Source organism: Providencia sp. PROV175 (genome assembly GCF_032707045.1).
Taxonomy (GTDB): domain Bacteria; phylum Pseudomonadota; class Gammaproteobacteria; order Enterobacterales; family Enterobacteriaceae; genus Providencia; species Providencia hangzhouensis.
Map to the genome: position 1 here is coordinate 1,095,277 of NZ_CP120533.1, position 57,671 is coordinate 1,152,947.

General features: G+C 40.1%; 49 protein-coding genes and 1 pseudogene (2 of these 50 only partly in view). 25 read left to right on the plus strand and 25 right to left on the minus strand.

The features are described from left to right. The 11 genes from cysD to rpoS all read left to right on the plus strand — a co-directional run. Nucleotides 1-198, plus strand: partial view of a sulfate adenylyltransferase subunit CysD gene (cysD, locus tag P3L44_RS04760; protein ID WP_110592298.1) — the end only. Its footprint begins 711 nt before the window's first position; the window shows 198 of its 909 coding nt (coding positions 712-909); its start codon lies off the left edge, out of view; it ends in the stop codon at nucleotides 196-198. A gap of 36 nt (nucleotides 199-234) precedes the next feature. Next, a complete protein-coding gene (cysN, locus tag P3L44_RS04765) occupies nucleotides 235-1,677 on the plus strand; it encodes a sulfate adenylyltransferase subunit CysN (protein ID WP_272662016.1) in 1,443 nt (480 codons plus the stop codon). Between the two features lie 5 nt (nucleotides 1,678-1,682). Beyond that, on the plus strand, nucleotides 1,683-2,291 hold the full coding sequence (gene cysC, locus P3L44_RS04770) for an adenylyl-sulfate kinase (protein WP_096865142.1): 609 nt from the start codon (nucleotides 1,683-1,685) through the stop codon (nucleotides 2,289-2,291). A gap of 160 nt (nucleotides 2,292-2,451) precedes the next feature. Then, nucleotides 2,452-2,739 carry a cell division protein FtsB gene (gene ftsB / locus P3L44_RS04775; protein ID WP_004260736.1) on the plus strand — a complete coding sequence of 96 codons (288 nt, stop codon included), beginning with the start codon at nucleotides 2,452-2,454 and terminating at the stop codon, nucleotides 2,737-2,739. Between the two features lie 67 nt (nucleotides 2,740-2,806). Next, on the plus strand, nucleotides 2,807-3,544 hold the full coding sequence (ispD, locus tag P3L44_RS04780) for a 2-C-methyl-D-erythritol 4-phosphate cytidylyltransferase (protein ID WP_004913881.1): 738 nt from the start codon (nucleotides 2,807-2,809) through the stop codon (nucleotides 3,542-3,544). Nucleotides 3,545-3,553: 9 nt separating this feature from the next. Continuing rightward, nucleotides 3,554-4,066 (plus strand): 2-C-methyl-D-erythritol 2,4-cyclodiphosphate synthase, encoded by a 513-nt coding sequence (ispF, locus tag P3L44_RS04785; RefSeq protein ID WP_004260732.1) that lies wholly within the window; start codon nucleotides 3,554-3,556, stop codon nucleotides 4,064-4,066. Further along, nucleotides 4,032-5,090, plus strand: a complete 1,059-nt coding sequence (gene truD / locus P3L44_RS04790; RefSeq protein WP_272662017.1) for a tRNA pseudouridine(13) synthase TruD — start codon at nucleotides 4,032-4,034, stop codon at nucleotides 5,088-5,090. Before ispF ends, truD begins: the two co-directional genes overlap by 35 nt. Further along, on the plus strand, nucleotides 5,068-5,826 hold the full coding sequence (surE, locus tag P3L44_RS04795; RefSeq protein ID WP_140172970.1) for a 5'/3'-nucleotidase SurE: 759 nt from the start codon (nucleotides 5,068-5,070) through the stop codon (nucleotides 5,824-5,826). The genes truD and surE overlap by 23 nt, the downstream gene beginning before the upstream one ends. After that, entirely contained in the window at nucleotides 5,826-6,452 is a 627-nt protein-coding gene (locus P3L44_RS04800) for a protein-L-isoaspartate(D-aspartate) O-methyltransferase (RefSeq protein WP_004260727.1), read from the plus strand. Before surE ends, P3L44_RS04800 begins: the two co-directional genes overlap by 1 nt. A 307-nt stretch (nucleotides 6,453-6,759) precedes the next feature. Next, complete coding sequence (gene nlpD / locus P3L44_RS04805; RefSeq protein WP_094960916.1) at nucleotides 6,760-7,830, plus strand: murein hydrolase activator NlpD; 1,071 nt, start codon at nucleotides 6,760-6,762, stop codon at nucleotides 7,828-7,830. Nucleotides 7,831-7,884: 54 nt separating this feature from the next. After that, nucleotides 7,885-8,871, plus strand: a complete 987-nt coding sequence (gene rpoS / locus P3L44_RS04810) for an RNA polymerase sigma factor RpoS (protein ID WP_200129275.1) — start codon at nucleotides 7,885-7,887, stop codon at nucleotides 8,869-8,871. Nucleotides 8,872-8,950: 79 nt separating this feature from the next. Here the strand turns inward: rpoS and miaE are convergent, their stop codons facing one another. The 11 genes from miaE to P3L44_RS04865 form a co-directional block, all read right to left on the minus strand. Continuing rightward, nucleotides 8,951-9,715 (minus strand): tRNA isopentenyl-2-thiomethyl-A-37 hydroxylase MiaE, encoded by a 765-nt coding sequence (gene miaE / locus P3L44_RS04815; protein WP_140172969.1) that lies wholly within the window; start codon nucleotides 9,713-9,715, stop codon nucleotides 8,951-8,953. A 1-nt stretch (nucleotide 9,716) separates the two neighbouring features. After that, nucleotides 9,717-12,284 carry a DNA mismatch repair protein MutS gene (gene mutS, locus P3L44_RS04820; protein ID WP_272662018.1) on the minus strand — a complete coding sequence of 856 codons (2,568 nt, stop codon included), beginning with the start codon at nucleotides 12,282-12,284 and terminating at the stop codon, nucleotides 9,717-9,719. A 262-nt stretch (nucleotides 12,285-12,546) separates the two neighbouring features. Beyond that, nucleotides 12,547-13,845 carry a c-type cytochrome gene (locus tag P3L44_RS04825; RefSeq protein ID WP_272662019.1) on the minus strand — a complete coding sequence of 433 codons (1,299 nt, stop codon included), beginning with the start codon at nucleotides 13,843-13,845 and terminating at the stop codon, nucleotides 12,547-12,549. Continuing rightward, on the minus strand, nucleotides 13,838-16,114 hold the full coding sequence (locus P3L44_RS04830; RefSeq protein ID WP_272662020.1) for a xanthine dehydrogenase family protein molybdopterin-binding subunit: 2,277 nt from the start codon (nucleotides 16,112-16,114) through the stop codon (nucleotides 13,838-13,840). Before P3L44_RS04830 ends, P3L44_RS04825 begins: the two co-directional genes overlap by 8 nt. After that, nucleotides 16,111-16,584 (minus strand): (2Fe-2S)-binding protein, encoded by a 474-nt coding sequence (locus P3L44_RS04835; protein WP_140171321.1) that lies wholly within the window; start codon nucleotides 16,582-16,584, stop codon nucleotides 16,111-16,113. The genes P3L44_RS04830 and P3L44_RS04835 overlap by 4 nt, the downstream gene beginning before the upstream one ends. 356 nt (nucleotides 16,585-16,940) lie before the next feature. Further along, nucleotides 16,941-18,284 carry a cytochrome c gene (locus P3L44_RS04840; protein WP_272662021.1) on the minus strand — a complete coding sequence of 448 codons (1,344 nt, stop codon included), beginning with the start codon at nucleotides 18,282-18,284 and terminating at the stop codon, nucleotides 16,941-16,943. A gap of 11 nt (nucleotides 18,285-18,295) precedes the next feature. Beyond that, nucleotides 18,296-18,862, minus strand: a complete 567-nt coding sequence (locus tag P3L44_RS04845) for a (2Fe-2S)-binding protein (RefSeq protein ID WP_004260707.1) — start codon at nucleotides 18,860-18,862, stop codon at nucleotides 18,296-18,298. Beyond that, nucleotides 18,859-21,777, minus strand: coding sequence for a xanthine dehydrogenase family protein molybdopterin-binding subunit (locus P3L44_RS04850; RefSeq protein ID WP_272662022.1), 2,919 nt, complete (start codon nucleotides 21,775-21,777; stop codon nucleotides 18,859-18,861). Before P3L44_RS04850 ends, P3L44_RS04845 begins: the two co-directional genes overlap by 4 nt. Nucleotides 21,778-22,203: 426 nt before the next feature. Further along, the gene (locus tag P3L44_RS04855) at nucleotides 22,204-23,439 is read right to left on the minus strand and encodes a c-type cytochrome (RefSeq protein ID WP_272662023.1); all 1,236 of its coding nucleotides are present in this window, start codon (nucleotides 23,437-23,439) and stop codon (nucleotides 22,204-22,206) included. Next, on the minus strand, nucleotides 23,436-23,987 hold the full coding sequence (locus P3L44_RS04860) for a (2Fe-2S)-binding protein (protein WP_213914304.1): 552 nt from the start codon (nucleotides 23,985-23,987) through the stop codon (nucleotides 23,436-23,438). Before P3L44_RS04860 ends, P3L44_RS04855 begins: the two co-directional genes overlap by 4 nt. Beyond that, entirely contained in the window at nucleotides 23,984-26,779 is a 2,796-nt protein-coding gene (locus tag P3L44_RS04865) for a xanthine dehydrogenase family protein molybdopterin-binding subunit (RefSeq protein ID WP_272662024.1), read from the minus strand. Before P3L44_RS04865 ends, P3L44_RS04860 begins: the two co-directional genes overlap by 4 nt. Nucleotides 26,780-26,974: 195 nt before the next feature. On the opposite strand from P3L44_RS04865, the gene P3L44_RS04870 reads away from it, so the two are divergent. Continuing rightward, complete coding sequence (locus P3L44_RS04870; RefSeq protein ID WP_140171312.1) at nucleotides 26,975-27,538, plus strand: NTP transferase domain-containing protein; 564 nt, start codon at nucleotides 26,975-26,977, stop codon at nucleotides 27,536-27,538. Nucleotides 27,539-27,547: 9 nt separating this feature from the next. Beyond that, nucleotides 27,548-28,558, plus strand: coding sequence for an XdhC family protein (locus P3L44_RS04875; protein WP_109912020.1), 1,011 nt, complete (start codon nucleotides 27,548-27,550; stop codon nucleotides 28,556-28,558). A 69-nt stretch (nucleotides 28,559-28,627) separates the two neighbouring features. Here the strand turns inward: P3L44_RS04875 and P3L44_RS04880 are convergent, their stop codons facing one another. The 5 genes from P3L44_RS04880 to gltS all read right to left on the minus strand — a co-directional run bounded on the left by P3L44_RS04880 (nucleotide 28,628) and on the right by gltS (nucleotide 34,526). Continuing rightward, the gene (locus P3L44_RS04880; protein ID WP_272662025.1) at nucleotides 28,628-30,289 is read right to left on the minus strand and encodes an alpha-keto acid decarboxylase family protein; all 1,662 of its coding nucleotides are present in this window, start codon (nucleotides 30,287-30,289) and stop codon (nucleotides 28,628-28,630) included. 256 nt (nucleotides 30,290-30,545) lie between these two features. Further along, nucleotides 30,546-30,899 (minus strand): RidA family protein, encoded by a 354-nt coding sequence (locus P3L44_RS04885; RefSeq protein ID WP_140171307.1) that lies wholly within the window; start codon nucleotides 30,897-30,899, stop codon nucleotides 30,546-30,548. 2 nt (nucleotides 30,900-30,901) lie between these two features. After that, nucleotides 30,902-32,143, minus strand: coding sequence for a D-amino acid dehydrogenase (locus P3L44_RS04890; RefSeq protein WP_140171305.1), 1,242 nt, complete (start codon nucleotides 32,141-32,143; stop codon nucleotides 30,902-30,904). A 56-nt stretch (nucleotides 32,144-32,199) separates the two neighbouring features. Next, nucleotides 32,200-33,108 carry a LysR family transcriptional regulator gene (locus P3L44_RS04895; protein WP_140171303.1) on the minus strand — a complete coding sequence of 303 codons (909 nt, stop codon included), beginning with the start codon at nucleotides 33,106-33,108 and terminating at the stop codon, nucleotides 32,200-32,202. 212 nt (nucleotides 33,109-33,320) lie between these two features. Beyond that, nucleotides 33,321-34,526: a sodium/glutamate symporter gene (gene gltS / locus P3L44_RS04900; protein WP_272662026.1), complete on the minus strand. Its 1,206-nt coding sequence runs from the start codon at nucleotides 34,524-34,526 to the stop codon at nucleotides 33,321-33,323. Nucleotides 34,527-35,194: 668 nt separating this feature from the next. Here gltS and P3L44_RS04905 point away from each other — a divergent pair. Further along, nucleotides 35,195-35,956, plus strand: coding sequence for an aminoglycoside adenylyltransferase domain-containing protein (locus tag P3L44_RS04905; RefSeq protein ID WP_283658067.1), 762 nt, complete (start codon nucleotides 35,195-35,197; stop codon nucleotides 35,954-35,956). Nucleotides 35,957-36,084: 128 nt separating this feature from the next. Beyond that, on the plus strand, nucleotides 36,085-36,489 hold the full coding sequence (locus P3L44_RS04910; RefSeq protein ID WP_136133959.1) for a RidA family protein: 405 nt from the start codon (nucleotides 36,085-36,087) through the stop codon (nucleotides 36,487-36,489). Between the two features lie 58 nt (nucleotides 36,490-36,547). On the opposite strand, the gene P3L44_RS04915 is transcribed toward P3L44_RS04910, so the two are convergent. Both P3L44_RS04915 and P3L44_RS04920 read right to left on the minus strand, forming a co-directional pair. Next, on the minus strand, nucleotides 36,548-37,891 hold the full coding sequence (locus P3L44_RS04915) for an NCS2 family permease (protein WP_140171299.1): 1,344 nt from the start codon (nucleotides 37,889-37,891) through the stop codon (nucleotides 36,548-36,550). A gap of 41 nt (nucleotides 37,892-37,932) precedes the next feature. Beyond that, nucleotides 37,933-39,708 carry an adenine deaminase gene (locus tag P3L44_RS04920; protein ID WP_272662027.1) on the minus strand — a complete coding sequence of 592 codons (1,776 nt, stop codon included), beginning with the start codon at nucleotides 39,706-39,708 and terminating at the stop codon, nucleotides 37,933-37,935. A 143-nt stretch (nucleotides 39,709-39,851) separates the two neighbouring features. On the opposite strand from P3L44_RS04920, the gene P3L44_RS04925 reads away from it, so the two are divergent. The 3 genes from P3L44_RS04925 (at nucleotide 39,852) to P3L44_RS04935 (ending at nucleotide 42,754) form a co-directional block, all read left to right on the plus strand. Beyond that, the gene (locus tag P3L44_RS04925) at nucleotides 39,852-40,778 is read left to right on the plus strand and encodes a LysR family transcriptional regulator (RefSeq protein ID WP_153673130.1); all 927 of its coding nucleotides are present in this window, start codon (nucleotides 39,852-39,854) and stop codon (nucleotides 40,776-40,778) included. Between the two features lie 164 nt (nucleotides 40,779-40,942). Further along, the gene (locus tag P3L44_RS04930; RefSeq protein ID WP_140171294.1) at nucleotides 40,943-41,839 is read left to right on the plus strand and encodes a hypothetical protein; all 897 of its coding nucleotides are present in this window, start codon (nucleotides 40,943-40,945) and stop codon (nucleotides 41,837-41,839) included. 180 nt (nucleotides 41,840-42,019) lie between these two features. Then, nucleotides 42,020-42,754 (plus strand): vWA domain-containing protein, encoded by a 735-nt coding sequence (locus P3L44_RS04935; RefSeq protein WP_140171292.1) that lies wholly within the window; start codon nucleotides 42,020-42,022, stop codon nucleotides 42,752-42,754. 87 nt (nucleotides 42,755-42,841) lie between these two features. Here P3L44_RS04935 and efeB read toward each other — a convergent pair whose 3' ends face one another. From efeB to P3L44_RS04960, 5 genes are all read right to left on the minus strand, one after another. Further along, nucleotides 42,842-44,116, minus strand: coding sequence for an iron uptake transporter deferrochelatase/peroxidase subunit (gene efeB, locus P3L44_RS04940; protein ID WP_200129263.1), 1,275 nt, complete (start codon nucleotides 44,114-44,116; stop codon nucleotides 42,842-42,844). 11 nt (nucleotides 44,117-44,127) lie between these two features. Beyond that, nucleotides 44,128-45,030: an EfeM/EfeO family lipoprotein gene (locus P3L44_RS04945; protein WP_136133965.1), complete on the minus strand. Its 903-nt coding sequence runs from the start codon at nucleotides 45,028-45,030 to the stop codon at nucleotides 44,128-44,130. Continuing rightward, a complete protein-coding gene (locus P3L44_RS04950; RefSeq protein WP_136133966.1) occupies nucleotides 45,023-45,856 on the minus strand; it encodes an FTR1 family protein in 834 nt (277 codons plus the stop codon). The genes P3L44_RS04945 and P3L44_RS04950 overlap by 8 nt, the downstream gene beginning before the upstream one ends. A gap of 11 nt (nucleotides 45,857-45,867) precedes the next feature. Then, nucleotides 45,868-46,203, minus strand: coding sequence for a cupredoxin domain-containing protein (locus P3L44_RS04955; protein WP_272662028.1), 336 nt, complete (start codon nucleotides 46,201-46,203; stop codon nucleotides 45,868-45,870). Nucleotides 46,204-46,298: 95 nt separating this feature from the next. Next, nucleotides 46,299-46,856, minus strand: a complete 558-nt coding sequence (locus P3L44_RS04960) for an iron transporter (RefSeq protein WP_094960937.1) — start codon at nucleotides 46,854-46,856, stop codon at nucleotides 46,299-46,301. 281 nt (nucleotides 46,857-47,137) lie between these two features. On the opposite strand from P3L44_RS04960, the gene P3L44_RS04965 reads away from it, so the two are divergent. From P3L44_RS04965 to P3L44_RS04975, 3 genes are all read left to right on the plus strand, one after another. Then, a complete protein-coding gene (locus P3L44_RS04965) occupies nucleotides 47,138-48,067 on the plus strand; it encodes a PEP phosphonomutase (protein WP_096863319.1) in 930 nt (309 codons plus the stop codon). 193 nt (nucleotides 48,068-48,260) lie between these two features. Continuing rightward, a complete protein-coding gene (rimO, locus tag P3L44_RS04970) occupies nucleotides 48,261-49,595 on the plus strand; it encodes a 30S ribosomal protein S12 methylthiotransferase RimO (RefSeq protein WP_112307185.1) in 1,335 nt (444 codons plus the stop codon). A 215-nt stretch (nucleotides 49,596-49,810) separates the two neighbouring features. Further along, entirely contained in the window at nucleotides 49,811-50,452 is a 642-nt protein-coding gene (locus tag P3L44_RS04975; protein WP_140171286.1) for a helix-turn-helix domain-containing protein, read from the plus strand. Between the two features lie 602 nt (nucleotides 50,453-51,054). Here P3L44_RS04975 and P3L44_RS04980 read toward each other — a convergent pair. After that, nucleotides 51,055-51,684: a response regulator transcription factor gene (locus tag P3L44_RS04980; RefSeq protein WP_140171284.1), complete on the minus strand. Its 630-nt coding sequence runs from the start codon at nucleotides 51,682-51,684 to the stop codon at nucleotides 51,055-51,057. A 470-nt stretch (nucleotides 51,685-52,154) separates the two neighbouring features. On the opposite strand from P3L44_RS04980, the gene P3L44_RS04985 reads away from it, so the two are divergent. Beyond that, nucleotides 52,155-53,150, plus strand: coding sequence for a LacI family DNA-binding transcriptional regulator (locus P3L44_RS04985; RefSeq protein WP_004260608.1), 996 nt, complete (start codon nucleotides 52,155-52,157; stop codon nucleotides 53,148-53,150). 31 nt (nucleotides 53,151-53,181) lie between these two features. On the opposite strand, the gene P3L44_RS04990 is transcribed toward P3L44_RS04985, so the two are convergent. After that, nucleotides 53,182-54,636: a glycoside hydrolase family 32 protein gene (locus tag P3L44_RS04990; protein ID WP_272662029.1), complete on the minus strand. Its 1,455-nt coding sequence runs from the start codon at nucleotides 54,634-54,636 to the stop codon at nucleotides 53,182-53,184. Nucleotides 54,637-54,839: 203 nt separating this feature from the next. On the opposite strand from P3L44_RS04990, the gene P3L44_RS04995 reads away from it, so the two are divergent. The 3 genes and pseudogenes from P3L44_RS04995 to purT all read left to right on the plus strand — a co-directional run. Continuing rightward, entirely contained in the window at nucleotides 54,840-55,787 is a 948-nt protein-coding gene (locus P3L44_RS04995; protein WP_140171280.1) for an aminoimidazole riboside kinase, read from the plus strand. Between the two features lie 172 nt (nucleotides 55,788-55,959). Further along, nucleotides 55,960-56,887: pseudogene (gene rarD, locus P3L44_RS05000) on the plus strand (EamA family transporter RarD). 122 nt (nucleotides 56,888-57,009) lie between these two features. Next, nucleotides 57,010-57,671: the 5' portion of a formate-dependent phosphoribosylglycinamide formyltransferase gene (gene purT, locus P3L44_RS05005; RefSeq protein ID WP_272662030.1), read on the plus strand. 517 nt of this gene lie beyond the right edge of the window; the window shows 662 of its 1,179 coding nt (coding positions 1-662); its start codon is at nucleotides 57,010-57,012; its stop codon lies off the right edge, out of view.

The following is a 57,671-nucleotide window of genomic DNA, read 5'->3' on the forward strand; positions in this document are numbered from 1 at the left end:
GTCATTAGTCAGCAAAAAGTGCGTTTTAGAACATTAGGTTGTTGGCCACTGACCGGAGCTGTGCCATCAGAAGCACAAACGCTGCCTGAGATTATAGAAGAAATGTTGATTTCCACAACGAGTGAGCGGCAGGGGCGGCTGATTGATAGCGACCAATCCGCTTCTATGGAGTTGAAAAAGCGCCAAGGTTATTTTTAGTGGGCAAGGTGAATACGCAAAGTCAGGAGAAAAATCATGGCACAAGCCGTTTATAATGAATCAATCGCTCATCAAATCGAACAGCAAGGTGGGGTAGAACCTTACTTATTGGCGCAGCAACAAAAAGGATTATTGCGTTTTTTAACCTGTGGGAATGTGGATGATGGTAAAAGTACCTTAATCGGCCGTTTACTGCATGATACTCGCCAAATTTACCAAGACCAACTGTCAACTTTGCAAAGTGATAGTAAGCGGATAGGGACTCAAGGGGAAAAACTTGACCTTGCTCTGCTGGTGGATGGCCTTGCTGCTGAACGTGAGCAGGGGATCACCATCGATGTGGCTTATCGTTATTTTTCAACAGAAAAGCGCAAATTTATTATTGCGGACACCCCCGGCCATGAGCAATATACGCGCAATATGGCGACAGGGGCATCAACTTGCTCACTTTCTATTTTGTTGATCGATGCTCGAAAAGGGGTACAGGAACAAACGCGTCGCCATAGTTTTATTAGTACATTGCTTGGGATCCGCCATCTTATTGTTGCCGTCAATAAAATGGATCTGGTGGATTACAGTGAAGCCATTTTTGAAAAAATAAAGCAGGATTACCAAAAGTTTGCAATGGAGTTGCCTGTGGATTTAACGGTCTGGTTTGTACCGATCTCAGCCCTAGATGGCGATAATATTGTAAATGCTAGCGATAATTTTAAGTGGTATCAAGGTGATACGCTATTATCGATATTAGAAAATGTTCAAGTGGAACAAAAAGCTTCGGAGCAAGCTTTGCGTTTCCCTGTGCAATATGTGAACCGCCCAAATTTAGACTTTCGCGGATACAGCGGGACATTATCAGCAGGGATCGTGGAAGTGGGTCAAAAGGTCAAAGTGTTGCCATCAGGCGCCACTTCAGCAATTAAAGAAATTGTGACTTTTTCAGGGGAACAAGATTTTGCTATACCGGGGGAAGCGATTACATTAGTACTTGAGGATGAAATTGATATTAGTCGTGGCGACTTAATTGTTGCACAAGATGAAACCTTACAAAGCACACAGCATGCCTCTGTCGATGTCGTGTGGATGTCTGAACAGCCATTAGTTCAAGGCCAACAACTTGATATTAAAATTGCGGGAAAACGCAGTCGAGCAAAAGTAGAAAATATTCAATACCAAGTTGATATCAATAATTTAACCCAGAAAGTAGCGACAGAGCTGCCATTGAATGGGATTGGTTTAGTCGAGTTTTCCTTTGATGAGCCATTGTTACTGGAAAACTACCAACGCAATGCAGACACTGGTGGAATGATTTTTATTGATAGGCTCACAAATGTGACGGTTGGCGCGGGTTTAGTCCGCGAAACACAAGCCCCTGTTTTTGATCAACCCAGTGATTTTAGTGAATTTGAAATTGAGCTAAACAAATTAGTCCGCCGCCATTTCCCACATTGGGGTGCACGTGATGTTTTAGGTGGGAAATAATACGGATGACAAAAGAAAACCATATTATTTGGCACCAACACGCGGTAACTCGCCAATTACGTGAAAGTAATAATGGCCATAAAGGAGCTGTGTTGTGGTTCACCGGGTTATCGGGTTCTGGGAAATCAACATTAGCAGGGGCAATAGAGAACCAACTTACGTCCATGGGAATGAAAACCTATTTGTTGGATGGCGATAATATTCGCCATGGTTTATGCCGAGATTTAGGATTTAGTGAGGCTGATAGACAAGAAAATATCCGTCGAGTGGGAGAGGTGGCTAAGTTAATGGTCGATGCGGGGTTAATTGTTGCGACTGCCTTTATCTCACCTTTCCAATCGGATAGACAGAAAGTTCGTGACTTGTTTGAACCCGAGCAATTTTTTGAGTTGTATGTGGATACCCCCGTAAATGTTTGTGAACAGAGAGACCCAAAGGGGTTATATCAACAAGCACGAGAAGGGAAAATAAAACAATTTACTGGGATTGATTCCCCTTATGAAGTACCACAACATCCTGAGCTGCATCTGGATGGTCAACAACCTATTTCGGATTCTCTTTCCCAAATCATTGCGCTTTTATTGCGCAATCATGTCATTCAGCTAGATTATTAATACAGCTAAAATACCTCCTTTATTTTATTCGATGGTAAAATAAGGCGGTATTTTGCGTATTCAAACCCGACTTAATCTGACTTTTTAGCACAATTTTAGTATCACAGTAGCGTCAATCGTTGAGTTATGGGATGATTAGCAAATCATTTCAGGGGGCAAGATGGGTAAATTAACGCTACTATTAATTGCGATATTAGCTTGGTTACAGTATTCCTTATGGTTAGGCAAAAATGGCATACATGACTACGTACAAGTCAAAGATGATGTCGCCGCTCAGGAAATTGTAAATTCGCGCTTAAAAATGCGTAATGAACAGCTATTCGCTGAAATCAACGACTTAAATGATGGCCAAGATGCGATTGAAGAACGAGCCCGAACAGAGCTTGGGATGATCAAACCTGGAGAGTCATTTTATCGAATGGTTAAAGAAAGTAATAACCAGAAATAGACACAATAATATGATGTCAAAATAGTATACCCATTAGCCTGATAATTTCTGATGTAAGAATTCAACAATGACAAATCCAAACCATGCCCCACAAAATAATCTTCCGCGAATTGTTGCACTGATTCCTGCTGCTGGGGTAGGTAGCCGTATGAATGCTGAGTGCCCAAAACAATACTTGCAGGTTGCAGGTAAAACAATCATTGAGCACACCATCAGTGCATTGCTAGAAAATGATAAAGTGCAAGAAATTGTGGTTGCGTTGAGTGCGGAAGATGATTATTTTCAACAACTTGAAATTTCTAATGACCCTCGAGTGACGACGGTTATTGGTGGCAAAGAACGCGCCGATTCAGTATTAGCGGGACTGGATTTTTTAATTGCTAATCCCCAATTTTCAGATTGCTGGGTATTAGTGCACGATGCAGCGCGTCCCTGCCTTCATCAATCAGATTTAAATGAAATTATTCAATTAGCAGCGGAACAAAATTGTTGTGGTGGGATCCTCGCTGCCCCAGTGCGTGATACCATGAAACGTAGTTCAACAGCCAACCAATTAATTGACCATACCGTTGAACGTGAAGCGTTATGGCATGCGCTTACACCACAATTTTTTCCGTTAATATTATTACGGGATTGTCTAAGTAAAGCCTTGAAAGAAAACGCAGTGATCACCGATGAAGCTTCTGCGCTAGAATATTGCGGCCACCAACCTGTGTTAGTTGCTGGCCGTGCTGATAATTTAAAAGTGACGCGCCCAGAAGACCTCACTTTAGCGGAATTTTATCTTTCAAGAATGAACAACTAAGGAAAAAAAATGAGAATCGGACACGGTTTTGACGTACACAAATTTGGTGGCGAAGGCCCTATCATCATTGGTGGCGTGCGTATCCCTTATGAACAAGGTTTGCTCGCGCATTCTGACGGTGATGTGGTCTTACACGCGTTAACCGATGCAATTCTCGGCGCTGCTGCATTAGGGGATATTGGTAAATTGTTCCCTGATACTGACCCAGCATATAAAGGGGCGGATAGCCGAGTCTTATTGAGAGACGCGTTTTGCCATGTGCGTGCCAAAGGGTATCGCATTGGTAACATTGATATTACCATCATGGCACAGGCACCAAAAATGTTGCCACATATCGCGCAAATGCGTGTGAATATTGCCGAAGACCTTGAGTGCCACATGGATGATGTCAATGCGAAAGCGACCACAACCGAGCAATTAGGTTTTGTGGGGCGTAAAGAAGGCATTGCCTGTGCTGCAGTTGTTCTTTTAATAAAAGATAATAGTAATGAAAGTAATGAATGTTCAGTACCTGCATGGTAAGCCATTGTCTTCTGGCACATTAAAAAGTGTCCCAGAAGATTTTATCGTCAAAGAAGATTTAGGCTTTGAGCTAGATGGCGAAGGCGAACATGTTATGGTTCGTGTGGAAAAAACAGGCTGCAATACGGTGTTTGTTGCTGAACAACTAGCAAAATTTGCTAAAATTTCAGCGAGAGCGGTCAGTTACGCAGGTTTAAAAGATAGGCATGCAGTAACGGAGCAGTGGTTTTGCCTGCAAATGCCAGGTAAAGAAACACCTGTTTTTTCGACTTGGCAACTCGAATGCTGCCGAATACTGGCTGTCACTCGGCAAAAACGCAAATTACGTATTGGTTCCTTGAAAGGAAACCAGTTCGAAATAACCTTGCGTGATATTTCAGATGCAAAAGACGTTGAGCAACGTTTACAGAAAGTTGCATTATCAGGGGTGCCTAATTACTTCGGTGAACAACGTTTTGGGCGCGATGGGCAAAATTTAACGCAAGCGTTGCGTTGGGCAAATCAAGAAATCAATGTACGTGAACGCAACAAGCGTAGTTTTTATCTTTCTGCTGCACGTAGTGCAATGTTTAATCATGTGGCAAGTGAACGTATTGCAAATAATACCGCTCAACACGTAATGTTGGGTGATGCGTTGCAATTAACCGGCAGAGGAAGTTGGTTTGTCGCGACACAAGATGAATTTGCTACATTGCAACCTCGCTTGGAGTCCAATGAATTAAGTATTACTGCGCCATTACCAGGTGATGGGGAATTGGGTACTCAGGATGAAGCTCAGGCATTTGAAACTCAGTGTTTAGTGGATTACCAACCCTTTATCTCTTTAATGCAGCGCGAACGAGTTTCTTCAGCTAGAAGGGCGATAGTTGTTAAGCCACAAGACTTACAGTGGGAATGGTTGGATGACTCGACGGTAAAACTGAATTTTTTCTTAAACTCGGGTTGTTTTGCAACCAGTGTTGTGAGAGAAATTATTAATCAAAATGGGCAGGATAATGTCGATGCTAAAGATTTTATTGAGTAATGACGACGGGGTAAATGCGCCGGGAATTCAAACTCTTGCGGCTGCGCTACGCCAATATTATCATGTTCAAGTGATTGCGCCTGACCGCAATCGGAGTGGGGCTTCGAACGCATTAACATTAGATAAACCACTTAAAATTCAGACGCTAAGTAATGGTGACCTTGCTGTACAAGAAGGCACACCGACAGATTGCGTCTATATTGGGGTGAATAAAGTGGTACGTCCACGCCCTGATATTGTTGTATCTGGTATCAACTGTGGCCCTAATTTAGGGGATGATGTTATTTACTCAGGCACGGTTGCAGCGGCAACGGAAGGCCGCCACTTAGGTTTACCTTCAATTGCGGTATCGCTAGATGGCGAAACGCATTACGAAAGTGCCGCTAAAGTGACATGCGATATTTTAGCGCTCTTACAGAAGAACCCATTGCGAGCAGGCAATATTTTAAATATAAATGTACCTGATATCCCGTACGAAGAGATTAAGGGTATCAAAGTCACTCGTTGTGGCAGCCGTCACGCCGCCTCTGAGGTGTATAGTTTAGAAGACCCGAAAGGGAATACACTGTATTGGTTAGGGCCTGTTGGTGAAATTCGTGATGCCAGCCCTGGAACGGATTTTGAAGCTGTGCAAAATGGCTATGTTTCCATCACCCCATTACAAGTTGATCTAACCGCTTATAAAGCACATTCATTAGTAGAAGAGTGGCTCGAAAAATCAGGAGTGTCAGTATAATGAAAACAGGGCTCATGAAAGAACTTTTGGCTCAATTACGCCAACAGGGAATTCACGATGAGCGCCTATTAGATGCCATTTCACTCGTTCCTCGGGAACGGTTTGTGGATGAAGCGCTCTCCCATAAAGCCTATGACAATATCCCATTACCTATTGGGCATGGGCAAACTATTTCTCAGCCGTATATTGTTGCTAAAATGACGGCGCTATTGGCTTTAGCTCCGAATGATCACGTTCTTGAGATAGGGACAGGCTCAGGGTATCAAACAGCAGTATTGGCACACTTAGTTAAACATGTTTTTTCTGTTGAGCGGGTGAAGAGCTTGCAATGGGCTGCAAAACGGCGTTTGAAACAGCTTGATTTACATAATGTTTCAACGCGTCATGGAGATGGCTGGGAAGGTTGGCAATCTAAAGGGCCTTTTGATGCCATCATAGTTACTGCGGCACCAACAGAAATACCGGCTCTATTATTAGGGCAATTAAAAGATGGCGGGCGAATGGTTTTACCTGTCGGTGATAAAGAACAAGCATTGAAGCTAATTACTCGACGTGGTAATGATTACCATACTAATGTTATTGAAAAAGTCCGTTTTGTCCCATTGGTTGCCGGTGACCTCCTTTAACCTATTTGTAATGGTATTTAATCAAAGTCTGATTATTTTTATAATCGATTTAAATAAAATATCATTGCAAAGGTTCTATTAACCCAAATAGCAGTAAAACTATTCCAAATATGATATTTTACCCAGCTGAATTTGGGGGAATAGCTTAAAGCGTTAGGTCATACTCTCAAATTGTTATATTTTTAATATATTTAACTTGTTCACTATTTTGTATTTCTGCTTTAATAAGTGAAATATTTTATGATAACTCTATTGCTGACATTGTTTTGAATTGTCGCGTCAGATTTTTCTTCACGGGAGAAGAAGCATGAAAATTGTTAGCCCTATAAGCAGAATTCGATGGGCCGTCATCTTTTCATTTAGCGGAGCGCTATTGGCAGGTTGTTCTACACCGTATCATACAGCGGCACCTATTTCGAGTGTGAATGATAGCCAGTCTAGCCAACAGACGGTGCAAAGGACGACACCGGCCTCGTCACCAAATACGGGTATGAGCACGGCAATGCCGTCGTCTCGTCCAAATTTATCAAGTAATACTAACACTCAGCCTGTCAGCCGTAGTTCAGCGCCGGTAACAACTAATGGTGAAGGGCGCATTGTATACAACCGTGACTATGGCAGTATTCCAAAAGGTAGTTATAGCGGTAATAGTTATACGGTGCAGCGTGGTGACACATTATTCTATATTGCATACTTAACCGGTAATGATTTCCGTGAGTTAGCATCGAGAAACAATATTCCAGAACCTTACAGCCTAAATGTAGGGCAGGTTATTAATATTGGTAACACAAATGTGAACTCGAACACTCAATTAGCGGCAAATTCATCAAATAGTCATCAGCAAGCGGTTGATCTTCGAACAACTAATGAGTATCCTGCAAACAGTGGTGGTCAAACTTCAGGTAAGATGTTGCCTAATAATAAGAAACCTGCAACGCAAGTTTCAACGACAACAACAACCTCGACAGCAACCGCTTCTACCGCAGTCAGCAGTACGAATAATTCGTCAATAAAATGGCGTTGGCCAGCTGAAGGGAAAATGATTGAAGGTTTCTCTGATGCTCAAGGCGGGAACAAAGGGGTAGATATAGCCGGTTCTCGTGGTCAAGCTGTGCTTGCTGCTGCGCCAGGAAAAGTCGTTTACGCAGGTAATGCTTTGCGTGGATACGGAAATCTAATAATTATAAAACATAACGATGACTACCTAAGTGCTTATGCTCACAATGATACATTGCTTGTGCGTGATCAGCAGGACGTCACTGCAGGTCAAAAAATAGCGACTATGGGTAGTACTGGAACCAGTTCAGTTAGATTACACTTTGAAATTCGTTACAAGGGAAAATCAGTAAACCCGTTGCGCTATTTGCCGCAACGATAAACTGGGCAGAGTGCTTTGACATTCTGTCCGCATTATCTAGGGTAGGAGTCACTGATGAGCCAAAGTTCGCTGAAAGTTAACGAGTTATATAATGACCTCGATGAAAGTAATTTAAATGACACTTTTGACGAGAGTCAGTTTAAAGAAGAGGATCTGGTTACTGAGCTAGATGACGAAATGGATTTACTCCAGAACACAAATCAGCGTGTTCTGGATGTCACTCAAATTTATCTTAGTGAAATTGGGTTCTCACCACTCCTTACAGCAGAAGAAGAAGTTTTCTATGCAAGACGTGCATTGCGTGGTGATATTGCATCACGACAGCGTATGATAGAAAGCAACCTTCGTCTCGTTGTAAAAATATCACGTCGTTATAATAATCGAGGCCTTGCATTACTCGATTTGATTGAAGAAGGGAACCTTGGGTTGATTCGCGCAGTTGAAAAGTTTGATCCTGAAAAAGGGTTTCGCTTCTCAACGTATGCAACGTGGTGGATCCGTCAAACGATCGAACGTGCTATCATGAACCAAACTCGAACTATTCGCCTTCCTATTCATATCGTTAAAGAACTCAATATTTACCTTCGTACTGCACGTGAATTAGCCCAAAAGTTGGACCATGAGCCAAGCCCTGAAGAGATCGCTGAGCAGCTAGATAAACCTGTTGAAGATGTCAGTAGGATGTTACGTTTAAATGAACGTATCACATCTGTTGATACACCAATTGCAGGGGACTCAGAGAAATCTTTGCTTGAGGTATTGTCTGATGATAATGATTCAGGTCCAGAAAATACAATTCAAGATAATGACTTAAAAGATAATATTGTTAAGTGGTTATATGAATTGAACCCAAAACAGAGGGAGGTTTTGGCACGACGTTTTGGGCTTTTAGGCTATGAAGCTGAAACTCTGGAAGAAGTTGGCCGTGAAATTGGGTTAACAAGAGAACGTGTTCGCCAGATCCAAGTTGAAGGTTTAAAGCGATTAAAGGATATTTTACATGGTGAGGAGTTGACCCTAGAGTCGCTATTTAATATGTAAGGTGTTAATTAGATAGCTAAAGGCCCCTATAAGCTAATGTTTAAAGGGGCCTTTTATTTATAAGTAATAAAGAATGAACTTAGTTAATGGGGAGTCCACTATGAAATTTAAAATCATCATCAGGTGTCGAAATTAATTCTGCTTCAATAGTACCAAAATAATTAACTCGCTCAGTAATATCTTGTTTGCTAATTAATTGCGCTAAGTGTAAATAATCTTGATAGTGGCGAGCTTCTGAGCGTAATAACGAAATATAAAAATTTGCCAGCTGTTCATCAAGAAATGGGGCTAGTTTAGCAAAGCGCTCACAAGAACGTGCTTCGATATAAGCACCAATAATTAGTTTATCAACTAAGGTTTTTGGATCGTGAGGGTCGATATGACTTAACAGCCCTTTTGCATAACGGCCTGCAGTGATGCCATCGTATGGAATATTACGTTCATGCATAATCTCTAAAACTTGGTAAAAATGATGAAGTTCTTCTTTGATCAGCAAGACCATTTTATCAATTAAATCTTGGCTATAAGGTGATTGTTTTTTCGCCAATATTTGTTTAGAAACCTGATTTTTGTTTCTTAATGTATGGATGTCACCAACCCTATCATAAGCAAATGATTCATAAGGTTTAAACCATTCAAGTAGCACTGCAGCACTGTCTTTATCGACAGCATACTTGCGAATTAAAAACATCGCACTTTGTGCGGCCTTTAACTCGCATAATAAATGGTCTTTTAAGATAATGGGCAAGTTTTCAGGCAAACTCGCTTTTTTTACCCACAAATCAGGCGTTTCACATTGTAGAAACTGGCGAATTGGCGCAAGTAACTGTGAGTATTCATCCATGCTACTTATCCATATCCTTTAACCGATAAATCCAATCTAGAGCTTGGCGGGGGGTGAGCTTATCTGGGTCAATCCCTTCCAATGCGCTGAGTACGGGTGAGGGTTCAGCATCTTCTGTGGTTAAAAAACTAAGCTGGGCGCTATCTACATGACTCGCATTGGCATTGTTTGAGATAACTTCGAGTTCTTTAAGCTTTTGTTTTGCCCGTTTAATCACATCTTTTGGTACACCCGCAAGAGAAGCGACAGCAAGGCCATAGCTTTTGCTGGCGGCGCCATCTTGAACATTATGCATAAAGGCAATGGTATCACCGTGCTCAATAGCATCTAGGTGAATATTGACCGCGCCTTCGAGTTTTTCAGGTAGTGTTGTTAATTCAAAATAATGCGTTGCAAATAACGTCATTGCCTTGATTTTATTAACTAAGTTTTCGGCGCAAGCCCAAGCAAGGGAAAGGCCATCATAGGTTGACGTTCCGCGACCAATTTCATCCATTAGTACTAAGCTATGTTCTGTTGCATTATGAAGAATATTCGCGGTTTCTGTCATTTCGACCATGAAGGTTGAACGGCCAGATGCAAGGTCGTCAGAGGCACCGACGCGGGTAAAAATACGGTCGATTGGGCCTATCACCGCTTTGCTTGCAGGGACAAAACTACCGATATACGCTAACAGGGTAATCAATGCTGTTTGGCGCATATAGGTACTTTTACCGCCCATATTTGGACCTGTTATGATCAATAAACGACGTTGTGGCGATAGTGATAACGGATTGGAGATAAACGGCTCACTGAGTACTTGTTCAACCACAGGATGGCGACCTTCAGTAATTTGGATACCTGGTTTTTCAGTGAGTTGTGGACAAGCATAACCTAGAGTTTGTGCCCTTTCAGCTAGGTTGGCTAGGACATCTAACTCAGCGAGAGCTTCGGCACTGGTTTGCAGCGCAGCAAGATGAGGTAATAGCATGTCAAATAACTCATCATACAGTGCTTTTTCAATGGCTAACGCTTTTCCTTTTGATGTCAATACTTTATCTTCATACTCTTTGAGTTCAGGAATGATATAGCGTTCCGCATTTTTTAACGTTTGCCGACGGACGTAATGGATAGGTGTTAAATGGCTTTGGCCTCGGCTTACTTGAATATAGTAGCCATGAACAGCGTTATAACCAACTTTTAGGGTATCGATCCCCAATTTTTCTCTTTCGCGTATTTCGAGCCTATCGAGGTAGTCAGTTGCCCCATCAGCAAGGGCGCGCCATTCATCGAGTTCACTGTTATAACCCGGGGCAATAACTCCGCCATCACGTACCAATACAGGTGGCGCATCAATAATGGCTTTTTCAAGTAAGTCTTGTAACTCATCAAATTGGCCAATACGATTTTGAAGATCTTGTAAATACGAACAACTTGATTGGCTCAGTATTTGATGAATATCTTGGTATTGCTGGAATGCGTAACGCATACGGGTTAAGTCACGTGGACGAGCGGAACGCAGTGCTAAGCGTGCTAATACCCGTTCTAAATCGCCGATCTGACGCAAAAATGGTTGTAATTCAAAGCCGCATTCTTGCAATGCACTGATAGCTTGTTGGCGGTTATTTAATACTTGAATATTACGCAATGGGGTATGTAGCCAACGTTTTAGCATACGGCTGCCCATTGGGGTTACGCACATATCCAAAATGGCGGCAAGTGTGTTTTCTGTACCACCTGCGAGGTTTTGTGTGATTTCTAAATTGCGACGAGTTGCTGCATCCAAAATGACATTATCATTTTGTTTTTCCATCACAATACTGCGAATATGGGGCAGTGAAGTACGTTGTGTGTCTTTTACATATTGTAATAAGCAGCCCGCAGCTCTGAGCGCTTTATGGGCATCTTCAACCCCAAAACCGATTAAATCTTTCGTACCAAACTGTAAACCGAGCTGTTGTTTTGCAGTATCAAGCTCATATTCCCATAATGGGCGGCGACGTAAGCCTTTATTGTGTTCAATTAATGCCATACTGGCGAAGTCTTCAGGGTATAGAAGTTCGGCAGGGCGAGTGCGTTGAAGCTCAGCTTGTAATGCTTCTTCGTCGGCAATTTCACTAATAATAAAACGACCAGAAGTGATATCTAATGTGGCAAACCCGAAGCCTTGTTGGTCTTGCCATACCGCAGCTAATAGGTTGTCTTGCCTTTCATTTAATAGCGCTTCATCGGTGATAGTACCCGGCGTGACAATACGTACTACTTGGCGCTCAACCGGCCCTTTACTGGTCGCAGGGTCGCCAATTTGTTCACAAATGGCGACGGATTCACCCATTTGTACTAATTTGGCTAAGTAGCCCTCGGCAGCATGGTGGGGAACGCCAGCCATAGGGATCGGCTGCCCCGCAGATTGTCCCCGTTTGGTGAGGGAAATATCCAACAATTGAGACGCTTTTTTAGCATCATCAAAAAACAGTTCGTAGAAGTCACCCATGCGATAAAACAGCAGTATGTCTGAATGTTGTGCTTTTAGTTTTAGATACTGCTGCATCATAGGGGTGTGAGATTCGAAGCTTTGCTTATCAGTCATAATGTTGTCTGTTCTAACGTATTGAGTTAACTAAATTCTGTGAGTGTATTTGACGATTATTTTCAGAGACTAAAATACCACAAATCGCAAGAAATGAGAGTAGGCAAACGTGTTAGCCATGCAATTCTCTATAGTATGACGTGATTATCACAGGGACAATGCATGTTTGGTGATAAATGGTCTGAAATATTGTTGAGTAGAAATAAATAGCGCAAATAAGGGGACATAGATATAACCGTTATTTGCGCTAAAGATAAACGGATTATTTAGTTGCTGTTTCCGCGCGTAGCTGGCTAACTTGTTGTTCCAAATCAGGCCATGGAGATTTGTCGGTAAACGTTGTTCTTAGGTAATTTAAGAGTACTGCTATTTGCTGATCACTTAAATTATGACGAAAAGCAGGCATGCTGCCGAGCCCTTCTGTTGCCTCATACTCAATTCCATTTAATACAACGCGAATGGCATTATCTGGGGTATCTGCATAGAGATTCGTATTTAAGGCTAAAGCGGGTCGTACACCTGACATTTGCGCACCTTTCGTTTGGGCATGGCATGCCATACAAGCCCCTGAATACAACCTTGCCCCTTCAGTAGAGAGTGGTTCAATTTTATCTTCTGTTTGCTGTACGATTGCTACGGCTTGCGATGTGACTTGCGGATGATCAACTTCAGAAGTCAAATAGGTAGCAATAGCTTGTCTATCTTCTTCGGTTAATTGAGAGGTTCCTTCTCTAATGACAGGCGCCATTGGGCCTGCTGCGACGCCGTGGTTAGCCGAGAATCCCGTACGCAAAAACTCCGCCATATCCTGATGGCTCCAAGCAACAGGTGAGGCTTGGTCACCTCGCAGCGCTGGTGCACTCCATCCTTCAGCATCTCCACCCATCAAGTGGCTATCTCCGCCTTTTTCACCAAATAATATATCACGAGGGGAGTGGCAAGCGCTGCAATGGCCGAGCCCTTCGGTAAGGTATGCACCTCGGTTCCATTCATCAGTTTGTGAACTGTTTGGTTTTATTGGCCCTGCGGTTAAATACAGCTGATTCCATGCCCAAATTCCTTGGCGAATATTAAAGGGAAAGTTTAACGATGTCTTTGGTGGTTGATAACGAACGGGTTTTTGGCTCATTAACCATGCATAGAGGTCATATAAATCATCGTCGGAAGTATGAGTAAATGCGGTATAAGGGAATGCAGGGTATAAATAATTCCCTTCACGATCAACACCATAACGCATAGCCCGTTCAAACGCTTCATATGACCAGCTGCCAATTCCTGTTTCTATATCCGGTGTTATATTTGTGGTGTAAATCGTGCCAAAGGGGATCTCCATTGCGAAGCCCCCGGTATTTTTCTCACCGCCAGGCCGTGTATGGCAAACAGCACAATCACCTAGTGCCGCTAATTTTTCACCGTGGGCAATTTGAGTATCAGTAAAACTTTGTGTCGAATTAGTGTGTAATGGCTCAATGGCAGACTGCCAACTCAGAGCGAGTCCCCCCACCGCAATAATAATGACAGCAAGCGCACTGTAGCCAAATAGTTTTTTTGCTTTACTCATGAGCCACTCCTTGGTTTTTGGCTGCCATATCTACTGCTCGTAGAATACGTTCAGGGGTAAATGGAGCTTCCCGCATACGCACACCTAATGCATCAAATAACGCATTTGCTACCGCGGCAGCGCTTGGTACCGATGCAGATTCACCCGCTCCCATAGGGGGTTCATTGGGATATTCCATTAATTGAATGTCAATTTCGGGTAACTCATCGAAACGTAGAATAGGGTATCCCCCCCATTCAAGTGAGGTTGTGCCTGATTTATCAAAGGTGGCAAACTCTTTTAATACTCGGCTACAGGATTGAATAATGTTTCCATGGACTTGGTGTTTAACGCCATCTGGGTTAACTATTTGTCCACAATCATGAGCGACATAGACTTTTTTGATAAGCACTTGCCCTGTACGACGATTAACGGTTAAGTCACAAACCCAAGCTGCCCATGCGGCACCAAACCCCGGGAATTTACTGTGAAAATAACGCGCCCAGGCAAAGCCTCGACCATTCACAATTTCTTCGGTTACAGGGGATGGTTTTTGATGCATTGGTCCATCAATCCAATTTGCTTGTTTTTTCACAGCATTAATTAAAGCGATAGCTCGAGGATCATCTAAATATTTCAAGCGGTATGCTATAGGGTCTTGCTGTGCTAAATAAGCAACTTCATCAATCCAAGATTCATGAGCAAATACATTTGGAAGTGCTGAAACTCCGCGCATCCATGATGCCCTAACAACAGGCGCGGTATCTTTAGCGATAACGCGCATATGTGGGTATCGATATTGAGGGATAGCCGTGCGGTCTCCCATCTGTTGAATATCCGGTTTATTTTCTTTTTTCCCAGTTAAAATCAACGATAAAGTAGCGGCGTTATTTGATGGATAACGAGTGCTGAGTTCGTAAGCGCTGACATCATTATTTTGATCAATTCCCCCTCGAATTTTAATCAATTGCCCGGTGCCTTTTGGCTCCCAACCCGCTTCTTGTTCTCGCATTAATTGCACTCGCACGGGTCGTCCTGTCGCTTGAGACAGTAAAACGGCATCGGCTGCCACGTCATCAGCACAGTTACGACCATAGCACCCTGATGCTTCCATGCGATGAATGTGTATTTGATATAGGTCTCTATCGAGTTGTAGTGCTAAATCTTTTCGCAGGTCATGAGGGTTTTGTGTGCCTGACCAGACATCAACTTTATCGTCGCGGACATCTGCGATAGCGCAAGATGGCCCAATTGATGCGTGTAAATGGTATGGCCAAACATAGTCTGCATTCACAGTTTTATGTAAATTGGCTAAGGCGCTGTCAACACCGTCATCATCTCGCAATACTCTATCTTGGCTGGGTAATGCATCAAGGGTGTCATGAAGCTTATCGAGGGTTAAATCGGGTAATCCTTGCCATTCTTTCCATTGAATTTTTAACTGACGCATAGCGTCTATCGCTTGTTCTTCACGTTCGGCAACGACACCAACAAAGTCATTAATGCGTACAATTTTTACAATGCCTTTTAGGTGAGCAATAGAACTTTCATCAATGGAAAGCAAACTATTCCCAAGCGGCGCGCTACTGTCTGCACCTGCATAAGGAGGGCGAATAACTCTGCCATGTAACATATTGGGTACTCGCATATCATGTACCCAAGTCAATTCACCCGTTACTTTAGCGCGAATATCTACGCGTTGAATCGGTTTTCCGACATAAACAGCCTCAGAAACAGGTTTTAAGGTTACGTTTTCATCTAATTCAAAATGGAGATCTTGTCCTTTCGCCAATTGCGCATAACTCAAACGGCGTTCAGGTTGGGCAGTGACAAAAACATATCCATGCTCTGCTCGAACAGCTTCCACAGGCACATTTAACGCTTTTGCAGCAAGAGATGTTAGCTTCATGCGAACTTGAGCAGCAGCATGGCGTAAGGGGATAGACGTGACCTGAATGGTCGCACTGGCGATAGTCGGTCCTTGATCTGGTGTACTTTGCGGATCCCCAAGTATCATTGTTACCGATTCAAAAGAGACACCAATTTCATCAGCGACAATTTGTGCGAGCGAGGTACGAATTCCTGTACCTAAATCCACGTGACCATTAAATGCAGTCACCGAACCATCTGCAGCAAGAGCAATAAAACTATCGACATAATTTAAAGGGATAGCGGCATTCTTGGTTGGTGTTTTTTCTGTTGCAAATGAAATAGAAGGCAACATGTTACTGACAACGATGAGCCCACCAGCTTGCAGCATACGGCGTCGAGTGATATCTAAAATACTCATGCTTTACCACCTTGTGCGATGATTATTTTAGCTTTTTTAGCTGCTTTTAATATTTCTACATGGGTTCCACAACGACATAAATTAAAAGCGAGCTCTTTTTTTATCTCTTCTTCACTTGCATTAGGATTACGTTTAAACAGAGCAACCAATGTCATTATCATGCCATTCGTACAATAACCACATTGTGCTGCTTGCTCATCAATAAATCCTTGTTGCACAGGATGGAGTGTATCAGCATCACTAATACCTTCTAATGTCGTAATTTTTCTATTTTCTACTGTCGATACCGGTGTTGAACAAGAGCGAACGACTTTACCATCGATAAGTACACTACAAGCACCACATTCGCCTAAGCCACAGCCATATTTGGGGCCGTTGAGCTTTAAATCATTACGTAATACGTAAAGAAGCGGTGTTGATGGAGAAATATTGCTTAGTTCAATCCATCTTCCATTGATATTTAGTTGCATATATTTTCCTTTCACATTGCTAATCACAACAAATGATAATCTAATGTTATTATTTGTATATTAACTATAACATAGGTTATTAATTTGAATTGTGACTGTATGTGCTAAGGGAAATTTTTGTTAGGTATTTAGTAAGTACTTATTAATGAAGGTTAATATTGGAAAATACTCATGGATTGCGTGAATGTTTGAGTCAGGCGAAGTGAGAGGAAACCCAGTTTATATATTGGTTTTCTTTTAATAGAAATAAGTGAATATCTTTAATTTGAAATTCTTATTTAATGTGGGGTGCGTTGATATATTTCACTTGAATGTATCAATGAAAATAATAATGTCGCTTCCCTTCAATAAATAAGTTATTTGAAGAGAAGCGACGAATGATTACTGCGCCGCTTTTTCAGTTTCTCAACTTGTTCGGCGGTGACGGGTTTACCTTGTCCCCCCCATTCGGCGCGCGCCCATGATATTAAATCTGCCATTTCTTGTGGCGTTAAATCATCAGCAAAACTTGGCATTGCATACATACGTTGCCCATTTGGAAAAGTGGTGGTTGGAATACCCGTTAACACTACACTGATAAAGGTTTCAGGGCTGTCCATCGCTAAGATGGCGTTACCTTTTAACGCTGGAATGCCATTAGGTACACCTTCTCCGGTGATCCCGTGGCAGCCTGCGCAGGTAGACATATACATTAAGCGGCCAGTTTCCATGATTTGACTGACATCACCCACTTCTGATGAGTTTGCCTCTGGCAATGGAGCAGGGGAAGCTTTGGCGCCAAGTATTTTTCCTTGTTTATCCGTCATTAAATAAATCGCCATGTCATCAACATCGCTTTTTTTCATCTGACTAGTCGAAAAATGAGTCACTGTGCTCATATCTGCAAATGCAGAGCCTTGCGGGGCATTACCTGTAAGTAAAAACTGGCTCAAGGAGGCGGTATCGTATCCATGTTTGGAAAGCGCTTCGGCCGTGATATCCGGGATCGCTAAGCCGGCTTCTTCCCCCCCTTGAAGTGACCGTGAAAACTCGACACCCATCATTAAGTTACGTGGTGAGTGACAAGCGCCGCAGTGCGCTAGACCTTCAACAATATAAGCACCTCGGTTCCACTCGGCAGAACGTTGTGGGTCATGAGGCGCATTTTGTTTAGGGAAATTGAGCAAAGTCCAGAAGTTCATAAATGGGCGAACGGGTAGGACAAATACACCTGTATTTTCTTTGTTTGGCACATTGATTGGCGGAAGTGACATCACATAAGCATACAGGGCATCAATATCATCTGATGTCGTCATATGGGTAAATACAAACGGCATGGCAGGGTAGAGATTACCTCTTTCTTTGCCAATTCCGTCTTTCAAAGCACGATGGAAATCAGCACGGGTATAGTTACCGATACCAAATTGCTTATCAGGCGTTATATTTGTGGAGTAAATGGTGCCGAAAGGGGTTCCGATAGCGCGCCCGCCCGCAGCCAATGGCCCTTCAGGTAATGAGTGGCAACCAAAGCAATCTCCAGCGGTGGCCAATTCTTGCCCTCTTGGCAGTAATTTGGCGACTTCTTCTGAAGTCAGTGGTTTATCTAAATTAGGGCCGATACTGGAAGTACGAAAAGCGCCAAACAGGATCGCAAGCATTAATATTATGAATAATAAGATAATAATATAAATGCTTTTACGTAGAGAGCTGGATTTAGCCATGATGTTTCTCCCTAGTCGATCACGCAGCCGGGAGTGTCGAGAGCGACTTTCCTCACAGCTTCATAATAGCGTACATAACCTGTACAACGGCAAATATGCTCATTGAGGGCTTCTTCAATCGCATGTTCGAGTTGGTCTCGCTTCACTGGGTTTTTCTTCAGTTTATCAAGAAACACCGTTGCACCTGTGACAAAACCGGGAGCACAATAACCACATTGGAACGAAAAGTTTTCGATAAAAGCTTGTTGAATTGGCGTTAATTCAACAACTTTGCCTTGTTCATCCAGTTTGGCTTGCCCTTCGATGGTAACAATATTTTTATTGTTGAAATAATGGGCACCAAAGATACAAGTCCGGCTTTCAACCGTTGTGCCATCGGGCTGGATTTCCATAATGGTACAAGCATGGCAAATCCCTTGGCCGCAACCAAAGTGAGTGCCGGTGAGGTCAAGGTATTCATGTAGAAACTCAATCATTGGCATCCCAACAGGGACATCAATAGGACCAATTTTTTGGCCGTTAATGGTCAGCGTTAGTGGCTTGCGCTCAATAATCGGAACGGCATTGTTGATTTTCATGAGAGTGCCTTTTTAATTTTATCTACCGTAATAGGGAATTCATAGAAACGCTTGCCTGTTGCATGGGTTAATGCGTTACTCGTCGCAGGTAAGATAGGGATCATCCCCAGTTCAGCCATGCCTTTTGGTGGTGAAGTTTCTGATAGCGGGGGTAAGTAATCAATGGTTTGCTGCCAAACCGCAACATCTTTTGCACGCGGCAGGACATAGCGATTAAAGTTCCATGTTCCGTTACCTGGCCCATCTTCATACAGTGGCAATTCTTCCATTAATGCGTGGCCAATACCCATGGCGGTACCCCCTTGAATTTGGCCTGAAACCAATTCAGGGACAATCATCGTACCGGGGTCCATAATCATATGGTGGCGCATGACATCGACCTCACCCGTCATGGTGTTGACGTTGAGCTCGACTAAACAAGACGCAGGCGTGACCGTTGTTGGGTCCGCTTTGGCGCGTTGTGTTGGTGGGTAGTAGGCAATTTTACGTTTAATAAAATGGTAACCGCCAGTTGTCATTTGTTTTTTCAATTCTTGTGGTGCACCCTCGCCATAACGAACGGATATTGCATCGAGAGGGAGATTTTTTAAGCCCACAGTTGGGATATCGAACTCTGCACGAGCCCACTGCCAGCTGGAATAGCCGTGAACAGCAACCCCGGTGATGAGCCCCATCTCATGGGCTCTTTTGGCTAAAATGTCAAAAGGAATGGGCTTCATTCCACCACCGCCAATACCATCTGGGCCAACGCGAATATCGGCAAATTCAACATTTAAGCCGTTGAACGCACCGCCGCCGGGGCCTTCACTCCAAATGCTTTTAGCCGCAGGCCAGAGGGTATTTTCCAATAAAAAATGGCCAGCTTGGCGAGTGCCGAACCCAATGTAATAAACACCGCTCGATGAACTCATGTCAGGGATCAGAGCCGGCGTCCAATAGGGATCCGTTTTGGACAACTCGTCTTGTTTTTTCTGATCTGCCCAACTGGTTTTGAGTGGGAGTTCTTCAAATTCCGTTACACCAAACTCAACCACATCAGGGGCTTTGCTGAGTGCTTGCCACACCATCACTTGCTGTGCGGTTGTACCACCGGTACCAATCTCTTGCATACAATGGCGCATTGTTAGTTTGCCATTGATATCAAATTCGAGGGAAAGAATGGTTGGGACGCCACTAGAGCCATAAACTTGCTGCACTTGCGCAAAGCCAACACCGTATAGCTTACCGGGGTTTTTCGCTTCATAATCGGCTTTGTTTTTCTCACGTTCGACCCATATTGGGTGTTTTTCCGCAAGATTTAACATTTCAACGTTGCGTGGGTCACCGGCTATTACGCCGCCTTGTGTATTTGGATAACCTTCTAAAATGGCATTACGGCGGCGCAGTTCAATCGGGTCAATATTAAGATTATGAGCGATTTCATCGACCATCAATTCAGTGACTGCCATCGATTGTAAGGAACCAAAGCCACGCATTGAGCCCGCTTCGACAGCCGGAGTGGCCATGGCGAGAGCAGTGAGGTCAGATTTAGGGAAATAATAAATAGATTGGGCGCCACGTACCGCAACGTGTGATACGGCAACGGAGAGGTTTTCACGGCCGCCACCATTACAGTTATAAGTGCCTTTTAATACATCAAACTTACCTGTTTTTTTATCACCAATGATGGTGACATCCATCTCAATAGAGTGGCGTTTCATTCCCATTTGGAATTGTTCATAGCGGTCATTTGCCATGCGAACAGGGAAGCCATCAGCGTAGAAACTAGCGACCATCGAATAGAAAGGAAAAACCGAATAGTCTTTTGAGCCGTAACCAACAGTAGAACCGGTTAATAACACAATGTTTTCGACGGAAAAATGTTTGTTGTGTTTAGATAGCTCAGCAGCAGCATTAACTACACCAGCAGGAGATTGTGTCGCGGTTAAGATATGCAGCGTTTTGGTTTGTGCGTCATACCAAGTATTACAGTTATCAGGCTCCATCGCGCAAGGGTCAATGGATTGTGAAAAACCATGGCGTTCAATCACAAACTTATCAGGGTTCTGGCGAGCGGCTGCGATTTCTTGCTCAATTTGCCGTGCGTAATCCATCGCTTTTTCTTGTTTATCAGGGCTCTTTTCTGCCTGATGAAGGGCTTGAATAAAGCCGCCACCACGATCTTTACGGATGACGGGTGGAATAGAAATGGCGTGTTTGGGGTCATAAGGTGGCCAAATAGGCGTATTGCCATCGAATCCGCCTTTAATACCAGAATCTTGATAAGGAGAAAAGATAGAAGGCGAAAGTGGGGTGTCACCACCAATACGCACGTACCGTGCTGCACCGTAGTTAGCGGGCGGTTTTGGCCCTGTCACCGTTCCGTATTTTACGGTATTTGTCGCAAAGCGTAACATCCGCTGCGCTGCACTATATTTATCGAAATCATGATAAATCAAGATAGCAACTGGGTGGCCAATAATTGGCGGGGTATCCCCTAGAGGCACTAAAATATTAGTGCCATAGAAGCCTTTCCCCATACTGGTATCTTGGGGAATATTTAAGCCATCACGGATAAGATCTTCTTGTAAAACAACTTTATCAGGTTGTAGATTTGGCCCTAACATTGAAATATCAATGCCTTCAAAGGTTTTATCTGCCTCTGTCGCTTTTAACATAAAGGCATAGCTTTGTTTTTTTGGCCAGCCGGGGATGTCTTTAGCGCGGTAATCACGAGCAAAATTTTTATGGCCAGTGACTTTTTCAACGCCATCCCAACGAAAACGTGCTTTACCGTTTTGACCAATCCAATCCGTTGATGGGGCGTCAGAATCGAGCTCCATTGCTATCGCAAAAGGGAGTTTGCCGACCATAACTGCAATGCCCGCAATAGTGCCTAGTTTGATGAAATTGCGTCTAGAAATATGTCCCGACATGTTGTGCTCCCTGATTATATTTTTAGGGTTTTTATTATGAACAATGGAGATAAATAATACTTTTTAGCCATGCACTGTAAGATTGTTTTATTTCGATTAAATTGGCTCACAATTCGATGACTAATATCAGATAGCTCAGTAAGTTACATAAATAGTATGGGTATCTGTATTGATATATCAAGAACGAGTAAAGGGATTTAGACAAGAAAGTGAATAATACTGTTGAAGTCATCTTAATATGACAGTATTGAATAAAATAACTGAGTTTTATTCAAATGTAATTTATTTAAATGATAGTAGTTCTTATTAATGAATAATTAAATCAATATGTATTTTATTATATAAAGCATATTATTATATGGACATTAATTAGAGAATTATCTGGCTCGTTAAATATTAACAAGCCAGATAGTTCATTTTTCGTCATTATTGACGCAAAGATTTAATCTGCTCTGGGGTGACATCCGCAGGTTGTCCTCCCCATTGAACGCGAAGGAAGTTCACTAAGTCGCTAATTTGTTGGTCATTTAGCTTATTGGCAAACCCTGGCATGCTTTGCATATATTGGTTATTTGGGAATGCTTGCTCAGGCAAACCATCTAGAATTGCATTAATTAGGTTAGTGCTATCCACATCACGCAATGTTGAATTTCCTTTCATTGCCACCGCCACATTCGGTTTACCGCTACCGTCATAGGAGTGGCAACCTGAGCAGGTTTCTAAATAAATTTGGCGGCCTTGTGCATTACCTTCCCCCATTCTTAATGGCGAAGTTGCTGGCGGGTTATCGCCCATTAAATAGGTGGCTATGGCATTATTATCTTCTGGAGTTAAATGTTGAGAACTCAGATAAATTACAGGGTGCATATCACTGTAGGCGGAACCTTGTGGTGTGAGTCCAGTCATGAAAAACTGCTGTAAATCTTCTTTTGTCCATCCTCGTTCTGCAAGCGCTTGCGGGGTAATATCTGGAGCAACAAAACGACCTAAGGCCCCCCCTTTCATAAAGTTATCTAAATCCATTTCTCCCAGCTTTCCTCTTGGCGTATGGCATTCAGCACAGTGCTCTAATACGTTAACTAAATACTTACCACGTAGCCATTCAGGGGAGCTACCTTGTGAGCTATCGGGGAGTGGTTTATCGTTAAAAAACAATAAATTCCAGCCAATCATGGCCATACGTTGGTTTAGTGGGAATGGCAATGAATTTTCAGGTGGCGCGACATCAATAGCTGGCTGGCTCATCAAATAACTGTAAATAGCGTCAGAATCTTCCCGAGTGATCCCTTTATAGGATGTATAAGGCATTGCCGGATAAAGATTTTTACTCGGTGGAGAGATACCTTGGGTCAGTGCTTTATAAAAATCATCTTTTGTCCAGCGGCCGATACCAAAATCGGCTGAGGGCGTTAAGTTACTGCTGTAGATGGTACCAAATGGGGTATCGAGTGGAAAACCACCGGCTAATGGTGCGCCATCAGCACTGGTGTGACATGCAGCGCAGTCACCGGCCAATGTGAGATAACGACCTCGCTCAATTTCTTGGGGAGTCGCGGTGACTTTTTGTACCGGGCCATCTAAGGTACGGCTTTCATACCAGTAGAGCACCGCCCAAACGATGATAGCGATGGCTATCAACCATAAAATAATTCGTTTGATCATTTTACTGCCTCCTTAATAAGACCAGGAGTCGCCAGAACCACATCGCGTACCGCTTCATAATAGCGGACATAGCCCGTACAACGGCAAATATGGTTATTTAGAGCTTGTTTGATAGCCTCTTCTAAGTCTGCTTCTGCAATCGGGTTTCGCTGAAGTTCTTCAATAAATACGGTCGCTGCATTTACAAAACCTGGGGTACAGTAGCCACACTGAAAACTGAAATGTTCAACAAAAGCTTGTTGAACTGGGGATAGTTTTACCTCCCCGTTTTCTTCTTTGGTGGCAGCCCCTTCGATAGTTCGGATGCTTTTATTATTGAAAAAATGTGCGCCAGTAATGCAGGTACGGATCTCTTCGCTGGTACCGGATGGATTATCTAAGATAACAACGCAAGCATGGCAGATACCTTGACCACAGCCTAGTCGAGAACCTGTTAGGTCGACATATTCATGAAGAAAGTCGATCATCATGAGGCCTTCAGGCACGTCCATTGGTCCATACTGTTGGCCATTAATGGTTAAGGTAAGGGGAAGGAAATTTAGGCTCATGATATTACCTCTAAAATGTCTTTTGCGCGTACAGGCAAATGCAAGAAATGATGACCAGTTGCATCTGCAATGGCATTGACGATGGATGAAACCACCGGGATCATAACAACCTCAGCAACGCCTTTCGGCGGGTCAGTGTCCGAAAGTCCGGGTAAGACTTCGTTGGTTTGTTGCCAAACAGCAACGTCACTGGCAAGCGGGAGATGATAACGGTTGAAGTTCCACGTCCCATTACCGGGACCATCTTCGTAGAGAGGTAAATATTCATGGAGGGCATGGCCGATCCCCATTGCTAAACCACCTTGAATTTGCCCTGAAACCAGTTGTGGCACGATAAGGTTACCGCACTCCACTACGCTATGGTGATTCAGCAATTCGACTTGTCCAGTTGCCTTATCAATGGATAGCTCACTCACGGTAGCGACTGCACTGTAGTAAGTGACTCCGGCATTATTTCTTTGCGTATCAGGGTAATAGGCTTTTTCACGGTGGCAAACTTGGTATTCTTTATCGGCAAATCGTAGTGATAGCCCATCAATCGGTAAACGGCGAGTTTCACCCTGAATAGGGAAATCGGCTTCGGCCCATTGCCAGCGGTTAAATACGTGGCACACTGCGCCAGTTACCCCGCCCATTGCAAAAGTGCGTTCAATTAAGCGCTGTAAGCTAAGCACCTCAAGCCCATCAGCCGTTAAGCCTTCAGCAACCCAGCGTGCATCTTCACGGCGAACAACTAGAGGGGCAGCTTGTCCGCCGCCAATCCCTTCTTGCCAAATTGACATGGCAGCGGGCCATAACCCATGCTCAAATATAATGCGTGCGGCTGCGTCTGTACTATGAGTGAAATAATAGGCTGAATTACTGGCGCTTGCCGGTGAGCAGTAATTCGGTGTCCATAATGGGTTTTGCGCGAGGTGGTTTTGTTCATCTTGTGACATGGCAAACGGGTTACCTGTCGACACCATAGGTAAAATTGACCAATCTACAACCGAAAAATGAGCTTGTTCCGCAGGTTTTCCTAACCATTTAGCGCAAACCACCGATTGGGACGTAGACATACCTGTACCAATTTCTGCACCACTATGATAAATGGCTATTTTACCCTCGGGGGTAAGTTCTACGCGAGCAAAGGAGGATTCCGCACCTGTCCCAAAGTCTTTTTGCACACAAGAAATCCCTGTACCGAATAGTTTACCGCTATGTTTCGCTTCAAAGTCGGCTTTACGTTTGGCTCTGTCAGTCCACATTGGGTGAGCAGCACAGCGGGTTAACACTTCATCGGCACGAATTGCACCGCCAGGAATTGCCCCTTGGGTATTTTTCATCCCAGATTTGATGATATTTTTAAGACGGAACTCGATGGGGTCTACTTTTAGGAGTTTTGCGGCTTCTTCCATTAACATATCGGTTGCTGCCATGGCTTGTAAAGTACCATAACCGCGAGCTGAACCCGCATCGACAGCTCTTGATGCAATACCGACCGCAGATAAATCACTACGGGGAATATAATAGATAGCTTGGGCCCCAGTAGCCCCGACCATGACAACGGAAGGCGTAAAATTACAGCGACCACCGCCGTCACCGATAAAAGAAGCTGAAAGGGCTTCAATTTTATGCGTTTTTTTATTAACCGCTAAGGTGTAATCCATATCGAAAGCATGGCGTTTGATGGTAGATTGAAATTGTTCATAACGGTCATTAGCTAGACGAATAGGGACTCCGTCTCCATATAATGTTGCCATCGCACCATAATAGGGGAATGGAGTGTGGTCTTTAGAACCATAACCAACGGTAAAACAAGGGTGTAGAAAAATTTGTTTAATTGGAAAATGCGATTTTGCCAACATCTCTGGTAATGATTCCGCAACTTCCTGAGGGGACTGTGTCGGAATAACAAGATGGAATGACTGTGTTTTGGCGTCGTACCAACCGTTAGCATTATCAGGCTCTAAGGCAGCAGTATCAATGGATTGAGAAAAGTATTTTCGTTTGAGCACTAACCAGTCTTCCGGTGGGTTTTCCAGTTGTTTAGCGAGCTCATCAGCATATAGCATGCCTTGTTGATCTAATTTTCCGCCTTCGCGACCTTCAGGCCAAACGGGTAAGTGCTTTTTCATGCCAATAGGGGAGATTGGCATATCTTTTAGGCTTGAATAAATATCTGGCTCATAAGGATTTTCATTGCCAATTCGCACGCCACGGTAGGTTCCCCATGGGTCTCGTTCTAATGGGCCAGTTACTGCGCCGTATTGGATAACATCGTCACGGAATTTTAAGGTTTCTTTGGCAAAACGGAATTTAGCAAAATCATGATAAATCAATAATGCGACGGCTTGGCCAAGGTAAGCGGGAGTTTTCCCTTCTGGAAGCAATAAATCATCACCATAAAATTCAGGGAAAGCAACGCCATCTTTTTCTAAGTCACTTGCAGTTACGATGCGGTCAGGCATCAGGCCATCTTTTAGCAGATCAAGGTTAAAGCCTTGGTAAATTTTATCGGCTTGAGTCACGCGGAGTAAAAATGCATGACCTTGCTGTTTTGGCCAGTGAGGGATATCACGTGCACGAATGTCTCTGGCGAAGACTTTTTCCCCTTGGACTTTGGCAAAACCATCAATACGAAATTTGATTTGTTTGTCGACCGGGTTCCAGTCAGGAGATTGAAGGATTTTTTCTTCGAATAGCACATCAAAAGCACGGCTATACAAAGGGGCTAAATAAACAGATATTCCCGCTATAACGGCACATTTTAGAAAGTGTCTGCGGGAGAGTTCGACATTGCTTTTGCTCATAATACACCCTTACACTTATTATTATTACATCGGTATTTTTATTTTTATAGTCATATCGAAAAAATTACTTGTATCACATTTATATTATACTTCTCTTAATAAATTTCAAATTAATGATAAGTAGTTCTTGTGATCTTACTGAATATACTTTATTTATGAGATACGCAATCAGTATATCGATTTAGAATAAAAACCATGAATATTTGTATTTTGATATTGGCAGCAGGAAAAAGTGAGCGTTTTCAAAACGCTGGAGGTAAAGGCAGTAAATTAAATTTTGGGCTAGGGAAAAGCACGGTATTTGAAAAAACACTTTTTAATTCAATAGATAGCGGAATTCCTATTCATGTAGTAACTCGGCCTGAGAATGAAGGCGTCATTAATAATTGTTTACAATTTAATATTCCATACTCATTGATAAATAGTACTGGGTTAGGTGATTCAATCGCATTTGGTGTTAAAAATACTTCAAATTTAGATGGGTGGATAATTCATTTAGCAGATATGCCATACATCAATAGTAGATTATTTATACGTATAGCAAATGAATTAAAACAACATACGTTAGTACGGCCAGTATATAATAGTTTACTGGGGCATCCAGTGGGAATATCTGCAAAATATTATTCAGATTTAATTAAATTGTCCGGCGATGAAGGGGCAAAATCAATATTACAGGATAATTTTGTCTATAAACTGGACATAAATGATGAAAATGTTGTGAAAGATATTGATTATCCAAGTGTTGATAACGAATAAGGGATGAATATGTTGCGTGAAGATGTTTTTGTTATCTCTCAAGCCGTTGCTTGGATAAAAGAGCAACCAATTTGGTTATGTACCGTATTAAATACCTATGGTTCTTCGCCGAGAAGCCCGGGTTCTTTGTTGGTTGCAAAACAGGACGGTCAATATATAGGTTCACTTTCTGGTGGATGTATTGAAGAGGATTTTATTCAGCGCATAAAAAATAATAATTATGTGAGTAGCAGCCAAGTTGTTCGCTATGGAAGAGGCGGGATTGAGACTAAAGTTAATTTACCGTGTGATGGTAGTTTAGATGTTTTGATTGAATATCTACCAAATAATGAAAAATCACTTAATTATCTCGTTGAGATCCAAAATGCGTTATTAGGTTATTCTGCCATTATCAAAAAAGTTCTATTGCCGCAGAGTGGTGAAATTCATATAGCTAATAAGTCAGAACAACCAACACAGATAGAACGTGATGGCGATAAAATTCAGTTATACATTGCGGCTCCTCCTCGCCTAATCATTGCAGGTATTTCCACTGTGGGGGCTTATTGCGCTAATTTTGCGTTAACATTGGGTTTTGAGGTCATTATTTGCGATCACCGAGAAGAAGAAATAGCGCGGTTTGCACCACAAATTCCATCTCAAGTTGAGGTTATTTCTTTATTTCCCGCCCGCTATTTAGAAGAACAGGGTTGCTCTCCAAATACTGCCATTGTTTCCTTAACCCATGATCCCCGTATTGATGATTTAACACTGATGGAGTCGGTTAATACAGATGCTTTTTACATTGGTGCAATGGGGTCAGTAAGAACTAGTGCTCGCCGTCGTGAACGGCTTATAGCATCCGGTGGGATGACGGAAGAGGAAATAGAACGCATTCATGCTCCGATTGGTATTCCAATTGGTAGTAAAACACCGCCAGAAATTGCTTTAGCGATAATGGCCGACATTGTTGCTTATAAAAATGGCGTGATCTCATCAGAGATTACATGTAAAACGAAAAAGTTAGTGAGTATAAATTAAATACAATGTAATTTTATTTCTAATAGCTCACGCCATTTTAGATGGCGGAGCTAGCTACAAACAATATAGTTAGTATGTAGAAGTAATAGCTTCTCCCATTTTTACTAAATACTTTGATGCGTCATACCTGTCTGTCATTATTTCAATGTAAGCTGCGCTATCGAGAGTTTCAATATGTTGTAAGGCATCATTGAGTTCATCGCAGGTTGTTACTTTTTGGCAATACCAATCATCGCACCCAAATGCCGAAGGCAGTTGTGCATAATTCCATTGAGTAACATCGTTATAATAATATTCAGGTTCTTTACAAAATAGTCGTTCGATAAGGTAGCCGTCGTTATTTAGAACAAAAATAATAGGCTTAAGCCCAAATCGTGAAAATTGACTAATTTCTTGTATTGTTAATTGGTGAGCACCTTCACCAGTTATTAAAATAAGACGGCTGGAGGGAGATGCTAAAGCTGCTCCTAATGCAGCAGGAGTGGCCCAGCCAATTGATCCCCATAAAGATTGAGAATGAAATGATGCCCCCTTAGGTAAAAGTGCAAATGATAAGCCCATGGTAAATGTTCCTGTATCACCAAATATAATATCGTTAGGCTTGAGCATTTTTTCTAAACGAGGGTATAAGAATGTTTCCGTTATTTCTTGTGTTTTTGAATTTATTGGTGTACCAAGTGATTGTGCTTTAGGGTAATTATTATGATAAAAATAATAATTAGAAGTTGATGTCAATTTATCTTTTAACGATGAGATGACATCCTTCATATAAATCTCATCGTAGCGTTGGCCACTAATCACAACGTAATTATCCATAATGTGTATTATGTTTCCCTCTTCAATATTAGAGGTGTAACAAGCAGTATTAAAATCTGACATTATAGTGCCGATATTTAAAACACAATCACAGTTTTCTACAAATGAAGTCACTTGTGGATTGATGAACTCCCCCGCATACATTCCAATATATTGTGTATTAGTTTCATCTAAAACACTCTTATCCATATAAAAGGTTGTATAGGGAATATTGGTTTTTTCGATAATAGTTTGTAAGCTTTTTTGTAATCCTAAACGTAGAGATATTGACCCTGCTAATAAACAGGGTTGCTGGCTATTTATTAATTTATTTAAGATGAGATGGATAATGTTTTTTAGTATTTCTGGATTGGTTTTTGGTATTAATGGAACCATATTATGAGGTGACTTAACTACAGTTTTTACAGCATAATCAGCAGGTAATCCAAAATAAACTGGGCGACGCTCGTGTAAGGCACAAGTGATTAATCGCTCTGTTTCTTCAATACAATTTTCTGGGGTTATAATGGCATGGGCGCAGACAATATGCTGGCTCATTTTATAGAAAACATCATAATCACCATCACCTAAAGAATGATGGTTAATTAGACGTTTTTTCTTTGATTGGCTTGGTGGCATTCCGACAAGATGAAATATCGGTAACCTTTCTGCATAGGAACCCGCTATTGCGTTGAGTGCGCTTAATTCGCCAACGCCAAATGTGGTTGATAATGCAGCGGTACCTTTTATTCGAGCATAGCCATCAGCGGCATAGGCTGCATTTAGTTCGTTACAATTACCAATCCAACGCTGTCGAGAACTAACACAAACAGCGTCATTAATAGGAAATGAATAATCACCAGGAACACCAAAAATATCTTCAATGCCTAAGTCATATAACTTCGATAAAATATATTCAATCACGGTTTCTTTCATTTAGTCTCTCCAGTTAATAATTATTTTTTCTTCATTTATAATTTTTTATTAGCTATTTATTTTTATTGAAATTGATTTGATAATAGTTAAGGAGGGTGAAAATGAAAGTCTTTATTTTATAATAAGTCTAACGAAATTGATTAAATTCATTATTTAATCAGATATTATAAAATCAAATAGAAGATTAAATTGGTAGAGTAATAAAAAGCAGTCAGCCTCACTGCTTTTTTATATTTAAAATATCACTAAACAGAGATCAACGCTGAGCCGCAATCACCATAATTTCTACCAGTACTTGTTCCCGAGCCATATTGGCTTCAACAGCTGCACGGGCAGGGCTATTTTCTATAGGCATCCAACTTTCCCATACCGCATTAAAGGCAGCAAAATCCCGTTTGATATCTTTAATCCAAACTTGGGCGGATAAAATACGTGTTTTATCACTGTTGCTTGCAGCAAGTAATGAATCAATCTTGGCAAAAACGTCTTTGGTTTGTTGTGTGATATCACCCGTTAGATCATTAGGTACTTGCCCTGATAAGTAAACTAAACCTGAATATTCAACGCTATCAGCTAAGCGTGGTTTTGGGTTGTTACGTTTTATGGACATGATTACCTCGTTAATCCAGTTAAAGAAATTGGCGTTTTTTGTTCTGTAATTAATTGAGTCAATATTTCCGCGCTGCCTGCGGCAAGAGTAAACCCTAAACTGCCATGTCCAACATTAAGCCATAAATTTTTATAGGTTGTTTTTCCTAATATCGGTGGGCCTTTTGGTGTTGAAGGGCGTAACCCACACCAGCTTTCAGCATCGTCAATTTTAGGTAGTTCAGGAAAGGTATGTTTAATAATCTTCTTAAGAGCTTGTATTCTATTTTCACGTAAACCATGCTTGTCATAACCAATATCAACCATCGCAGCAATGCGTAATTGATCATTAAGTTTGGCATAGACAATTTTATTGCCGTAATCAGTCACGTTAATTTTCGGAACAATATGTTCTACCTGCGGGTATTCTACGCTTAAGCTATAGCCTTTTAACCCTAAAATTGGGACATTAATATTTAGTAGTTTTAACAATTCGCGGCTACCATTGCCGGCACAAACAATAAAATCATCAGCTTGAATAGTTCCCTGGTGAGTGGCTACTCCTGTAATGCAGTCATCTTGTTTAATGAAAGATTGAACATTATGTTGTAAGCAAAGATTAAATTGAGATTGCGTGAGTAAATATTGCAGTAGGTTCTTACAGAATAAATAGCAATCTGCACTCTCATCATCAGGGGCATATATTGCACCTACCAGCTGAGACTGTATGTCTTTTAAAGAAGGTTCTAGCCCAACAATTTCAGAGGGTGTTAATATTTTTTGAAATTGTTTATCAACTGTTTCGCTGGCTTTTTGAAAACTTTTATTATCTCGGTGGATAATTAATTTCCCTGATTTCTCCCAAGCAAAATCAGAAATATCACCATTGTTACGCCATTTATTCATTATTTCTTGGCTAAAAAGTGATAAACGTAAAAGATGAGCACCATTAATTTTATTGGTTTTACGGTTACAAGCTAATGTAAATTGTGCAAGCCAAGACCATTGTTGTATTGAAGGCGTTATTTTTAGATTTAAAGGAGAATTATTTTTCCCCATCCAACGTAGGCCTTGCAAAGGAACACCGGCGTCTGCAAGAGGAGATACATAGCGATAGCTGAGTTGCCCACCGTTAGCAAAACTGGTCTGCATGCCAACATCGGTATCTGATTCAACTAATGTTACGGTTTGGCCTGCTTTAATTAATGCATAGGCGGTGCTTAAACCAATTACACCAGCTCCAATAACCACCACATGTTTAGTCATAATAATCCGTAACCCATAATAACCAAGATGTTATTATTTAACGGTGAATAAGCTAACTAAACAATTGAGTTTTCATTACTAGAGTATAACTTTTGGTTAACTACTTTATTTCTTTTTTCAAGTGTGGATGCCAAAGTATTAACATAATTTTGTGCAGCTTTGGTTAATGGTTTGTCTGCGCGATGAAAAACAGATACGGCAAGATGTAAACCTTCTTTTAGTGGGTAAATCATTGACTCAGGTAGCGTATGTTCGGCTGAAAAAATATCCGTAATACTACAGCCTAAACCCGCTTGAACAAATTCTGCTGCCATATGGTAGGTATGAACACTAATATTTGATTCTGCAAACTCATGGCGCTTTTGTAATAGCTGAGATAAGGAGTCAGACCCAGGATGGATCCAACGCTCTTGGTCTATATCGGTGAGTGATACAGGGGAGTGCAATGGTAATTTACTATCCACATAGACTAATGGGATATCAGCAATGGGAAGAACAGTAATGCCCCCTTCAATTTCAAGATTAAAGCCAATACCAATGTCGAGATTTTGTTGGGTTAATAACTGCAGAATATCCGTTGTATGATGTGTACCGATCGTGAGTTTGATATTGGGGTGTTTTTTAATAAATTGCGCGGTCACTTCAGGTACTAAGTTTAGCCCTAAGCTAGGTAGACAACCAATGGCTAGTTTACCTTGCGGATCACGTGATAAATTTTGCGCTAAAATTCTTAGTTTATCTAGATTTTGATAAACTTCTTTGGCTTCTTCAAATAGCAGGTTTGCCTCAGCCGTGGGAATTAACTTTCCTCTTATTCGCTGGAACAAGAGTAAGCCAAGTTGTTGTTCTGCATGTTTTAAGGACTTACTTGCCGCGGGTTGTGAGATATGTAAAACCTCCGCTGCACGAGTTAAAGAGCCACATGTCATGACTGCATAAAAAATATCGAGATGCCTTAATTTCATTTTCAGAAACCTACTATTTGCTTTGACTCACCGAAACCGACTATTTGTATTAATTCGCATATTCTACCGAATTAATACAAATTAATCTGAACAACTATTTATTTGGTACTGAAAATGATGAAAGGTAATTAGGCGGTTTAAATTCAATGGTGATAAAAAAGAGAAGGCCAGATGATATACATAGGTTATAGCCTGGCCTTTATGATTGCGTACTAGGTAAAATACGTGCCGATTTCGATAAAGATTTTAATTAAGATACTATTTGAAATATCGACAATAAATGCCCCTACCATTGGCACCACTAAAAATGCTTTATGAGAAGGACTGAATGCTTTAGTGACGGTCTGCATGTTAGCGATAGCGGTTGGTGTCGCACCCATTCCAAACCCGCAGTGCCCAGCACTAATAACAACTGCGTCATAGTCTTTACCCATCATTTTAAAGGTAACAAATGTTGCAAATAGAACCATAACTACCGTTTGGACAGCAATAATTATCAGAACAGGGCCTGCCATACTGGCGAGTTGACCGAATTTTAAGGACATTAGCGCCATTGCTAAGAATAATGACAAGGCAACGCTACCTAAAACATCAACAGTTGGTTCAAAAACTTCATGCTTAAATACATGGGTTAAGACGTTACGAATAATAATACCGACAAATAAGCACCAAACAAAGGTTGGTAATTGCATGACAGTATCTTTAAAAAACTCACTAATATAGCCACCGACAACAATACAGATAATCAGCATTGAGATGGTTTCAATAACATTATTAGCATTAATTTTTCGTTTAACACTCGGTTGTTCGAAGGCTTCAACGATCGTTTCTTTTTCGAGTTCAGTGCTTTTAGGGATTGAAACTTTTTTCAATAAATGACGAGCAACAGGGCCGCCAATTAACCCACCTAATACTAAACCTAGGGTTGCACATGCCATAGCTAATTCAACAGCACCAGTCACGCCATACTTATCAGCCAGTATTGGTCCCCAAGCTCCTGCGTTGCCGTGGCCACCCGTAAGTGTGATTGAGCCTGCAATTAAGCCAATAAATGGACTTTCATTAAGCATGACAGCCATTCCCATACCAACGGTATTTTGAATAGCAATTAAGATAGTCACTGCGATAGTTAATAAAATAAGTGGCTTACCACCTTTTATTAAACGCGAAAAATCTGAGCTCAATCCAATTGATGAAAAGAACGTAATCATTAAAATGCTTTGTAGTGAAGCATCAAAAGTAAATGAGTATCCAGCTGTTTTATCGACAGTTAATAGAATGATAGCAACAATAAAACCGCCAACAACGGCTTCAGGAATATGGTTTTTTTGTAGAAAAGGAGTGTATTTTACAACAAACATACCAATCAATAGCGCCAAACAAGCGACTAATAAAGTGTAGCTGGCATCTAGGATCATTATTTTACCTCAAGTTAGTTTACCAGAACTTTCACCGTTGTTATTTAACATTAGCGATAAATTAAATTACTTTGCATAACTTTTGTTTAACAATGAGTTTTGTTTGGGTATCTATAACTTTTAGTTAACTGCGACATTCTTATTTTTTCATTTGTCGAGTCATCCAATCCCGTAGTAAATTATTTATTTTCAATTTAACTATTTGTTAATTATGATTTTTCTGTTTGATATGTATTTTGGTATCATTTATGTGGTGATTAATATTTGCACTGGTTTTATCTCGTGGTTATAAAGCCGTATTCAATATGAATGATGAGAAGTGTGATGTACCGCATGTAAGATGTTTAGCAAATGTAGGAGAAGAGGGGGGAATGCTACATGATGTAGAATGCGCTTAATAATTCAAATGAAAATTGATGTCTTGGACATATCGTTTTGGCTCAGTATGCTAAACGATTGATTGCTTTTAACCTCAGTAGAATGAATGCGAATATTATTCATTAAAATAATAGTGTAATTCTATTTAAATATTATAGCTTAGTTTTTTAACCATTTTATTTATGCCATAAAAATAAGCCAGTGATTTAGTTATTGATTTTATTAAAGTTATTATTTTAATTACTATTTATAATAGTATTAGTATCATTAAATATGATAGGAGCGATATGATGGTGACTCCCCCCCAAGCAGAACAAGCATTGGTTATTCTGCGAAAACATTTTTCTGATTCATTAATTGCAGTTTATCTACACGGTTCCTCTGTTTCTAGTGGGTTACGGCCAATGAGTGATATTGATTTACTTGTGGTGATTGATATCCCCGTGACTGATATTTGCCGTGAACAACTTGTACGAGATTTAATGGATATTTCTGGCTTATATCCGATTGATCCAAAAGGCCGGCGACCACTGGAAATTGTTGTATTCTTAACAAGTGAATTAAACATGCTTTCTTATCCTGCAAAATGTGAATTAATTTATGGAGAGTGGTTACGTACAGAGTACGAGCAAGGGGTATTTGAAGGACAAACTCAAGACCCTGAATTCACACTAATGTTAGCCCAAGCGTCACAAGAAGCAGTAAGTTTATGGCACAAGGAAATATACGGCTTACCTATTGTTGGCCTGCACGATATTCGCCGAGCTATGTTAGATTCACTCCCTAATTTAGAGTTATCTCTAAAAGGTGATGAGCGTAATGTTTTACTGACATTAGCACGCATGTGGTACACCATGGAAACGGGACTATTTATATCAAAGGATGAGGCTGCCATTTGGGCAATAGAACTCATGCCAGTGGAATTGGCCTCGGTGCTACTGGTAGCGAAAAAGGCCTATTTAACTGGTGTTTCTGTTGATTGGGAAAATCAACAGGTGGAAGTCACCTTGTGTGCGAACTATTTAGCTGAGCGTATTCGTGTTTATTCTTAGATGCACATAAGCCAGTGTGTCTTTTGATGCTTTTTTAATACAAATTAAATAACGTTTGCCTGATATTTAATGAATTGAAAAGTGAAAGTCTTATACTGTCTTACTGTTTTATTAACGATGGAACAAAAATGACTAAAAAATCGATAAATCCAGCGTCTGTCTTTAATTCTTTGCAGTATGGCTTTAGCCAAGCCGTAGAAACAACGGGAACCCGACAATTATTTTTATCGGGTCAGGTTGGTGTGAATGCTGCGGAAGAAACTGTTGCTGGGGGAATTTACGAACAAACCGTGCAATCATTAATTAATATTGAACATGTATTGCATGAGGCCGGTGGCGATTTATCTCATGTGGCTATGCTACGTATTTATATCAAAGAGGGCTTTAACAGCCATAAGGAACAAGCTGATATTGCGCGAGCATTAAAAGAAAAATTTCCAAATATGTCACCTGCATCTTCTTGGGTTATTGTTTCAGGGCTTTCCTTGCCAGAATGGCTAATAGAAATAGAAGCTCATGCAGTTTTGAACTAAATTTATTAGAATAGAAAAGCCGACAGTGGAAGTGTCGGCTTTTCTGGCACTCGTGGTATTAGTGTTTTACTAATGTTGAGAAATAATAAATAAGAGGTACTGCAAGGATCCACAAGCTTATTGGAATTTCTCTCCATTTGCCTGCAACCGCTTTGATTAAAATATAAAATAACAGCCCACCTGCAATACCAGTACCAAAACTATTAGCGATTAACGTAATCATCACCATCATTAATACTGGTAAGCCATCAGTAAAATTGCCTAAGTCCACTTTTCGTAAGCCACTAAACATATTTAGTCCAATTAAAATTAGAGCTGGAGCTGTGGCTTGGGCTGGGATCATTAATGCGATAGGCGTAAATAACAGCATTAATAAAAACATAAAGGCAGCAGCAAGGGCGGTCATACCTGTTTTACCCCCAGCTTCTGCGGCAGCGGAGGACTCAATGAGTGCGGTTGCCGCTGGAATACCTACCCACGGGCCTAATGCAGCAGCAATTGAGTCAACGATAAAGGGGCGGTTAATATTTGGCATATTACCTTCTTTATCTAATAAGCCAGCCTCTCCGCCAACGGCTAAAGTTGTTCCCATGGTTGAGAAAAACTCAGCAGCAAAAAAGACAAATAAGAAAGGTAGGAAAGCGATATTTAATGCGCCAATTAAGTCTACATGTCCTAGTACAGGTGCCACAGAATGTGGAATACCAATAAAGCTTTCAGGCAATTTTGTGACGCCAAAAGGAATGCCTAAGAGAGTTGCCAATAAAATTGCCCATAAAATTCCGCCTGGTATTTTGCGAGCTTGTAGTGCAATCGCAACGAAAAAGCCTGCGAGTGCAACTAATGCGCCAGGAGAAAGGAAATCCCCAAGCATTAGTGCATTTGTTTTTGGGTTAGCAAGTACTAATCCTGCATTTCGAAAACCTAAAACGGCCACGAACAGACCAATTGATGCAGTTAATCCGAGTTTAATTGATTGAGGAACAGAGCGTGTAACAACCTCACGCAAGCCAAATTTAGTTAATAGGAAAAATAAAATTCCAGACCAACAAGCAATGCCGAGCCCTATTTGCCAGTCAATGCCTTCACTACCTGCGAGAGTAATACCGACAAGAACAGAGCCTCCGATACCGGGGCCAACAATAAATGGTAAATTCGCATAGAATGCCATTAATAAACTGGCAATGACGAAGACAATAATTGTTCCAGTGGTTGCTGCACCTTTATCCATTCCTCCTGCGGCAAGTAAGCCGGGGATCACGACTAGCAGGTAAGCTGCAGCTAAAAAACCAGTAACTCCGGCTAAACATTCTGTTTTCACTGAACTCCCACGTTCACGTAAAGCAAAGCGTTTTTCCAGCCAACTCCCTGATGTTGGCGTATTTATTGAACTGTCAGCCATTAATAGGCTCTCCTATCATTATTTTTGATATTTTTAATTTTCTAAGCGTGCTTAACCGTATGGATAACAGCGTCAACGATTTGGCGTGTTGTTCCGTCAGTTAATCCTAAATCGGTTAAATGTGGCCCTGCATTGCAGGCAAGACAAGTTCCCTCAATGGCTTTAAATACGCGATAAGGTGGTTCCCAATCTGCAATTTCACTGCTTAATTCACGTAATTGACGAAACTGAGCGGCTAATTCAGGCGCGGGTAAATCAGATAACATCCCCGCTATTGGCATCGCAATATGGGCTAAAATTTGGCCATTTTGCACTAACGCCATACCTCCACCACTCTCGATTAATAAATTAGCAGCGATAGCCATATCATCGGGGTCACGTCCAAGAACAACGAGGTTATGTGAATCGTGTGAATAGCTTGTCGCAATGGCTCCGCGTAGTTCGCCCCATCCCTCAAGTAAGGCTATTTGTGGTAAAGCATCGTGACGGCCGTGACGGTGTTGAACTCGAATAAGACTGAAATTATTTGGAAGCTGTACCACGCTATTGTTGATTTGTACGTCAACTTCTCCCCATTGGGTAAAGCGTGCCCCACGAATATGACGTAAACGCGCACTACCATTATTGATTCCAGCAATTTTTAGTGTGCAATCATTTGGGGTAATTGGTGAAAGTCGCATAGTATCGCGTGGAGGTAAAATATCATTAGGTACATTTAATGCATTGATAAGCTGATTATTTTCAGCTATTTTTCGCCCAGATACATACACAGCTTTCGCTTTCAAAGTTTCCAATGAATCGAAAATGACTAAATTTGCCTTTCTACCCGCAGCAATCAGGCCAAGATCATGGCGTTGCAAGCGCATTGCAGCATTAAATGTAGCAAAGCGTAGTACGTCCGTTGCCGGCATTCCATGCTCAATTAAAAGGTTAAGTAGCGCAATAATGCCACCTTTTTCAATTAACATATCGGGCGGAACATCATCCGTACATACTGTAATTTGCGATGATAAATGTGGTAAGGATTTTAATGCGGCAACAATATCGGGAAGAAGGTAAGGATGAGAGCCACGAATTTGTAATGTAAGGCCCGCACGCAGTTTTTCAAGGGCATCTTCAGCCGAGGTTAATTCGTGATCAGATGTGACTCCGGCAGCCAGATAAGCTTGGAGATCAGCCCCATTTAAGCCTCTTGCATGGCCTTCTATAAGTTTACCTGATGTAATTCCTGCATTTAGAATTTCTTCCATTCTATCACTGCCATGGAGCACGCCAAACATATCCATAACTTCAGCCACACCGCGGACTTCCGGCCAACTCAGCATGGTTGACATCTCATCCCCAGCAAAGTCTGCACCAGACATTTCTAGGCCAGGTGTTGATGGTACTGATGAAGGGGCTGCAACCATAATATCTAGCGGCAAATTTCGGCTAGAATCAATGGCATAACGTACACCTTCTAGGCCTAGTACATTGGCGAGTTCATGGGGGTCCCAAAATACAGCTGTTGTTCCTTGAGCTAGAACTATCTCAGCATAGCGAACAGGAGGCAAGTGTGAGCTTTCTAAATGGACGTGAGTGTCTATTAAGCCGGGTGAAATGAAATAGCCTGATAAATCATGGATTTCATTTGCATCAGTACGGGTTCCAGTAGGGTGAACGCTAGCAATTAGGTTGCCGGTGATCCCGATATCTGCAAGGCGAACTTCACCTGTGACCATATCGACAATATTGGCATTAGCGAGTAAAAGGTCAAAAGGCTTTTCACCTTTAGCGGATTGAATGACATGACGCCTGTTTTGTTCTGTTATGCTCATAAATACCATTCCTTCAATTTAATGACTGTTACTTTATGAGCAACGCAAACGTTTGCCAAGATGATAAAATTTATCATGCGATAAGAAATGGTTATAATGAACAGATATATTGGCTAACCCAATAAAAATAAAAGTACATTATTATGATAGAACCTTGGCAGAGACTGCCAGCACTTACGCTCAAACAACTACAGTATTTTGTGACATTAGCAAAACTGCGTCATTTTACCGAGACAGCAAATCGTCTAGCGGTGAGCCAACCTGCTTTGAGTAGTGCTTTGCGGCAAATAGAAACGGTTATTGGAGGAAAGCTAATTAATCGCACCGCTTCATCCGTAACATTAACGGAGCTAGGCGCTGCAATTTTGCCACATGCACAGCAAATACTGAGTGTTTCTCACCGTGCATTTAGTGAAATTCAAAAAATAATCGTGGAAGGTGGGGATGGAACATTGCGTATTGGGCTAGTTCCTTCCGTAAGTTCTTTGTTATTTCCTGCTGTACCTGAATTATTAACTCAATATTTTCCGAGGCTTAATATTGAGTTTTATGACCAAACGAATGACGCTTTGATTGATAAACTTATCAATCATGAAATTGATTTTGGCATTGGTGTGTTAGATAGCTCAGTGCCTCAAAATTTAAATATCTTTCCCTTGCAGGATGACCCTTTTGTTGCTGTTATTCATCATGATGATACCGTGTCTACCAATGAATTTCACTTGCCGTGGAAATTGCTAAATAATCGTGATATTGCCGTATTTTCGAAAGGTAATATTCAACGTTTAGTTGCTGCTACGGTGGAAAGTCACCGACTAAAATTAAATATTCGTTATCAAGTAGATTATATTGAAACCTTATATGGCTTAGTTCGTTCAAAATTAGCGATTGCTATTTTACCACTGCTTTATACTGTACATTTACGAGACCCGGAATTGAAAGTTTTGCAATTACAACAACCGGAGTTAACGCGCACAGTCGCTTTAATTCGTAATAGCGAGCAAGCGACGCCACTAATGGACGAGGTTTTTCAGGTATTGTTAAAAGTATTGCGTGATAACAACGTATGAGATTTATCAACTAAGGCAGATTACTACCGCATTTATCGTAAAGTTATTTTATTTGAATAACTGAATAATGGTTTCAATATCGATAATAATATCTTAAAGAGCGTTACAGATAGCGCTCACTTTTTAGTTAATAAATTGATTTTAAAAAGCTTTGGAACAACTTTATGAATACTATACTAAAATATAGCTGTTTTATCGCCGCGGCTATATTACTTTCCGCTTGTGATGATATGGAGCTTTTAAGTGGTAAAGGTAAATTTTATTATAGTAATCCAAGCGCAAACACGATTAGGTTTAAGCTAGATGGTAAAGATTATGATGTTTTACCAGAAGATAAAGGTGTTGTTTTACTTTCTAGCGGGTTACACCAGTTAGAAAGCGATGAGGGTAACGTGACGGATTTTTTTGTCTTTGAAAATAACTCTGGCGGTATTATTAACCCAAATCATTTTGTTTATTACACATTGTCTGAAGTTTATGCCGTTGATGGCAAAGAAGAGAGGTTTAAACCTGCGAGTTACCCCATTACGATTAATGGGCACGAGCTTGAACTGCCAGTTCGCAGTTCTAATGCAACGCTTATTGATGGAAATATATTTAGGTGTAGCTACCCGGTTGGTGAAAATTTTCCAGATTCAATCACACTTTATGATGATAAGTTAGATGGAAATATTAAATCCAAGTGCTTTGATAAACATGAATTAATTGCCTATTTAGATAATGAATACGGACAAAATTTATTACCGGATCCTGCTAATCATGAAGCTGCGGATTCTATCAATGTGGTATTTATGTATGGAGTCCCAACTGTTACTTTTGATAATGAGAATGTACAGGTAAAGGCCGAAAAATTAATTCAGTTAGTTACACGGTTAAAAAATACCGATGATGTGAATATTCATAAAGAATTAAATCAAGAATTTCATCAGGCTATCACAGAATTAGTCCAGGAGCAGGTTCGAAGTGCTTCATCAAATTCTGTTGCTGAAAATATAAAGTATAATCATTTTATTCAAGAAATTAATGTAGTAAGAGAAAATGGTATTTGGTTAAAAGAGTAATCATTTAAGTAGATTTACTCTTTACAAGCTTACTCAAAAAACTATTTTCGAGTAATAATTTTTTGAAATTAATTAAGATAATGCTTATTAAGTATACAGAGTAATCTTATTTGAAATAGTTGGCGAAAAAGCGAGATTGGGATAGTTATATTTTTATTAATCTCACCAAGGAACTCGGCGATGAATTTACCCATACAATCTGTTTTCACCGTCATATCAGCTATATTTTTGTTTTTATTTTCTTCTGTCGCTAGCAGTACAACTATTATTGATACCAAAAAAGAACCCGATGTTTTAGATTTAGTATTCATTCTTGATAAAAGTGGCTCTATGTCAGGTTTCGAGACTGATACAATTGGTGGATATAATAGTGTATTAACTGAAAATAAAGGAAAAAAAGCAAAAACCTACATTACAACTATTTTATTTAATGACAAAACAAGTTTACTTCATAATAGAGAACCCATTGCAAAAGTTTCTAATCTAACACTTGATGATTATCCTGTTGGTGGCTATACCGCATTGTTAGACGCAATAGGAGAAGGCATTGAAAAAATGCAAGAAAATAGAAATGTTACTAAAAATAATAATGTCCTTTTTGTAATAATTACAGATGGGCAAGAAAATAGTAGCCGTAAATATTCCCAGGCGAAAATTAAAGCTATGATTAAGTCAGCTGAAACAGAAGATAAATGGGATTTTATTTTCTTAGGAGCCAATATTGATGCCATTTCTGAAGCGGAAAATATTGGGATTAAAAGTTCAAATGCCACTGGTTATGTGCAAGATGGGACAGGTTACGATAAAGCTTATCGTGCTGTAAATAAAGCGGTGGAAGCTAAACAAATGTCTGCACCAATATCAGAGGACTGGAAACAGGAAGTCGAAGCGGATGTGAAGGAACGTAAAAAATAATAATGTGTTCAATTAAAAAGAGATGATATCGCTTCGAATAAAGCCTTTACGGCAAATGTAATAAGGGCTTTCATTTTATAAATATAATTAGCTAGTTTGTTTTAAGGCTGTAAACATTTTTTCAGCAAGTGTGTCTTGTGCCGATTGGACTCCAGGTAATACAAAATAGTACCCTCCACCAAAAGGCTTGATATAACGTTCAAGTGGTTCACCATTGAGCCGTTTTTGAGTGTCAATAAAGCCTGTCTTTAAATTTTGTTGAAAAGAGACAAAAACTAAGCCCATATCGAGAGTTCCTGTTTCGGTTAACCCCAGTGAATAGCTATAACTTCTTCGCCTTAGTTTTGCGGTATAACGTTCAGGGTTACGAGGCTCTGCACGGCGCATATGGGAATCAAATAAAATACGGTCACCATGAGGATCTTTTTCAAACTCAGGATCATCATGCTCATTTTTCATGCCGATTGGTGCTCCTGAGTCTTTATGTCGGCCAAAATCATTTTCTTGATCTTCTAATGGTGTTCTATCCCAAAACTCTAAATTAAAACGAATGAGACGTACTGCTTGGTATGTCCCTCCGTCGCACCAAGACGGTTCTTGGCTGCCTTTTGTTATCCATATTAATTCGTTCATTAACGAATTGTCATCGGCAGGCGCATTTCCTGTTCCATCCTTAAAACCAAAAAGGTTGATAGGCGTTGAGTGGTTATCAATATCTCTTGCAGGTAAGAAACCATCTATTTTCCAGAGAGGAAAACTGTATGGCGAAATATGACGTAGGATATCACGTAATGCATAGATAACGCTTTCTTGGCTATTCGCACATATTTGCAGAAGAAGATCACCACCACACCATTTTTGTTCTAGTCGATCGTTAGGAAAACTGGTCATTTCACTAAGATGTTTAGGCTTAATTTTATTTAAGCCGAACCGGTTATCAAAAAGAGAATTTCCTAAAGCAACGGTGATAGTTAGTGAGTCGGGTTGTTGTTGTGTCCCAAGAATACCTGATTCTGCCGGAGGCATCTTATCGTTATTGATTGACGGCTCTATTTGGGGTTGAGTTAAGTGAGCAATACGCTGAGTCAGTAAAGTAAAAACAGTTTGTAATTGTTCGACAGAATTCGCTGTAGTATTAAATGCAATAAAAGTGGCATTTTTGGGTTCAGGTGTTAAAACACCGGCTTGGTGTAGCCCAAGATAATTGATTGCTTTGTTATAGGTGAGCTGGCAATTAGCAATTTTCCCTTGCGCTTTTAATGTTGGAGCAGCTAAAACTGCGCTACTAACTGCGAGTATTTTTAGGGCATTACGCCGAGACATTCCGTTGGTTTGCAATATACTGCTTAGTTTAGCTTGCATAAATATATGCCTTAATATTTATAGTAAACATCGACATCAAGCTCAGCACGTAATTTGGCTAAGGTTTCAGCTTGCTGAGTGAGTAATGAATAAAGCGCCATTTTGTCTTTTAATTGTAATTGGCTATAGGGTTGATATGTGGTATTTGACAGTTGATATGGCTGCATTATTTGGTTAATCAGCTGTTCATTTTGCTGTATTTTATCCAGTGTTTCTGGCTTGATAAAAGGTTTAAGAACCCCAACTATTTTTTTTGCTCCCTCTAAATTAGCGGCAATATCAGTTAAATCAGACAAACTGTAGATATTTTCTTTACCACCCAATTTTGTTTCTAAGATCATTTCAATAAAATCAGCCGAGGCTTGCACAAGCTTGGGTATTTCGATGGTTTCAGTTGCTACTCGTTTATGCAAATCACGCCCTTTGAGTAATAGCTCTTGGTTTGCCGCTAACGCAAGTTTGGCATCCTTTTGCATAAATAGCTGGTACTCAACAAGATGAAACCCCGTAAAGCGGTAATCTGTTTCTTTATCGAGGAAATAATCGGCTCTTGGGTTAATTGTCCTATCCGTATTACCAAACAAAATAATAATCGGGCGCACTGTTTCATAGTACTGGTGAGCTTGAATATATGCTGTTTGAGCTTGTTGCAGCTTCCCTTGCTGTAAATTCTGTTGCAACAATTCCAATTGTGTGACCATTTCTGCCAATTGATTAGTGGCAAAGGTTAAATAGGTTTGGATTGCATGTTGATATTTTTCTGGAGTGGGTATATCACCTTTAGCAATAATGATGTTGTCCCCTGTTTGCACAGGGGATCTTAGTGCTTTACTTTGAACCAAAGTAGGAATGGCAACACTGAGTATTAAGCTAAAAGACATCCATTTGATATTCCGCCTCAGTGAACTAGACATTTTTTTTGCTCCGAGCAAACAATGGGATCACAATAGCCCAATAAAGGACAAAGGTAATGACGCTGAGCCAAATCGGTTGTGAACGGTAGGCAAAGAAAGAAGAGATAAAATTGCCAGCAATACCAGAATCATCGAGAAATGCAGTTGTATCCCAAGCGGGGTAAATTAAAAACTCAGGGATAGCGAAATCATATTCAATCAATAAGTTAGCACTTTCTTCTACACCTTTAAGTAAGAGAGATAATGCGAGGAATAATAAAATAACCCCTGTAACTTTAAAGAAGATAGACCACGAAATTAAGCGATTTGTTAGTAGGAAAACATAAAGTGTAAGACCTGCAATCGCAATTCCACCACCGACCTCGATAAAGAAAGTCGAGGCATTAGATGTGGTTAGCGACATAATAAAGCTAGATAGGAAGACGACGATTTCACTCCCTTCGCGGGCAATGGCAATAGCAATAATCAATGCGGCTCCCCACCAGTTATGGTGAGCGGCATTACGGCTTATTCCTGATTCAATTTCGGATTTCATTGAACTTCCATGTTTGTTCATCCAATACACCATTTGGACAATCAGGACACAGGCGAGTAACTCCATAAAAATCATAAATAGTGATTGCCCAGTGTCATCGAGGACATTGAATACACCATAAATGAGAAGCGCCAATAAGATTGAGGTTATAACCCCGATAGCGACACCAGCCCAAAGGTATTTCATACCATTATGTGCGTCAGGGTGACGTTTAATCCACGCATAAATAATGCCAATGACAAGTAGCGCTTCAAAGCTTTCACGCCAAACAACAAACAGAACTTGTCCCATGCTAAATCCTTTTATTTCGCAATGATCTCGCCTTTGGGGTGAGAAAGGTGGAAGTCATCAAAAAAAGTGTACGTACCAGGTTTCAGTGGTGCGATTACCACTACTGAGCTTGCACCCGGCGCTAAAACTTTTTCTTTTCTTAATTGAATGCTTTCAAACTCTGCGGGTTCAGCACCTGTGTTGGTAATTTTAATGCGGATAATCGTTTTTGCAGGAACTTCAAGAACTCGCGGGATGAGATCACCATTTTTCATTTCTAATTCGACAGTATATTTTTCTGCAGCAAATGAAGATAAGGGAACTATTGTACAAGTGATAACCAGTAAAAAACTCAGTAATGTTTTCATTTTGGCTTGGTTTATCCTTTAATAACAACAAACAAAAAAGGGCTTACGCAAGATAACTCCCTTGGTTAAGCCCTTATCTAATTTTAATAAAAAAATTAGTAACTACCTTTACGGCCAACACCTGCGTAGTCAAAGTCCCAAGAGACTTCGAAAGGTTGGAACCAAGGGGCTACACCTGTTTCTTTATCAATATGGCGCCCAAAGGCAACTTCTTTATTGTGTGATGGCGGGTAAATTTTATAGGTGACGCGGTATTTACCATTGCCATCTAATTTAATGTTTTCCCCATAATGAGGGCCATCACTCGCCACCATAGGCATAAATGTGCCTGTTTGAGTTTGTGGTTTATCACCGAGTTTAGTCACTGAATACTCAATGGTCAGGTAAGGGATCCAATCGCCTTCTGCAAAGCCATTTGGGTTATCTTCAACAGCGTGAATATCTGCTTCTAAGTGGACATCTGCTTTATCTGCAGCTAAGTGAGACATCGCATGATGGCCTTCTTCGGTATCCATTGTAATGGGCTGTAAATAAACACCTTGGATTTCCATTCCGTTTTTGATCACAGGGTGACCGAGAGGGTACTCTTGAGCTAATGCTGAGATTGAAAACAACGCGAGACCTGAAACAGCAGCTTTATAGGCGAGTTTCATTATTTTTGTCCTTACCATAAGTGATATAGAGTGGTAATGATAATCATTACTATTAATAAAAAACAAGTGATAATTTCTGATAAGTTGACAACGCGTTGCTGAGAATGATTATTTTTATATAAAAATCTATGTGTTAGAAAAAGTTATTATTCTTCAAAAAATAACTTGCTAATAGTGTGCTCTATTAGGCAGTTTATTATTATCTACGTGATATATTTTGAATGTAGATATTCATGACAAATGAGTTTTTCATCAATTTTGTTGAAACTAAAGGTATAGCCATGCAACGACGTTATCTTGATTGTTCAGCTTCAGAAATCGCAAAATTCAATAAAAAGAATCTATTAGAATCAATTAAAGCCAGTGAAGGGCGAATATTGGTTTCTGAAACCATTGGTACAATTCAGCCTGTATTAATGACCGTAACGAATGCTGAATTAGCTGCAAGCCAAGGTGCCGATATCCTGTTGCTGAATGTTTTTGATGTTAATCAACCGACTATGCAAGGCCTGCCCGAAGGGATTGAACCCGAAGAAATCATTCGAACTCTTAAGCGTTTAACGGGGAGAGCAATAGGCGTTAATTTAGAGCCCGTACCTGAGGGATTTAATAATCCAACACAGGATGCGCAGTGGAAAATGTCAGAGGGGCGGTTAGCAACAGTAAAAAATGCCATTAAGTTAAAAGAAATGGGTGCTGACATTATTGTTTTAACGGGAAACCCTGGAAATGGAGTCACTAATCAGGAAATTAACCAGAGCCTTAAAGAGCTTAAAGCTGTTGTTGGCGAAGATATTGTGCTTATTACAGGGAAAATGCACGCGGCAGGGGTTTTGAATGCCTCGGCTGAGCAACTCATAACAGAAGATGATATTCGTACCTTTATTAACAGTGGTGCAGATATCATTTTGCTTCCGGCTCCAGGAACGGTCCCCGGGATCTCGTTAGAGTTTGTGCAAAAAATGGTGGGTTATTGCCATTCCCAAGGTGTGATGACAATGACAGCGATTGGGACTTCTCAAGAAGGCGCAGATTTACAAACTATTCGGCAAATAGCATTAATGTGTAAAATGGCCGGGACAGATTTACATCATATTGGTGATTCAGGGTATAACGGAATTGCATTACCTGAGAATATTTTAAATTATAGTATTGTGATCCGAGGGGTTAGGCACACTTACTCTCGTATCGCTCGTTCAATTAATCGCTGATTGGCATTTTTAGGTGGTTTTTACAAAATGATTTGTGAAAATCACCGACTAAAAGCAAGATTTGTTTCTATCTATTCTAGATTTAAATTCATATTATTTTCGATAAAAATTTATACAATTCCCTCAATTCTTCAGGTAAAATTTCGCCCATTTTTCTAAAACAATATTTATAACACAATAAAAGAAGTGAGTTATGTCGCAAAATACTAATCCGGTACCAAAAATTGGTTTCGTTTCTCTCGGCTGCCCGAAAAACCTAGTTGATTCAGAACGCATTTTAACTGAATTACGCACTGATGGTTATCAAGTGGTTCCAAGCTATGATAATGCTGACTTAGTCATTGTGAATACTTGTGGATTTATCGACAGTGCAGTGCAGGAATCATTAGAAGCGATTGGGGAAGCACTGAATGAAAATGGTAAAGTGATTGTGACAGGATGCCTTGGTGCGAAAGAAAACCAAATTCGTGAAGTACATCCAAAAGTTTTAGAAATCACTGGCCCACATAGCTATGAGCAGGTACTTAATCATGTTCACCACTATGTTCCGAAGCCTGAACATGACCCTTTCTTGAGTTTAGTCCCTGAACAAGGGGTAAAATTGACACCAAAGCATTATGCGTATTTAAAAATTTCCGAAGGGTGTAATCATCGTTGTACTTTCTGCATTATTCCTTCAATGCGAGGGGACTTAGATAGCCGTCCAATCGGGGATGTGTTAAATGAAGCTAAGCGTCTGGTCGCTTCAGGAGTCAAAGAGTTACTGGTTATTTCCCAAGATACTTCTGCATATGGTGTTGATGTTAAAAATAAAACGGGTTTTTGGGATGGTCAGCCTGTAAAAACTAGCATGGTGGGGTTATGCGAACAACTTGCTTCAATGGGCGTATGGGTGCGTTTACATTATGTTTACCCTTATCCACATGTTGATGATGTTATCCCGTTGATGGCAGAAGGTAAAATTTTACCTTACTTAGATATTCCACTACAGCATGCAAGTCCGAAAATTTTAAAATTAATGAAACGCCCCGGTGCCGTTGAAAGAACACTTGAGCGGATTAAACGTTGGCGTGAAATTTGCCCTGAACTCACCTTACGTTCAACATTTATTGTTGGATTTCCCGGTGAGACAGAAGAAGATTTCCAAATGCTATTAGATTTCTTATTGGAAGCTAAGTTGGACCGAGTCGGCTGCTTTAAATATAGCCCTGTCGAGGGAGCGAAAGCGAATGAACTAGCTGATCAAGTTCCTGAGGAAATAAAAGAAGATCGTTATCATCGTTTTATGCAAGTACAACAGCAAATTTCTACACAGCGATTACAAGATAAAATTGGTAAAGAAATTTTAGTCATTATTGATGAAGTTGATGATGAAGGTGCTATTGGGCGTAGTATGGCTGATGCACCAGAAATTGATGGTATGGTTTATCTCAATGGTGAATTTGAGGTTAGCGTTGGGGATATAGTGAAAGTATTAGTTGAGCATGCAGATGAATATGATCTGTGGGGAAATATTGTTACTGCTTAATTTAATAAAAGCGCTCTAGAAGTGTATATGGCTAACTTAGATAGATTCAGTTAGCCATTTTCTTTTTTACTACATTGATTTACTACTTTTAATTATGAAAAATTGATGCGGATCAATAGTTGTAAACCTATCAATTAATAACTTGATCTAGAATATAATAATTAAATGGCAAATTGACATAATCAGATAACTCTTATCGAAGAATAAGGATAACTATGTCAACTCATTTAATATTTCCAACTACAACACCTGTAAAAGAAAGTATTTATAATTCAGATAATTATGAATATATCGTAGAGCTTGCTCATACAACCATTGAGAGCGGATTAGCCTCGTTACATGATAATAATATTCGCAGTTCTCTACTGAGCACTGATGGGAAAATGCTTTGGCTCAGTCATGAGCTTGATGGTAACTTTGAGATAGCAAATTTACTATCTGATAATTTAACTTATGGGGCTCAGCTTAGGTTGTATGCAGAGCCAATTGAATTACATGGAATTTTTTATTACTTAGCACCAGTGTATTCACATACTGGTGAGCCTGTACTCGTTGTTGTTTTATCTTCAACTAAGAATAGTTGCAATATTTTGTTTGCACTTACGCAATCCTTAGCAAGGGAAGTGAGTGAAAAATTGAAATTTCGCTATTACGAACAAGGTGTTTTTAAGGTAGATAAGGACGAACAACGGTTCGCTAACTTAGATATTCATTCAGTTGAGAAAGCTTTGATTATTGAAGTTGCACAAGCTTGCAAAGGTAAAATTCAAAAAATGCATAAAGTCCTTGATATGGGACGGACAACATTATGGCGCAAGCTAAAGCAGTACGAAATTAACATTAAGGACTACAAATAGCTCTTCTATATGCTCTGAATGGTAAAAAATAGCGCTTTCGCGTGTTTTTTGAACAGCTACAAAGCATAAAAACAGCGAAGCGCGAAATATTTACCAACATTTTGAACGACAGCCGATAGATAAATAAAGCGTAATCTATCTACTTGTATCGTTACTTGATGTATCGAGAAAAGAAAATGAAAACGATGCTTATTATACTTGGATACGGTAAAGAGGTATGTCGTTTGTAGCCTTATTTTTTTAGTTTTATGAGAGAGAAAGTTTGTTGATAAAGGTTATTGTTTTACTAAAAAAGTAGTGAGATATGGGGAGGGTAAATAATACTTTAATAACTAAAAAAAATGTAATTTTATTTTGTGATTATTAGTGGTTATTATTACCATCTGAATTATTAATTTACTTAGGTTTTTAATCCATAACAGAGTGGTGTTGTTTTTATCACTTATAAAAATAAGTTATTATTTCAAAATTAACAGAATATTAATCTATATTTATCTAAATTATAGTACCTTTAGGTATTTTTCATATAGTTAATTTCTGATGGCTTAGAATCAAGCCATCAGAAATAATAACGCTATAAGAAGGTAAACATAGCATATAGATTAAATATATCTAGGATAGGTATTAATATATTCGTATTCTTGAATAAGTTGTGGTAGTGATTTTATTCCTAATTTTGTATAAATATTAGAGCGATGTACCTCTACAGTTCTTGGTGATAATGACAGTTTTTCTGCGGTTTCTTTACTGGTATTACCTTCTAATATCATATCCATAATTTCTCTTTCTCTAACCGAAAGACGATTAAATTTATCAGAGAGATGAGTATATTTTTTATGCTTCTCATGCATACTTAAAAATAATTCCATTGCGTTGCTAATGGAATTTGATATTTCGATGTCCTTGAAAGGAAAGGGAAAAAAATCAAAGGCTCCAGCTTTAAAGCTTTCTCGACATAGACTGATAGAAGGCTCTTCGGCAAGCACAATGAATGGAACAATACCAAATGAATTATTTATATTGTTTAATCGATTAATACGATTTTCATCATTGTTTAAGAATAATAAAATACATTCCTTTACATTACCCTCATTAGGATAAGTATAATTACTCATAAACACTTCTTCGTTATTATAAAATCTAAAGATAGAACCAAAAGATTCCATCATTAATTTCAGTTTATTCTTAAAGACATTATCACTTTCTACGATTACGTGAATGGTGTTATTCATCACCATACTCCTGTTGAACTGATTTGATATTCATACTAATCTGATAAAATACGTAGATAAATAAAGTGAAATTTAAATTCCACAATAATATTTTCTACTGATCGTTGTTTTTTTTATTAATGTAATACTGACCTTAATTTATATTAAAAACATCATCTAGTTAAATTTAATATAAAAATAGAAACAATAGTTAAAGTTTGTGTCATTGGGTAATATTCGATTAATGACGTGTAACATTTTAGGTGATTTTACTTATTAAATGTGTTTTTATCATAAAGTGATAGACAGAAATATTGCTAAAGCTAATCAATAATATCTTAAATCATTAGTCATAAAAAGTCTTAGATGTACACTTATGTTGTTTTTTGAGGTGATAGCTCTTAACTTGTGAATTGACGAAGATTAAGTACTTTTTATATCTAACATGTTAAAATTAATACTTACCTAGTTTTGATGAGTGAATATACTTAATGGCTTCTTTAAAAGACGTAGCTCGACTTGCAAATGTTTCATTGATGACTGTATCAAGGGCAATTAATAGCCCTGAATTACTAAAGCCTGAAACCTTGAAACAAGTCCAACAAGCTATTGAGTCACTCAATTATGTCCCTGATTTTTCAGCGCGAAAGATCAGAGGGAAAAGCTCTAGGGTTTCGACAGTTGGTGTTTTGGCCCTCGATACAGCAACTACCCCTTTTTCTGTAGAAATCATTCTTTCAATAGAACAAACCGCGAGGCAATTTGGCTGGAGTAGCTTTGTAGTTAATATTACATCTAGCGAAGATAGTGAAAGAGCTGTCCGACAATTATTATCTCAGCGGCCTGATGGTATTATTTATACTACGATGGGGCTTCGAGAAGTAGCGATTCCAGAAACATTACATAATAATCGTTTGGTTCTTGCTAATTGCATAGATAAAAATGGGCAGTTCCCTGCTTATGTGCCAGATGATTTTAATGGTCAATTTAATGCAGTAAAACGCTTAATAGAGAAAGGGTATCGAAATCCTCTTTGTCTTTATATTCCGCAAGAGACACTTGCTGGAAAAATGCGCCGTGAAGCGGTGGAGTCTGCGTGGGCAAGTGCTGACTTACCGCTAGCATCACTTCAGCAACATCATTTAGAGTTAGGCGATGAGCATTATTTAGATGTTATAGCTTTAATTAATAGTCATTTTAAGAATAAAAAACCGAATTTTGATGTCATTATTTGTGGAAATGACCGTATAGCATTTTTAGCTTACCAAGTACTACTTAGTCGTGGCTTACGTATTCCACAAGATATCGCAGTACTTGGCTATGATAATATGATAGGTGTCGGGGAACTATTTTATCCTCCATTAAGTACGGTTGTGTTACCGCACTATCAATTAGGCCAACAAGCCGCTTTACACATCATAGAAGAACGGCAGCAAAATAGTGTTGAATATGTTGCTTGCGACTTGTTAGAACGTAATTCTTTTTAACCTTGCAGAGAAAAGCAAATCTAGTAGCTTGCTATTCAATGGATTTTTTGATCTCCCAATAAATTGCTTTTTCGAGCTTTGCTTGCTGATTTATTGCAAATAATCTTAAGTCCCGCTCACTTTGATGGGGGTAGATTCGACAACTAAAATTGACTTCACCATCATTAATAAATACTTCCAAACTAGAGTGATCGATAAAAGCATTTATTTTAAGTTGATGACCTTCAGGTATTGGCGCACAACGACTATCACTAATTGTATATTCAGGGTAATGACGTATTAAGGTTAATTGCTGACTTTGGTTATCAATGTAAAACTGTACGCCGTATCCTACCCAAAAGCCGAATTTTTCAGCAGGGCTTTGCGGTAAGTCCCAGATAAGTTCTATTTCACAACTTGTCGCATTCTCATTCAGTATGATTGTGCTGTTTTTAGCTAGTGTTGTTGCAGGAAAATGGCTTGCGGACTGACGTAATGTTTTCAATTCCTCTATAGGTTTAGCGATAATTTTACCTTGTTCATTCAGTTTTAGCTCTCTAGGTAAAGTAAAACATCCTGACCACCCATGTTTTTGTGTGGGCATATGGCTTTCCCACATATCCATCCAAGCGATAGCGATACGGCGGCCATCTTTAGCTAAAAAGGTTTGAGGTGCGTAAAAGTCTTGGCCAAAATCAAGTTCTGTAAATGCATGTGAAATTTTATAAGATGAATTAGGAGACCAATTACCAACCAAATAACCATTTTGAAATAGATTTCGATACTGATAATTTTTTGCCTTTTTTCCTTGAGGTGAAAAGAGGGCAACAAATTGTTCGCCTAATGGAAAGAAATCAGGACATTCCCACATATAAACATTATCGTCGTCAGTTTTTGCCAGAACTTGGTAGTTTTGATCCCAATTTAATAAGTCTGTACTCTTAAATAAAAGTATTTGTCCTTGATCTTGGGAGTCTCTTGCTCCGACGACCATCCACCATTTTCCATCTTGTCGCCAAACTTTAGGATCTCGAAAGTGCATATAACCATCGGGTGCAGAAAGTACAACACCTTTCTTTTCGAAATGAATACCATCTTCACTGATTGCAACACATTGTGATTGGATGATTTGACTATCATCACCTGGATTTGCTAACCAGATGTGGCCCGTGTAGAACAGATATAATTTATTATCGTAACTAATTGCAGATCCTGAGAAACAACCATCTCGGTCATAGTCTTCACTAGGTGCTAACGCAATTGCCTGATGTTCCCAATGTACCATATCTGTACTTGTTGCATGCCCCCAATGCATGGGGCCCCAAATCGCACTAAATGGATGATGTTGATAAAATGCATGGTATTGGCCTTGATGATAGATCAAACCATTAGGGTCATTCATCCAGCCTGCATAAGGGGCAAGGTGGTATTGTGGGTAAAAATGCAAGTCCATATTTTTCCTTGCTGTTTTGATGGCTTCGTTGGCTAGTTCAAGTTGTTTTTTCATTATGGCTTCCTGAATGTTTTTCGATCGCAATAACAAAATAAGCACATGAAATTCAATAATAGGTGCGTTTATTTGCTGGTTTCTTTATACTCAATGTTAACGTTAACAGTTTGCGTTTACTAGTTTTATTTTTATGAGTTGGTAATGTGCTAGCTATGAATAAGAATGAAGGTTAAAAATATAAAACTCGCAAAGGAGACATAATGAAAGTTTGGGCGTTAGGGGATGCTGTCATTGATTTAATCCCCCTTCAAAATATGCAATATGAAGCTTGTGCTGGTGGAGCACCTGTGAATGTTGCCGCGGGTGTTGCACGCTTAGGGCAAAACAGTGGTTTTATTGGGCGAGTCGGCGAAGAAGCTTTTGGGCATTTTATGCAGAAAACCCTATTTGATATAGGGGTTGATACTAGTGCGATGGAGTTTGATGAAAAGTATAAAACAAGTACTGTTCTCGTCTCGTTACACGAAAATGGAGAACGTGAATTTTCTTTTTTAGTTTCTCCTTCGGCCGACCAATTTTTAACGATAAATAATTTACCGCAATTTGGTAATGATATTTTGCATTTTTGCTCATTAGCTCTGGTGCACCATCAATGCAGAGCATCACTATCGACAGCTATCGAACAACTCAAGCTCGCTGGCGGATTACTGAGCTTTGATATTAACATTCGTCCGCAAATGTGGTCAGATCCCGACGAAATGCACCAAATTGTTGATAATTTTGCAAAACAAGCAGATATTTTAAAACTTTCGGATGATGAATTGCTGTGGTTAACGCAAGAAAGTCGTTTTGAGAATGCCATAGCTAAATTGCAAAATTACTCTGCTCAATTAAAAATTGTGACTCAAGGTGCTAAAGGTTGTCAGGTGTTCACCCCCTCAGTTCAAATAGCCGTAAGTGCTTATTTAGTTGAAAGTATTGATACTACTGGTGCAGGTGACGCATTTATGGCAGGGTTATTGGCGGCCATCTCACAATATGGGCTAGTCAACGAAAAAGAGGGATTGATGAAGGTCATCTCGCAAGCTACGGCTTGTGGTGCATTAGCGACAACTAAAAAAGGCGCTATCGCTGCGGCTCCGACACAACAGGAATTATTTGTATTTATGCAGCAGCAACCGCCATTACATCAACGCGATGTTTTTTGATGAGAATATATGTGTATTGAGCAACTAAAAGGTAGCGATATAGTTACCTTTTAGTTTAAGAATACTTGATATAATTCAAATTATATTATGGTGGTGGCAAGTTTTATTTTTTGCATTTTGGCGTATGATAAGTAGCTAATATTATTTAATCAGATTTTATTGTGGATAAATCATGTTGCTTCGCTCGGGAGTAGCTCTTGCTATTTTTTCCTATATCTTATGGGGAATAACACCATTATTTTATCGTTTACTTCCCGGTGCGGAACCTTTAGAGCTACTTGCAGAACGTCTTATCTGGTCTGTACCTATACTTTTTCTTGTTCGCTTAATTATCAAAAATAAATCTTTATGGCGTGAGGTATGGTCTGACAAACAGTCGATAATCCTGTGTTTATTTAGTTCGTCGGTTATGGCGATATCTTGGACAACATTTACTTATGCATTAACCCACGGGCAGGTGTTAGCTGCTAGTCTTGGCTATTTTATTAACCCATTATTTTCTATTTTACTTGGTGTTTTGTTCCTTCGCGAACGGCTTGTTTTTGCAGAAAAAATGGCTGTTATTTTTATTTGTGCGGGGGGTCGGTTACCAAATTTGGCAGTATGGTGAATTACCTATTTTAGCGTTAGTAATGGGGAGTGCTTTTGCAGTCTATGGGTTAATCCGTAAATTTATTCGATTTGATGTGATTACGTCTTTATTTCTAGAAGCACTTTGGTTGCTTCCTATTGCAATAACGATCACTTGGTGGTTAGCATCTCATGGTCTAAGTGCCGTGGCGCAAGGGGATTGGCAAATTAAAGTTCTTTATATGTTAGCGGCGCCTGTCACGATAATTCCTTTGCTCTTTTTTACCGCAGCAATTAAACGGACATCATTAACGGTGATTGGTTTAGCGCAATATATAGAACCAACAATTCAATTTTTATTGGCCGTATTTTTATTTAATGAGCTCTTTGATTGGGTCAAAGGTATTAGTTTTTCACTTATTTGGATTGGTTTAATGTTTTGTGTATTAGCTATTTTACGCAAACAGTATATTAAATTTTCTCACAAAGAACCTTTTATTACTGGGCGCGACCAAACGCCATTAGATTAAATAATTACAAATATTATCAATTGATTATAAAAATTTTTTTTATGGTATTTTTTCCTTGATAGTAAAAGCAAACGATTGCGTATATAATGGGTATCAACTTTTTGTCGGTAAGGTCATCAATCATGAATCAATTAGGTACTGCGCTGTGTAAATCTGCAACAAAAGTCATGCTGTTAGGTGCTGGAGAGTTAGGCAAAGAAGTTGCGATTGAATGTCAACGATTGGGCATCGAAGTTATTGCGGTTGATCGCTATGATAATGCGCCAGCGATGCATATTGCACACCGCAGTTATACGATAAACATGCTTGATGGCGAAGCGCTGAAACAAATAGTCTCACGGGAAAAACCTGATATTATCGTGCCTGAAATTGAAGCAATTGCGACACAGGTATTGATGGAGCTTGAACAGCAAGGACAAAAAGTGGTTCCGTCTGCGAAAGCCATTGTACTTACTATGGATAGAGAAGGGATCCGTCGTTTAGCGGCAGAAGAGTTGAAATTGCCAACATCAGAGTATCAATTTGTAGACAGTAACCCCGATTTTATTGCAGCGGCAGAAAAAATTGGGTTTCCCTGTATTGTTAAGCCTGTGATGAGTTCATCAGGAAAGGGACAAAGTGTGATCCGCTCTCAAGCAGAATTAGATCAGGCTTGGGATTATTCGCAGCAAGGTGGTCGAGCAGGGCAGGGGCGTGTAATTGTTGAAAAAATGGTTAATTTTGATTTTGAAATTACATTGTTAACAGTCAGTGCGGTGGATGGTATTCACTTTTGTGCGCCTAT

Coding starts and splice junctions, on each gene's coding strand:
- cysN (WP_272662016.1), top strand. CDS start 235: ATGGCACAAGCCGTTTATAATGAATCAATCGCTCATCAAATCGAACAG.
- cysC (WP_096865142.1), top strand. CDS start 1,683: ATGACAAAAGAAAACCATATTATTTGGCACCAACACGCGGTAACTCGC.
- ftsB (WP_004260736.1), top strand. CDS start 2,452: ATGGGTAAATTAACGCTACTATTAATTGCGATATTAGCTTGGTTACAG.
- ispD (WP_004913881.1), top strand. CDS start 2,807: ATGACAAATCCAAACCATGCCCCACAAAATAATCTTCCGCGAATTGTT.
- ispF (WP_004260732.1), top strand. CDS start 3,554: ATGAGAATCGGACACGGTTTTGACGTACACAAATTTGGTGGCGAAGGC.
- truD (WP_272662017.1), top strand. CDS start 4,032: ATGAAAGTAATGAATGTTCAGTACCTGCATGGTAAGCCATTGTCTTCT.
- surE (WP_140172970.1), top strand. CDS start 5,068: ATGCTAAAGATTTTATTGAGTAATGACGACGGGGTAAATGCGCCGGGA.
- P3L44_RS04800 (WP_004260727.1), top strand. CDS start 5,826: ATGAAAACAGGGCTCATGAAAGAACTTTTGGCTCAATTACGCCAACAG.
- nlpD (WP_094960916.1), top strand. CDS start 6,760: ATGAAAATTGTTAGCCCTATAAGCAGAATTCGATGGGCCGTCATCTTT.
- rpoS (WP_200129275.1), top strand. CDS start 7,885: ATGAGCCAAAGTTCGCTGAAAGTTAACGAGTTATATAATGACCTCGAT.
- miaE (WP_140172969.1), bottom strand. CDS start 9,715: ATGGATGAATACTCACAGTTACTTGCGCCAATTCGCCAGTTTCTACAA.
- mutS (WP_272662018.1), bottom strand. CDS start 12,284: ATGACTGATAAGCAAAGCTTCGAATCTCACACCCCTATGATGCAGCAG.
- P3L44_RS04825 (WP_272662019.1), bottom strand. CDS start 13,845: ATGAGTAAAGCAAAAAAACTATTTGGCTACAGTGCGCTTGCTGTCATT.
- P3L44_RS04830 (WP_272662020.1), bottom strand. CDS start 16,114: ATGAGTATTTTAGATATCACTCGACGCCGTATGCTGCAAGCTGGTGGG.
- P3L44_RS04835 (WP_140171321.1), bottom strand. CDS start 16,584: ATGCAACTAAATATCAATGGAAGATGGATTGAACTAAGCAATATTTCT.
- P3L44_RS04840 (WP_272662021.1), bottom strand. CDS start 18,284: ATGGCTAAATCCAGCTCTCTACGTAAAAGCATTTATATTATTATCTTA.
- P3L44_RS04845 (WP_004260707.1), bottom strand. CDS start 18,862: ATGAAAATCAACAATGCCGTTCCGATTATTGAGCGCAAGCCACTAACG.
- P3L44_RS04850 (WP_272662022.1), bottom strand. CDS start 21,777: ATGTCGGGACATATTTCTAGACGCAATTTCATCAAACTAGGCACTATT.
- P3L44_RS04855 (WP_272662023.1), bottom strand. CDS start 23,439: ATGATCAAACGAATTATTTTATGGTTGATAGCCATCGCTATCATCGTT.
- P3L44_RS04860 (WP_213914304.1), bottom strand. CDS start 23,987: ATGAGCCTAAATTTCCTTCCCCTTACCTTAACCATTAATGGCCAACAG.
- P3L44_RS04865 (WP_272662024.1), bottom strand. CDS start 26,779: ATGAGCAAAAGCAATGTCGAACTCTCCCGCAGACACTTTCTAAAATGT.
- P3L44_RS04870 (WP_140171312.1), top strand. CDS start 26,975: ATGAATATTTGTATTTTGATATTGGCAGCAGGAAAAAGTGAGCGTTTT.
- P3L44_RS04875 (WP_109912020.1), top strand. CDS start 27,548: ATGTTGCGTGAAGATGTTTTTGTTATCTCTCAAGCCGTTGCTTGGATA.
- P3L44_RS04880 (WP_272662025.1), bottom strand. CDS start 30,289: ATGAAAGAAACCGTGATTGAATATATTTTATCGAAGTTATATGACTTA.
- P3L44_RS04885 (WP_140171307.1), bottom strand. CDS start 30,899: ATGTCCATAAAACGTAACAACCCAAAACCACGCTTAGCTGATAGCGTT.
- P3L44_RS04890 (WP_140171305.1), bottom strand. CDS start 32,143: ATGACTAAACATGTGGTGGTTATTGGAGCTGGTGTAATTGGTTTAAGC.
- P3L44_RS04895 (WP_140171303.1), bottom strand. CDS start 33,108: ATGAAATTAAGGCATCTCGATATTTTTTATGCAGTCATGACATGTGGC.
- gltS (WP_272662026.1), bottom strand. CDS start 34,526: ATGATCCTAGATGCCAGCTACACTTTATTAGTCGCTTGTTTGGCGCTA.
- P3L44_RS04905 (WP_283658067.1), top strand. CDS start 35,195: ATGGTGACTCCCCCCCAAGCAGAACAAGCATTGGTTATTCTGCGAAAA.
- P3L44_RS04910 (WP_136133959.1), top strand. CDS start 36,085: ATGACTAAAAAATCGATAAATCCAGCGTCTGTCTTTAATTCTTTGCAG.
- P3L44_RS04915 (WP_140171299.1), bottom strand. CDS start 37,891: ATGGCTGACAGTTCAATAAATACGCCAACATCAGGGAGTTGGCTGGAA.
- P3L44_RS04920 (WP_272662027.1), bottom strand. CDS start 39,708: ATGAGCATAACAGAACAAAACAGGCGTCATGTCATTCAATCCGCTAAA.
- P3L44_RS04925 (WP_153673130.1), top strand. CDS start 39,852: ATGATAGAACCTTGGCAGAGACTGCCAGCACTTACGCTCAAACAACTA.
- P3L44_RS04930 (WP_140171294.1), top strand. CDS start 40,943: ATGAATACTATACTAAAATATAGCTGTTTTATCGCCGCGGCTATATTA.
- P3L44_RS04935 (WP_140171292.1), top strand. CDS start 42,020: ATGAATTTACCCATACAATCTGTTTTCACCGTCATATCAGCTATATTT.
- efeB (WP_200129263.1), bottom strand. CDS start 44,116: ATGCAAGCTAAACTAAGCAGTATATTGCAAACCAACGGAATGTCTCGG.
- P3L44_RS04945 (WP_136133965.1), bottom strand. CDS start 45,030: ATGTCTAGTTCACTGAGGCGGAATATCAAATGGATGTCTTTTAGCTTA.
- P3L44_RS04950 (WP_136133966.1), bottom strand. CDS start 45,856: ATGGGACAAGTTCTGTTTGTTGTTTGGCGTGAAAGCTTTGAAGCGCTA.
- P3L44_RS04955 (WP_272662028.1), bottom strand. CDS start 46,203: ATGAAAACATTACTGAGTTTTTTACTGGTTATCACTTGTACAATAGTT.
- P3L44_RS04960 (WP_094960937.1), bottom strand. CDS start 46,856: ATGAAACTCGCCTATAAAGCTGCTGTTTCAGGTCTCGCGTTGTTTTCA.
- P3L44_RS04965 (WP_096863319.1), top strand. CDS start 47,138: ATGCAACGACGTTATCTTGATTGTTCAGCTTCAGAAATCGCAAAATTC.
- rimO (WP_112307185.1), top strand. CDS start 48,261: ATGTCGCAAAATACTAATCCGGTACCAAAAATTGGTTTCGTTTCTCTC.
- P3L44_RS04975 (WP_140171286.1), top strand. CDS start 49,811: ATGTCAACTCATTTAATATTTCCAACTACAACACCTGTAAAAGAAAGT.
- P3L44_RS04980 (WP_140171284.1), bottom strand. CDS start 51,684: ATGAATAACACCATTCACGTAATCGTAGAAAGTGATAATGTCTTTAAG.
- P3L44_RS04985 (WP_004260608.1), top strand. CDS start 52,155: ATGGCTTCTTTAAAAGACGTAGCTCGACTTGCAAATGTTTCATTGATG.
- P3L44_RS04990 (WP_272662029.1), bottom strand. CDS start 54,636: ATGAAAAAACAACTTGAACTAGCCAACGAAGCCATCAAAACAGCAAGG.
- P3L44_RS04995 (WP_140171280.1), top strand. CDS start 54,840: ATGAAAGTTTGGGCGTTAGGGGATGCTGTCATTGATTTAATCCCCCTT.